This is a genomic window from Ruegeria sp. BHSC223, from assembly GCF_059613025.1.
In genome coordinates, this window is the sequence record NZ_JBXWRR010000019.1 from 1 (window position 1) to 55,818 (window position 55,818).

Genomic DNA, 55,818 nt, shown 5'->3' on the forward strand with positions numbered 1-55,818 from the left:
GCCGCGGACGATCCCCCAGCAAAGCCCGTACAGCCGCCAAACCCTCATCGCTATAAACACGACCCTTCGGCAATCGACGCCCTCGACCACGACCACTCTTCCATACGCCCGGTTCGCCGCCTGATGATTTGCTGTCCAATGGTGCCATGTCGCCCTCCGATCAGAGCCCGTCTCTCATCAGAATAAGATATCGTCAAATCGCATCTTTCGAACGCACGATAACGACGCCTTATCACCGCAATGAGGCAACCACCTGCCGCAGGGCCGTCACCGTCGGCAGTTCCGGATCGCGGTCCAGCGTGGCCAGCGCAATGGGTTTGGACACAACCGGGTCGATCAGCGGCAACACTTTTGTGCCGCGCAGATCGCCCAGCGCCCGGACCAGAACACGCGGCACCACGGCGGCCGCCAGCCCCTCACGCGCCATTACCATCGCGGCGGTAAAGCCGCTGGTCTCGGCCACGATGCGCGGATGCAGACCCTGTTCGGCGAATATCCGGTCCAGGATGCGCCGGTTCTGCATCTGTGGCTCCAGCAGGCAGAGCGGAAACTCGGCCACCCGCGCCCAGGGGATCGGCCCGGTCACCTCGGTCAGATGTGCGGGCACCAGCAGCACATAGGTTTCCTCGTAGAGTGGCTGCACATGGCGCAGATCGGTGCCGATACTGTCGCCATAGGTGATGCCCGCGTCAATCGTGCCTTCGTCCAGCCCCTGCTGGATCGCGGTCGAGGACATCGAATCGATCCGCGCCACGATCCGCGGATGCGCCTGATGCAGCCGCCGCACCAGCCGCCCGGTAAAGGCCAGCGCGGTCGGGATCACTCCCAGGATCAGCGCACCCGAAATCTCGCCCCGGACCGCCGCCACCTCTTGTTCCAGCGCCTTGGCATCGCCCAGGATGCGGCGGGCGCGGCGCACGATCATCTCGCCTTCTTCGGTCAGGCCCTGAAACCGGTTGGCACGGCGCACGATGGTGACACCCAGCCGCTCTTCGAGATTGCGGATCCGCATCGAAAAGGCCGGTTGCGAGATTCCGCAATCCTCGGCCGCCTTGGCAAAGTGTCGATGCCGCGCCAGGGCGCTGAGCAATTGCAGGTCGCGCAGTTCGATCAAGTCTCTGTTCCCGGTCCGCTCCGTGCGCCACAATAGACCAGACGGCCCGCAACAACAGCCCGGTTTCCAACAAGCGGTTGACACGAATCGAAACCGGGAAATACCGTTAGCGTACAAATGAAATCCACCGGACGGACGAGACGACGCTCATGGCCTATCACGCCCCTGCCTCACTGAAGGAGGCGCTCGACCGCCTTGCCGAGAGGGACATGCGCGTTGTCGCCGGCGGCACCGATGTCTATCCGGCGCAAGGGGCGGCACCGTTCGGCGGGGATATCCTTGACCTGACGCGGATCGCGGCTCTTCAGGGTATCAGCCGGGCGGCTGAGGGTTGGCGCATCGGCGCCACCACCACATGGACCCAGATCGCCCGGGCCGACCTGCCGCCCGCCTTTGACGGCTTGCGCGCCGCTGCGCGCGAGGTGGGCAGCATCCAGATCCAGAATGCGGGCACGGTTGCGGGCAACCTGTGCAATGCCTCTCCCGCCGCCGATGGGGTGCCGCCGCTGCTGACGCTTGGGGCGCGGGTCGAGCTGACCTCGACCACAGGCCAGCGGGTGCTGCCGCTGGCGGAGTTTCTGACCGGTGTCCGCCGCACCGCCCTGCAACCGGGCGAGTTGGTCAGTGCCCTTCTGCTGCCCGATCCGCCCGCCCATGCGCGTGGCGCCTTTGTCAAGCTGGGGGCACGGCGCTATCTGGTGATTTCCATCGCCATGGTGGCGGTGGTGATCGGATGCGACGCGCAGGGGCGGATCGACCATGCCTGCGTCGCGGTGGGCGCCTGTTCGCCGGTGGCGCAGCGGCTGAGCGCGCTGGAACGCGACCTGACCGGCCAGCGCCCCGAAGATATCCGCGTCACCCCCGCGCATCTCACCCCGCTCTCGCCCATCGACGACGTGCGCGGCAGCGCCGGGTACCGGCTGGATGCAGTGGCCGAACAGATCACCCGCGCGATCCGCGCGGCAGGAGGACAGTGATGGACCGTCCCTTGTCCACAACAACAGATTTCACCCTGAACGGTGCGCCCGCGCGCGCCACCCCGCAACCGGGCGAACGCCTCTCGCGGATGCTGCGCGAGCGTTGCGGCGCGCGCGAGGTCAAGGTGGGCTGCGACGCGGGCGATTGCGGCGCCTGTACCGTGCTGGTCGACGGCGCCCCCGTCTGCGCCTGCCTGACCCCTGCCCATCAGGTGGCGGGCCGCCGGGTGGACACGTTCAAGGGGCTTGCCACCGACCCTGTGGCGCAGAAGCTCAGCGACAGTTTCCTCGCCCATGGCGCGGCGCAATGCGGCATCTGCACGCCCGGCATGATGGTGGCCGCCACCGCGCTGCTGCGCGAAACCCCGGAGCCGAGCGAGACGCAGGTTCAGGATGCGCTTGGCGGCGTGCTTTGCCGCTGCACCGGCTATCGCAAGATCATCCAGGCGGTGATGCAGGCGGGCGCACCGCTGCCCACCCCCGTCGAAGGCGACGGACATTCCGGCGCGGCCATCCCCCGGCTCGACGGTCTGGGCAAGGTGGCGGGAACCGAAGCTTATGGCGACGATGTTGCCCCCATGGGCACGGTGGAGATCCTGCTGGTGGGCGCGCCCTACCCCCGCGCGGGCTTCACGCTGGGCGATATCGAGAGCTGGCACAGCGCCCACGTGGGTGTGGTGGCGGTGCTGACCGCCGCCGACGTTCCGGGCCGCAACCGGTTCGGCGTGATGCCGGGGTTCGAGGATCAGCCGGTGTTTGCCGAAACCGAAACCCGGTTTCGCGGCGAACCGGTCGCCGCCATCGTCGCCTCGCCCGAGGTGGCCGCAACGCTCGACCTCGCCCTGTTTCCGGTTACATGGACCCGGCTCGACGCGGTGGAAAACGTCGCGGACGCCACCGCCCCCGGCGCGCCGCTGCTGCACAAGGACCGCGCGGGCAATGTCATGGTCACTGGGTTTGTCGCCTGCGGCGATGCCGAGGCGGCGCTTGCTGCCTCGGACGTGGTGGTCGAGGGGCGCTATGCCACCCCCTTTGTCGAACATGCCTATATCGAGCCCGAGGCGGGCTATGCCTATCTGGACGGCGACAAGGTGGTGGTGCATGCCTGCACTCAGGCCCCGGTGCTGGACCGCGACGGGCTCCAGATGGTGCTGGGCCTCGGCTCTGATCGCATCCGCATCATCCCCACCGGCGTCGGCGGCGGTTTCGGCTCGAAGCTCGACATGTCGGTGCAACCCTATCTGGCGATTGCCGCGCTGAAGACCGGACAGCCGGTGCGGCTGGCCTATAGCCGGGTGCAGTCGATGCAGATGAGCACCAAGCGCCACCCCTCCGAGCTGCACCTGCGCATCGGCGCCAGCGCAGACGGGCGGCTCAAGGGGTTCGCGCTGCAAGGCCGGTTCAATACCGGCGCCTATGCCAGCTGGGGGCCGACCGTGGCGAACCGGGTGCCGGTGCATGGCTCGGGCCCCTATTTCATCCGCGACTACCGGGCCCAGGCGCAGGGTATCCACACCCATTGCCCGCCCTCGGGTGCGTTTCGCGGCTTTGGCGTGCCGCAGGCCGCCATCGCGCAGGAAACCCTGTTCGACGAGCTTGCCGAAAAACTGGGGATGGACCCGCTGGAGTTCCGCCTGAAAAACGCGCTGAACACCGGCCAGCCCACCGTCTGCGGCCAGGTCTTTACGCAAGGCGTCGGCATCCGCGCCTGTTTGCAGGCGCTGAAACCCGACTGGAGCCGCGAGCGCGCGGCGACCGAGGCCTTCAATGCCGAAAACTCGGTCCTGAAACGCGGCGTCGGCATCGCGGCGGGCTGGTATGGCTGCGGCAACACCTCGCTGCCCAACCCCTCGACCATCAAATGCGGTATCCGCGCCGATGGCACGGTCGTGCTGCATCAGGGCGCGATGGATATCGGCCAGGGCGCCAATACCGTCATCACACAGCTTTTTGCCACCGCGCTTGGCATCCCGACCCACCGGATCGAACTGATCGGCGCCGATACCGACCTGACGCCCGACGCGGGCAAGACCTCGGCCTCGCGCCAGACCTTTGTCACCGGCAATGCGGCAAGGCTGGCAGGCGCGGCGCTGCGCGCCGCGATCCTGACCCGCGTCAATGCCGGGCCCGAGGCCACGTTGACGCTGGGCCAGGGCCGGATCCACATCACCGACAATGGCCGAGCCCATGTGATCGACCTTTCCGACCTGCCCACGGACGCCGACGGCTATGTCCTCGGCGCCTCCGAGACCTATGACCCGCCCACCAAACCGCTCGACAAGAACGGCCAGGGGGTGCCTTACGCCCAGTTCGGCTATGCCGCCCATCTGGCGGTGGTCGAGATCGACACACGGCTGGGCACAATCCGCCCGCTCCGCTTTACCGCCGCCCATGACGTGGGCCACGCGGTCAACCCCGCCCTGGTCGAAGGCCAGGTCGAGGGCGGCATCGCCCAAGGTCTCGGCATGGCGCTGATGGAGGAATATATCCCCGGCCGCACCGACAACCTGCACGACTACCTGATCCCCACCATCGGCGACGTGCCCCCGATCGAAACCCTGATCATCGAGGACCCGGACGAACACGGCCCCTATGGTGCCAAGGGGCTGGGCGAACACGCCCTGATCCCCACCGCGCCTGCACTGCTGAACGCGATCCGCCACGCCACCGGCGTTGCCATCCGCCAGACCCCCGTCACCCCCGCCCGCCTGCGCGCCGCGCTGAAGGAAGCCGGACATGACTGACCGTATCCGCCCCGAAAAGATCCGCTGCGACGCCTGCCCGGTGCTCTGTTACATCGCCGATGGCAAATCCGGCGCCTGCGACCGCTATGCCAACCATGGCGGCGAACTGGTCCGCCTCGATGCGCTCACCGTGATCGAAAGCGGCAGCACCCGCGTCGTGCCCTTCCTCAAGGATGCGCAGACAGGCGATGACTGGGACGGTAACATCGTCCAGCAGAACCGCGCCTTTGTCACCGCCGTCGGTGCCGGCACCACCTATCCCGATTACAAGCCCGCCCCCTTCATCGTCAGTCAGGAGGTCGAGGGCGTCGACATGGTCACCGTCGTGACCGAGGGCATCTTCTCCTATTGCGGCGTCAAGGTGAAGATCGACACCGACCGCCATATCGGCCATGAACGCGACGTGGTGCGGGTCGATGGCGAGCCCATCGGCCATGTGATGACCAGCGAATATGGCTCCAAGATGCTGTCTCTGGGCGGTGTCGAGCACCTGACCGGCGGGTCCAAGAAAGAAGGCCGCGTGACCTGTGACGCGCTCCTGCGCCTGTGCAATTGCGAAGCGGTCGAGATGGTGATCGGCGAACCGGGCCATGAAACCACGCTGATCGTGCAGGCGGGCCGCGCCCCCATCATCAACGGGGCCGAGGAAAAGCTGATGCGCGTCGGCTGCGGTTCTGCCGCCATCGGCATGTTCGCGAAACAATGGCTGGGCCATGCCGATGACGTGGTGGTGGTCGACGACCACATCACCGGCGTGCTCAGCGAGCATCAGGCGGGCAAGATGCTCGACGTGCCGCCCACCGGCATCCGCATCAAGGGCCGCCGCTCCACGCCGGGCCGCTATTTCCAGGTGGCCGATCCCGGCACCGGCTGGGGCGGAACCGATGTCGAGGATCCGCTGGTCATCCTTGATAAATTCAAGCCCGACACAGCCTGGCCCGGCCTGCGCTTGATGATGGTCTCCACCACAGGCGAGCAATTCGCCTATTACGAGCTGGACGCCGATCTGGTGCCGCAGCCGGTACCGATCCCCGAGAAACTGCGCGCCTCAGCGGAACTGATCGCGGAAAACTGCGAACCCTCGGTCTGTTCGGTCCTCTTCATGGGGGGCGCGGGCGGTAGCTTGCGCGCGGGCGTGACAGAGAACCCGGTGCGGCTGACCAAATCGGTGAAATCCTCGCTCACCCATGTCTCCTGCGGCGGGGCGGCGGCCTATGTCTGGCCCGGCGGCGGCATCACCGTGATGGTGGACGTGACCGAGATGCCCTCGAATTCCTTCGGTTATGTGCCCACGCCCGCTCTGGTGGCCCCCATCGAGTTTACCATGCGGGTCAGCGATTACGGCACGTTGGGCGGCCATGTCAGCGAAATCAAACCGGTGGCCCAGGTGGTGTCGGAACGCGACCGCAAGCTGGGCAAGCGCGACACCCAGCCCGACCCCAACGCGCGCGAGAATTACCGCTGGTCGCGGGGGGAGGACGCATGACCGGAGCTGTCGCCGCCCTGCTGCCCGATGGCAAACGGCTGCATTTGCAGCACGGGCCCATCGACCTGATCATCGGGGCCGAGGGCGGACCGGGCGCGCGAAAGGCCGCGTTTGCCGCCGCAACCGCGCGGTTCCAGACGGTGCTGGAGGAACTGGTCGGTGAACTGCCGCTCCTGAAAACCGAACTCACCCCCGATGCGCCCCTGCCCCGTGGCCCGGTGGCCCGGCGCATGGACGCCACCTGCCGCCCGCTGATGGCGTTGCGCCTCACCCGCATGGCCGCCGTTGCCGGTGGTGTGGCCGACGAGGTGCTGGCCGCGATGCTGGCCGCCGCGCCGCTGACCCGCGCCTATGTGAACAACGGCGGCGATATCGCCCTGCACCTGAGGGGCGAGGCTCGTTTCACCCTCGCCATGGCCACGCCCTACGGGCACGACCTTGGCCGCATCTCGGTCAGCGCCAGCGACGGGATCGGCGGCATCGCCACCTCGGGTCTGGGTGGCCGCAGCCTCAGCCTCGGCATTGCCGAGAGCGTCACGGTTCTGGCCCGCAGCGCCGCCGCCGCCGACGCGGCGGCCACGCTGATCGCCAACGCGACCGACCTGCCCGGCCACCCCGCGATCCGCCGCGCTCCTGCCTGCGCAGTCAGAGATGACAGCGATCTGGGCCACCGCCCCGTTGTCACCCATTGCGGTGCCCTTGCCCGCAACGAGGTCTTGCATGCCCTTGAAAACGGGCAGAAACTGGCAAGTGAATTGATCGCCGCCGGACACATTCGTGCCGCCCATCTGTCCTTGCGCGGACAGGCCCGCCATGCCGGCGCCATCCCCGTGACCGCCCCTGAAAGGAGCCTTGCCCTTGCCTGACCTGATCCTCAGAAAAACCGTCTCGGCACTGGAAGAGATCTGGCACGAGGGAGGCCCGGTGGCCGCAACCCCGCTGCGCCGGGCCTCGGTCATGAGCATCCTCAAGAACCCCTTTGCCGGGCGGTACGAACCCGAGATCCAGGGGTTCATGGAGGATCTCAAACCCCTAGGCCTGAGCATGGCGCGGCAGCTTCTGGACATGCTCGGCGGGCCGGAACAAATCGAGGGCTATGGCAAGGGCGCCCTGATCGGCGAGGCGGGAGAGCTGGAACATGGCGCGCTCTGGCATGCGCCGGGGGGCTATGCGATGCGGCAGCTCTTGGGCACCGCCAATGCCATCGTGCCCTCGTCGAAAAAGGTGGGTGGTGTCGGCGCCCGGCTGGACGTGCCGATCACCCATATCAACGCCTCTTACGTGCGCAGCCATTTTGACAGTATGGAGGTTGGCAGCAACGATGCGCCCCGCGCCGACGAGATGGCGCTGGTGCTGGTGATGAGCACCGGTCCGCGGGTGCATTCCCGCGCGGGCGGGCTGGAGGCCTGGCAGATCAAGGGAGAGGACGGGCTGAGATGACCAAGATCCGCAAGATCGCTGTATTCATTGAGGAAACCCGCATCGAAGCGGGCCGCGAGATATCCCCGCCCACCCGCAAGGCGGTGGCCGTGGCGGTGATCGAGAACCCGTTTGCGGGCCGCTATGTCGAGGATCTGACCGAGCTGATGGACACCGGCGCCGAGCTTGGCGCGCTGTTGGGCGAGCGCTGTGTGCAGGCGCTGGGGATCGCACCCGAGCAGGCCGAAAGCTATGGCAAATCCGCGATGGTGGGCGAGAATGGCGAGTTGGAACATGCCGCCGCCATCCTGCATCCGAAACTGGGCGCGCCCCTGCGCAAGGCGGTGGAAAAAGGCGCGGCGCTGGTGCCCTCGTCCAAGAAGATGGGCAGCCCGGGACAGGTGCTGGACGTACCGCTGGGCCACAAGGACGCGGCCTATGTCCGCAGCCATTTCGACGGGATCGAGGTGCGGCTGAACGATGCGCCGCGCGCAAACGAGATCATGGTGGCGGTTGCCGTTACCGACAGCGGCCGCCCGCTGCCGCGTGTCGGCGGGCTGACCCATGACGCGGCCGAAGGCAAGGACGGCCTGAGATGAGCCTCGCGGCCTGCCCCACGGGCGGGCCGCCCAGACAGAGGCCGGGGCAACCGGCCCGTTTGAGACCAACAGATCAACCGGAGGGAAATGACATGACACTGATCAGACGTACCGTACTGGGCGCTCTGGCCGCATTGCCGCTGGCGGCACTGACGCCTCAGATCGCCCGCGCGGCCGATACCATCGTGCTGGGCGAGGTGAACAGCTATACCCGCCTGCCCGCCTTTACCGAGCCTTACAAGAAGGGCTGGGAACTGGCCATTGAGCAGATCAACGCCGCTGGCGGCGTGCTGGGCAAGGACCTTGTCGTGGTCAGCCGCGACGATACCGGCGACCCGGCCACCGCCATCCGCATCGCCGAAGAGCTGATCGCCAAGGAAGGCGCGGTGATGATCTTTGGCACCTTCCTGTCCAATATCGGGCTGGCGGTCGCGGATTTCGCGAACCAGAAGCAGGTGTTCTTCCTTGCCTCCGAGCCACTCTCGGACGCGCTCGTCTGGTCCAAGGGCAACAAATATACCTATCGCCTGCGCCCCTCGACCCATATGCAGGCCGCCATGCTGGCCGAACAGGCGGCCAAGCTGGATGCGGTGAAATGGGCCACGGTGGCGCCCAACTATGCCTATGGTCAGGACGCGGTCGCGGCCTTCAAGGCGGAACTGACACGCCTGCGTCCCGATGTGGAATTTGTCGAGGAGCAGTGGCCGCCGGTCTTCAAGATCGACGCAGGCCCCACCGTGCGCGCGCTTGAGGCATCGAAGCCTGACGCGATCTATAACGTCACCTTTGGCGGTGATCTTGCCAAGTTCGTGCGCGAAGGCTCTCTGCGTTACCTGTTCGACGACCGCCCGGTGGTGTCGCTGCTGACGGGCGAGCCCGAATATCTCGAGCCGCTTCAGGGCGAGACGCCGAATGGCTGGATCGTCACCGGCTATCCCTCGACCGATATCGACACGCCCGAGCACAAGGCATTCGCCGAGGCCTATATGGCCAAGTTCGGCGAAGCGCCCAAGACCGGCTCGATCGTGGGTTACAACTCGGTTCTGTCGATTGCCGCCGCGATCACCAAGGCCGGATCGACCGACACCGAGGCGATGCTGGCCGCGATGGAAGGTCTGGAAGTGAGCAGCAGCCCGACCGGCCCGTTCATGTTCCGCGCCGCCGACCACCAGTCGACCATGGGCGCCTATGTGGGCAAGACCGCGCTGGTCGATGGCCAGCCCAAGATGGTGGATTGGACCTATGCCGATGGCGCGGCCTATCTGCCCTCCGAGGAAGAGGCCGCCAAGCTGCGCCCGGCGGAGTAACGCCCTGAAACCCGAGGGGCCATGCGCCCCTCGGGACCCTGACCTGACCAGAGGAAGACCGGCCTGATGGGCTTTTATCTCGCACAATTGCTGACGGGACTGGCGAACGCGTCCTCGCTGTTCCTGATCGCGTCGGGCCTGTCGATCATCTTCGGCGTGACCCGGATCGTGAACTTCGCCCATGGCTCGTTCTACATGCTGGGGGCCTATCTGGCCTATACGCTGGTGACCACGTTACAGGGCGGCATCCCGGGCTACTGGTTCAGCGTGCTGGCGGCGGCGGTGCTGGTGGGCGGCATCGGGCTGGTGGTGGAACTGACCATCCTGCGCCGCATCTACCGGGCGCCGGAACTGTTCCAGCTGGTCGCCACCTTTGGTGTCGTTTTGATCGTGCAGGACCTGACGCTGGCGATCTGGGGAGCCGAGGATCTGCTGGGGCCACGCGCGCCCGGCCTTGACCGCGCGGTGCGCCTGATGGGCGAACCGATCCCCGAATACGACCTTGCCCTGATCGCCATCGGGCCCGCCGTGCTGGCGGCGATCTGGCTGGTATTCCACCGCACCCGCTGGGGCGTGCTGGTGCGCGCGGCCACGCAAGACCGCGAGATGGTGGGCGCCCTGGGCGTCAATCAGGCCTGGCTGTTCTCGGCCGCCTTCGTGCTGGGCTCGGCCCTGGCCGGGCTGGGTGGCGCATTGCAAATCCCGCGCGAGGCGGTGTCGTTGCAAATGGACCTGTCGATCATCGGCGAGGCCTTTGTGGTGGTGGTGATCGGCGGTATGGGCAGCGTCACGGGGGCCTTTGTCGCTGCGGTGCTGATTTCGGTCCTCAATGCCTTCGCCATCCTGATCTTTCCGCAGGTCTCCATCGTGCTGCCCTTTGTCGTGATGGCGGCGGTGCTGATCGTGCGGCCCTATGGTCTGTTCGGCCGCCCCGGCAGCGAGCATGGCGGCGCGGAGGAGCCGGAACAGCCGTTGCGCCTGCTCGATCAGAGATCGACCATGGTGCTGCTGGCGCTGGTCGCGATGCTCGCCTTCAGCCCGGCGGTGGTGTCGGATTTCACCACCATCCTGCTGGTCGATGTGATGGTGGCGACACTCTTTGCGGTGTCGCTGCATTTCATGATGGGGATCGGCGGCATGGTCAGTTTCGGGCATGCGGCCTATTTCGGCGTCGGCGCCTATGCCGCCGCGATGGCGGTCAAGATGCTGGGCTGGGGCATGTTGCCCGCCATGGCGCTGGGGCCGGTGGCGGCGGCGCTGGCGGCGCTCTTCTTTGGCTGGTTCTGCGTGCGCCTGTCCGGCGTCTACCTCGCCATGCTGACCATGGCCGCGGCGCAGATCCTGTGGGGCGTCACCTTTCAGTGGCAGGATGTCACCGGCGGTGACGACGGCATTCTGGGAGTCTGGCCCGCCGAATGGGCCTCGTCCGACCGGGTCTATTTCTATCTGGCGCTGGTCCTGTGCCTGGGCGGTATCTGGCTGCTGAGACGCGTGGCGCATTCGCCCTTTGGCTATACCCTGCGCGGGGTCCGTGACAGCCGCATCCGGGCCGAGGCGATCGGCATCGACACCAGGTTCCATCAATGGATGGGCTTTACGCTGGCCGGAACGCTGGCGGGGCTGGCGGGCGCGGTCTTCGTGTTCTCCAAGGGCTCGGTCTTTCCCGACGCGCTCAGCATCGGGCACAGTATCGACGGGCTGATCATGGTCCTGTTGGGCGGCATTCATGCACTGGCAGGGCCGGTTTATGGCGCCATGGCGATGGTGCTGATCGAGGATTGGGTCAGCCGGCTCGACTACTGGCGGTTCATCTTCGGCGGCATCATCCTGACGGTGGTCCTGCTGGCGCCTGACGGGATCGCGGGCGGTGTCCGGCGGCTGATCCAGCTGGTGCGGAGGGATGCGGCATGACCCCGGTTCTTGAGGTACGCGGCCTGTCCAAGGCCTTTGGCGGGGTGCAGGCGGTCGACGATGTCAGCTTTGAGTTGCGACAGGGTGAGTTCCTCGCCCTGATCGGCCCCAATGGTGCGGGCAAGACCACCTGTTTCAACATGCTCAACGGCTATCTGCCGCCCAGCGCGGGTTCGGTCAAACTGAACGGGCGCGAGCTGATCGGCACGCCGCCGCGCCGGATCTGGCGCTTGGGGGTCGGACGCACCTTTCAGATCACCGCGACCTTCCTGTCGATGACGGTGCGGGAGAATGTGCAGATGGCGCTGATCTCGCATCACCGCCGGGCCTATGACCTGTTCTCGCGGGCGACGCGGATGTATCTGGACGAGGCGATGGCGCTGCTCGATCTGGTGTCGATGCGTGAACAGGCGGACCGGCCCTGTTCGGAACTGGCCTATGGCGACCTGAAACGGCTGGAACTGGCGATTGCGCTGGCGCATGAACCGGCTCTCTTGTTGATGGACGAACCCACTGCCGGAATGGCCCCGTCCGAGCGCGTGGCGCTGATGGCGCTGACGGCGGATATCGTGGCGCGCGGGCATGTCTCGGTCGTGTTCACCGAACATGACATGGACGTGGTCTTTGCCCATGCCCACCGGATCCTTGTGCTCAATCGCGGCCGGTTGATCGCCGAGGGCACCGGCGCCGAGATCCGCGCCAACCCGCTGGTGCAAGAGGTCTATCTGGGCGGTGGCCGCCTGTTCGAGAAGGAGCGCGGCAATGCTTGAGATCGACAGCCTCACCGCCCGATACGGGCGCGCGCAAATCCTGAACGGCGTGTCGCTGACACTGGGCCGTAACGAGGTGGTGGCGCTGTTGGGCCGCAATGGCGCGGGCAAATCCACCACCATGAAATCGGTGATGGGGCTTGTGCGCCAGACCGGCGGCAGCATCCGCCTTGACGGTGCGAACATCCTGGGCCGGGCGTCGCATCTGATCTGCCGCGCCGGGATCGGTTATGTCCCCGAAGACCGGCGCATCTTTGGCGAGTTGACGGTCGAGGAAAACCTCGAAGTGGGCCGCCGCCCCGCCCGCGAGGGCGCGCCGCAATGGACCACTGACCACCTGTTCCAACTGTTTCCCAACCTCGCCGAGCGCCGCCAGAACCTGGGCAAGCAACTGTCGGGGGGCGAGCAGCAGATGCTGAGCATCGCCCGCACCCTGATGGGCAACCCTTCGCTGGTGCTGCTGGACGAACCCAGCGAAGGGATCGCCCCGGTGATCGTCGAGCAGATGGCCAATGTCATATCGGAGCTGAAACGCGAGGGGCTGTCGGTGCTGCTGTCCGAACAGAACCTGCATTTCGCGCGCGAAGTGTCGGACCGGGCCTATATCATCGAAAAGGGCACCATGCGCTACGAGGGCGATTTTGCCGATCTCGACGCCCGCCCCGAGGTCTCGGCACAGTATCTGGCGGTCTGACGGTTGTGACCTGCCTGCCCTTGCGGTAAGGCGGGTCATTGCAAATTCCGGTGCACAGGGTGATGGACGACACGGCGCAACACGGGGCAGAGCCCTATCGGCTGGACGATCAGGTGGGCTATCTGCTGCGGCTGGCCAGCCAGCGTCATGCCGCGATCTTTCAGTCGCAGACCATCGAGGGGCTGACCGCGACCCAGTTCGCCGCGCTGGTGCGGCTGTCCGAACATGGCAAATGCTCGCAAAACCAGCTGGGCCGACTGGCCGCGATGGACGTGGCCACGATCAAGGGCGTGGTCGATCGGCTGCGGCAGAAGGGGCTGACGCTGGCCGAGCCCGATCCGGGCGACAAGCGGCGGATGCTGATCTCGCTCTCGCCGCAGGGCGCGGCGCTGGTGGCCCGAATGAAGGACGCGGGCGCGCGCATCACCGCCGACACGCTCGCCCCCCTGTCCCCCACCGAACAGCGCAGCTTTCTCAGGCTGCTGGCCAAGCTGTCATGATCTGACCGGCCTTTTCGGCGAGGCCTTGTCCAGCACCAGGTCCGAGCGCGAAAAGCGGATCGGCGTGCGCAGGCCCGGCACGCCCTCGGGCTCGATCCGCATGCCGCGATGGGCGATCTGCGGGTCGGCCAGCGCCTCGGCCACCGAGTTGATCGGCCCACCCGGCACGCCGCCCTGTTCCAGCGCGGCCAGCAGATCCGCCTTGGTCCATTTCAGGCACTCCGCCGTTAGCAGTTCGGTCATCTCGGCCCGGTGCGCGACCCGGTCGGGATTGGTGGCAAAGCGTGGGTCATTGATCAGCTCGGCCACACCAAGAATGGTGCAGAGCGTGCCATATTGCCGGTCATTGCCGCAGGCGATGATGATATGGCCATCGGCCACCGGGAACACCTGATAGGGCACGATATTGGGATGGGCATTGCCCAGCCGTGTCGGGCATTGCCCCGAGGCAAGGAAGTTCATCGCCTGATTGGCCAGCACCCCGGTCATGCAGTCGAGCAGGCTGAGATCCACATGCTGGCCCATCCCGGACCGTTCCCGTTCCGCCAGTGCCGCCTGAATGCCGATGACGCCGTAAAGCCCGGTAAAGATATCGGCAAAGGCCACGCCGATCTTTTGCGGCTCGCCCGCCGGGTCGCCGGTCAGGTCCATGATGCCGCTCATGCCCTGGATCAGGAAATCATAGCCCGCCCGATGAGCATAGGGGCCGTCCTGTCCAAACCCGGTGACCGAGCAATAGACAAGGCGCGGATTGACCTCTTTGACGCTGTCATAATCGAGGCCGAATTTCTTCAGCCCGCCGACCTTGAAATTCTCGATCAGCACATCCGCCTCGCGGATCAGGTCCAGCAGCTTGTCGCGATCTCCCGCATCCCCGAAATCCAGCGCGATCGAGGTCTTGCCCCGGTTGGCACCATGGAAATAGGCGGCCGAGCGATCGCCCTCGCGCTCGATGAAGGGGGGGCCCCATTTGCGGGTGTCGTCGCCCTCGGGGCTTTCGACCTTGAGCACTTCGGCGCCCAGATCGGCTAGGGTCTGGCCGATCCATGGCCCCGCCAGAATGCGGGCCAGTTCGACCACTTTCAGCCCTTGCAACGGTGCGCTCATCTGCCTGCCCTTTCCCTGCCGGTGACGTCAGGGCAGGTTCTGCCCTAGCTGACGATCCGGGGCAAGCGGGTTGCGGGCGGGGTGTTGCGGCTGCGCTCGCTGCGCACCACCCCGTCGATCACGGTCATGCCGACACCGGGCAGATTGCCCAGCTGCACCGATTCCAGAAGGGTTTTGCCCGGCGCATGCTGCGCCTGATCCATCAGCACGAAATCGGCGGCATAGCCCCGCTCCAGCAACCCGGTATCCAGCTCGCGCTGACGGGCGGTGTTGCCGTTGGCAAAGCAGAAGGCGATCTCGGCCGGGACATTGCCCAGCGCCGACAGCATCGCCACCATGCGCAGGATGCCCAGCGGCTGCACGCCCGAGCCCGCCGGCCCATCGGTGCCCAGAATGATCCGGTCCATCTGCTTCAACTCGCGCGCGGTGTTCAGCGTCAAAAGCGCGGCGCGCTCGTTGCCGTTATGCACGATCTCCAGCCCGGCGGTGCAGCTTTCGCACAGGCACATGATCTGGTCGTCGGGCAGCGCCGAATGGCCGCCGTTGATATGTCCGATCACATCCGTCCCGGTTTCCAGCACCATGTCCGCGTCAATCAGGCCCGAGCCGGGGATCGAGGGGCCGCCGGTATGAATGGTGGACTGGATGCCGTATTTGCGCGCCCAATCGACCATCTGACGGGCGGTCTTGCCGTCCTTGACCGTACCCAGACCGACCTCGCCCAGCAGCTTGACCCCGGCATCAGCCAGTTCCTTGAAATCCTGCTCGACCATGCCGTGTTCGATCACCGGAGCACCGGCCATCACCTTGACACCCGAGGGGCGGAAATTCTCGTACCAGCGCTGTGCCGCGATCGCCATCGCCTTGAGGCCGACGATATCCTTGGGGCGGCCCGGCATATGCACCTCGCCCGCCGAAATCAGCGTGGTCACGCCCCCGTGCAGGGTGCTGTCGATCCAGTGCAGCTGTTGCTGGCGCGGGGTATAATCCCCCACCACCGGGTGGACATGGCTGTCGATCAGGCCCGGCGCCAGGGTGACGCCATTGGCGTCGATCAGCGTGTCGGCGCCTTCGGTATCCAGATCACCCTCGTATCCCCAGTCCGAGATCCGTCCGTCGATGGCAATGACGCAATCGCCGTCATAGATCGGCTCTTCCATCTTGCCCGACAGCAACAGGCCGATATTGGTGATGACAAGCTTGCCCGACATGGCGCCCTCCGCGAAACGAGAAACTCGTTAGCACGCTAACATAGGCGGGGATTCGGTCAAGCGCCGGCTGTCCGGCCCATCGGGTCAGGTGTTGAAGAGGAAGTGCAGCACGTCGCCGTCCTTGACGACATAGCTTTTGCCCTCGGCCCGCATTTTGCCAGCCTCTTTGGCGCCCTGCTCGCCATTGCAGGCGATATAGTCGTCATAGGCGATGGTTTCGGCGCGGATGAAGCCCTTTTCGAAATCGCCGTGGATCACGCCCGCCGCCTGCGGCGCAGCGGTGCCCTGACGGATGGTCCAGGCGCGCGCCTCTTTCGGGCCGACGGTGAAATAGGTTTCCAGATGCAAGAGCGCATATCCGGCCTTGATCAGCCGGTCGAGCCCGGCCTCTTCCAGCCCCATCTCTTCGAGGAACATGGCGGCCTCGTCATCTTCGAGTTGGCTGATCTCTTCTTCGATCTGGGCCGAGATGATCACGTGGCTGTTGCCCTGCGCGGCGGCCATTTCAGCGACGCGGGCGGAATGGGCATTGCCCTTGGCCGCCTCGGCCTCGCCCACGTTGCAGACGTATAGCACCGGCTTGGTGGTCAACAGTTGCAGCATCTTCCACGCCTTGGCGTCCTCGTCGCTGACCTCGACCACGCGGGCGGGCTTGCCGTCTTCGAGCGCGGCCTGCGCCGCGGCCAGCAAACGGTCCTGCTGTTGCGCGTCCTTGTCATTGCCCTTGAGCTTGCGCACCAGATTGGCCCGGCGCTTCTCGATGCTTTCCAGATCGGCCAGCATCAGTTCGGTCTCGATGGTCTCGGCATCGGCCACCGGGTCGACGCGGCCCTCGACATGGGTCACGTCGCCGTCCTCGAAACAGCGCAGAACATGGGCGATGGCGTCGACCTCGCGGATATTGGCCAGGAACTGGTTGCCCAGCCCTTCGCCCTTGGAGGCGCCTTTGACCAGCCCGGCGATGTCCACAAATGTCATGCGGGTCGGGATGATCTGTTTCGACTTGGCAATCGCGGCCAGCTTGTCCAGCCGAGCATCGGGCACGCCCACCTCGCCCACATTGGGCTCGATGGTGCAGAAGGGGAAGTTTGCCGCCTGCGCCGCCGCGGTGCGGGTCAATGCGTTGAACAGGGTCGACTTGCCCACATTCGGCAGACCCACGATACCCATTTTGAAACCCATGACCGTCTCCTGATGCCATCTGACGGGGCCTTCTAGGCGGGTCGGCGCAAATGCGCAAGCCGCGCGCGCATCGGCATGTTTCACCCCTTCACGACTGCGCAAGCCCCGCGTGAGGCGACTTGATGGGTTACCGATCGGTACACATTTCTCCTGCCGAACACCGTCACAAGAAATGGCAGCGATATGAAACAGTTCCTTCTCTCCGCGATCCTGGCCTTTGGGCTTGCCGGCACAACGCAGGCGCAATCCCTTATCCTTGGCGCGGGATACGCGGATTTCCAGCACGAGCAGTCCCAAGATCAGGGGGTTCTGTCACTGGAATACCAGCACACGCCGTTCTGGGAGCGGGGTCGCCTCAGCGCCCGGTTGGCCGCGGCGGCGACGCTGCATGCGAATGGTGATTTCCACCTGGGCGCGGGCGTTGCCGGAGAATATGCCCTGGACAGAAACTGGTTCATCGAGGCCAGCGTGCTGCCCGGCGTCTATTTCGAGGGTGAGGACAGCAACACGCTGGGCAGCCGGTTCGAGGTGCGCAGCCTGTTTGGCGTCGGTTACCGCTTTGACAATGGCGATGCGCTGTCGCTGGCGATCACGCATAAATCGAATGCCTCGATTTCCGAGTTCAACCCGGGAGTCAACTCGGTTCTGCTGCGGTTCCACCGCTCTTTCTGAGCTGCGCGTCGGGTGTGGGATTGATTTTCGGCACGGTTTTCTGCACATCAGGCCGATAGCAGAACGCAAGGACGCCCGATGACCCGTATCGACGCCAAATTCGCCGAGTTGAAAGCCCAAGGCAAAAAGGCCTTTGTCTCATATGTGATGGCGGGGGATCCGGATTTCGACACCTCGCTGGAGCTGGTCAAGGGCCTGCCCGGCGCTGGGGTGGATGTTATAGAACTGGGTCTTCCCTTTACCGACCCCATGGCGGACGGCCCCACGATCCAGCTGGCTGGCCAGCGTGCGCTTGATGGCGGCATGACGCTTCAGCGGACACTGGATCTGGCGACCGAGTTCCGAAAGACCGACAACAGCACGCCCATCGTCCTGATGGGCTATTACAACCCGATCTACAATCGCGGCGTCGACCGGTTTCTGGCCGATGCCAAGGCCGCCGGTATCGACGGGCTGATCGTGGTCGACCTGCCGCCCGAGGAAGACGCCGAATTGTGCCTGCCCGCACAAGCGGCCGGTTTGAACTTCATCCGGCTCGCCACGCCGACGACCGACGACAAGCGTCTGCCGCGCGTGCTGCAAAACACATCGGGCTTTGTCTACTACGTCTCGATCACCGGGATCACCGGCGCGGCCGAGGCGCAGGCGACCGATGTCGGCCCCGAAGTGGCCCGGATCAAGGCGGCGACCGACCTGCCGATTATCGTGGGCTTCGGGATCAACACGCCCGAGAAATCGCGCGCCATCGCCAGCGTCGCCGATGGCGCCGTTGTCGGTTCGGCCATCGTGAGCCAGATCGGCGCGGGCAAACCGGTGGCCGAGGTTCTGGCCTTTGTCAAATCGCTGGCGGACGGCGCGCACAGCGCCTGAGCGTCAGGGCCGGCGCCGCAGGATGTTGATGCCTGAATATTCGGCAACCTTTTGGCCGTCCTGATTGTAGATCTCGCTCAGCACCGTGATCCGGCCACGGTCGGGTCGCGAACGCGACGCGGTACTCTCGGTGACCGTTGCCACCACCCGCAGCAAGTCGCCGGGGCGCACGGGCACCATCCACTTTACATCGGTCATACCTGGAGACCCCATCGAGGCCTCGGCCCAGAGGCCCGATGCATACCAACGCTCGAACGCGGTGACGAGCGTGTGCCAGCCGCTGGCGATGATCCCCCCGAACGGGCCGTCCTTGGCGGCCTCGGGGTCGATGTGGAACGGTTGCGGGTCCCATTTGCGCGCGAAATCCATGATCTCGTCACCCGTCATTTCCCACGGGTCGGACTCGTAGCGGAACCCGACCGGAAAATCCTCCCAGTATTTCATCATGCCCTCTGCCCTTGCTAAAGCGCCCGGTGCACAGTGTCGCGGCCAGACCGAGTTGCCAAGCGGCAAAAATATTGGTAAACAAATTTAACCAATTTTGAGGGACAGGATATGGCCGTCATCACCAATATCGAAGATCTCAAGCGGATCTATGAACGCCGCGTGCCGCGCATGTTCTACGATTATGCCGAAAGCGGCAGCTGGACAGAACAGACCTTTCGCGAGAACAGCTCGGATTTCGACCTGATCCGCTTGCGCCAGCGGGTTGCCGTCGACATGTCCGGCCGTTCGACCGCCAGCCAGATGGTCGGGCAGGACGTGGCGATGCCGGTGGCGCTGGCACCCGTGGGGCTGACCGGCATGCAGAACGCCGATGGCGAGATCAAGGCCGCCCGCGCCGCCAACGAATTCGGCGTTCCCTTTACGTTGTCGACGATGTCGATCAACTCGATCGAGGAGGTGGCCGAGGCCACGGGCCGTCCCTTCTGGTTCCAGCTCTACACCATGCGCGACACCGACTATACCAGCCGCCTGATCCAGCGGGCCAAGGCCGCCAAGTGTTCGGCGCTGGTGATCACGCTCGACCTGCAAATCCTGGGCCAGCGGCACAAGGATCTGAAGAACGGCCTGTCCGCCCCGCCGAAACTGACGCCCAGGACCATCGCCAACCTGATGACCAAATGGGCCTGGGGGATCGAGATGCTGGGCGCCAAGCGGCGCAATTTCGGCAATATCGTGGGCCATGTGCAGGGCGTGTCGGACACCGCCAATCTGGGCGCCTGGACCGCCGAGCAGTTCGACCCGACGCTTGACTGGGGCAAGGTCGCCAAACTGATGGAGCAATGGGACGGCAAGGTGATCCTCAAGGGTATCCTGGATGCCGAGGATGCAAAAATGGCGGCCAAACTGGGCGCCGATGCCATCGTGGTCTCGAACCACGGTGGCCGCCAACTCGATGGCGCGCTCAGCTCAATCCGCGTTCTGCCCGAAATCATGGATGCGGTGGGCGGCGACATCGAGGTGCATCTGGACAGCGGCATCCGTTCGGGTCAGGACGTGCTCAAGGCGCTGGCGCTGGGGGCCAAGGGCACCATGATCGGGCGCGCCTTTGTCTATGGTCTGGGTGCCATGGGGCAAGCTGGGGTGACCAAGGCGCTGGAAGTGATCCACCGCGAGCTTGACGTCACCATGGCCCTGTGCGGGGAAAAGAACGTGGCGAACCTGGGCCGCCACAACCTGCTGGTGCCCGAGGATTTCGGCGGCCGCTGGGTCTGAACCGGCAAACGGGGCAAAATCGGGCGAATCCCCCTTTCCTTTGGCCCCGATCCACTGTAAGAGCGCGGCTTCACGCGGGGCTACAGCCTTGGAGGAGCCCCGCCCTAACATTGGAGATATTATCATGGCTGGTGAGATTCCTGATCTCGTAGCTCTGGAACGGACGGGGACAGGCAAGGGCGCCGCTCGTCAGGCACGCCGCGACGGCATGGTTCCGGGCATTGTGTTTGGTGGCGACAACGATCCTCTGCCGATCCAGATCCCCTTCAACCGTCTGCTCAAGATGCTGAAGGCGGGCCGGTTCAAATCGACGCTCTTCAACCTCAAGGTCGAAGGCCACGAAGATGTCCGCGTGATCTGCCGCGACGTGCAGCGTGACGTGGTCAAGGACCTGCCGACCCACCTGGACCTGATGCGCCTGCGCCGCACCAGCCGGATCAAGCTGTTCATCCACGTGGACTTCGTGAACCATGCGGCGGCTCCGGGCCTGAAGAAGGGCGGCGTGCTGACCGTGGTGCGCCCCGAGGTGGAACTGGAAGTCACCGCAGGCGACATTCCCGAAAGCATCACCGTCGACCTGTCCGGTCTGAACATCGGTGACGTCGTGACCATTTCCAGCGTCAATCTGCCCGCCGGCGCCAAGCCGACCATCGACCGCGACTTCGTGATCGCCAACATCTCGGCCCCGTCGGGCCTGGCATCCTCGTCTGACGATGAAGAAGCCGAAGGCGAAGAGGCCGAAGGCGACGCCGAAGAATAATCTTCGCGACCGTCAACCCATCAGAAGGCGGGGCCGCGTTTGGCCCCGCCTTTTTTTGTAGTCAGGCCCAGAGGGCCGTCTGGCCTTTTGCAGCCGCAAGCGGCAAGAAGGACCGGCAACTGGCAAAGCAAGAGGCCCGACATGCGATTGTTCGTCGGACTGGGAAACCCCGGCGCGAAATACGCCCGCAACCGGCATAACATCGGCTTTATGGCGCTGGACCGGATCGCCGAGGATCACGGCTTTGGCCCGTGGCGGGCCAAGTTTCAGGGCCAGATCGCCGAGGGGCGGCTGGGCAGCGAAAAGGTACTGCTGCTGAAGCCCGAAACCTTCATGAACCGCTCGGGCCAGTCGGTGGGCGAGGCGATGCGGTTCTACAAGCTCGACAGCACTGACATCACTGTCCTGCATGACGAGCTTGACCTTGCCCCCGGCAAGGTCAAGGTGAAAGCAGGCGGCGGACATGCCGGCCATAACGGCCTGCGCTCGATCCACGACCATATCGGCGCCGCCTATGACCGGGTGCGGCTGGGCATCGGGCATCCCGGCCGCAAAGAGGCAGTGGCAGGCTATGTTCTGCATGATTTCGCCCGCGCGGACGAGGACTGGCTGGACAATGTGCTGCGTGGTGTCTCGGACGGCGCGCCGCATCTGGCCGCCGGAGACGGGGCGCGGTTCATGAACGCGGTCGCCCAGCGCACCGCGCCTCCGCGCTCGTCAACCGGAACAGCCCGTCCGCCATCGGCAACGCCCGAAAAAGCAGCGCCAGCCCCGGACCCCACGCCCCGGCCCGACGACCGCAGCGCGCTGCAAAAGCTGGTCGACCGGTTCAAATAACCCGCTGCCGCCACGTAGCGGTTGCACGGCGCCCCCGGCCTTGTCACGCTGCCCGCATGGTCCCATCGGAGGAGTGACATGCGCGTATTCGGAAAATGGCTGGGCCGGGTCCTGCTGGCCCTGATCCTGGCCGCAGGCGTCATCGGCGTCTGGAAATGGGAAGAGATCAACCGGCTGCTCGCCGTGAACTCTCTCTTCAACGCCGAAAAGATCGTCTCCAACTTCTCGCATATGGACGCGGCCTTTCTGACCGCCCCGGTCGCCCGGGGCAATGGCCCCACCTCGGACCTGCCCCATGGCGCCGCCTTTGAGCTGCCCACCGGCGGCGCAGACTGGGTCGAGGAAAGGGCGGTCACTTCTCTTCTTGTCATAAAGGACGGCCAGATCCGGTTCGAGGAGTATTATCTCGGCACCGGACCCGACGATCGCCGCATCTCGTGGTCGGTAGCCAAGAGTTACCTTTCGGCGCTGTTCGGTGTTCTGCTGAACGAGGGCGCCATCGCCTCCATCGACGATCCGGTTGTCAAATACGCCCCCCAGCTCAAAGGCAGCGCCTATGAGACCGCCAGCATCCGCAACGTGCTGAACATGGCCAGCGGCGTCACATTCGACGAGGACTATTTCGACAAGAATTCCGATATCAACCGGATGGGCCGGGTGGTGGCGCTTGGCGGCACGCTGGACGATTTCTCGGCCAGTTTCACCGACAGTTTCGCCGCCCCCGGCGAGACCTGGCAATATGTCTCGATCGACACCCATGTGATCGGCATGGTGATCCGGGGTGCAACGGGGCGCAGCGTCACCGACCTGTTGACCGAAAAGATAATCGCGCCGCTGGGGTTGGAGCGTGACGGCTACTACATCACCGATGGCGCGGGCGTGGCCTTTGTGCTGGGTGGGCTCAATTTCACCACCCGTGACTATGCCCGGTTCGGCCAGATGATCCTTGAGAATGGTAGCTATGGCGGCAAACAGGTTGTGCCGGCGGACTGGATCGCCGCCTCGACCGCCGCCAGCGCCCCGACCGCGCCCGGCAAGATCGGCTATGGCTATCAATGGTGGATCCCGGTTGGTGCCGGTCCGGGCGAATTCCTGGCGCGCGGCGTCTATGGCCAATACATCTATTTCGACCAGCCGCGCGGCGTGGTGATCGTCACCACCGGCGCCGATCGCGGCTTTCGCGGCGATGGCGTGAACGAGGCCAATATCGAAATGTTCCGCAAGATCGCGCAAAGCCTTTAGGATCGGATCATGACACCCGACCCGAGTCTCAATGTTCTGGGTGGAGCGCTGGCGCCCTGCTCGACCGATCCCGTCACCGGCTTCTTTCGCGACGGGCATTGCAACACCTGCGCGCAGGATCAGGGCAGCCACACGGTATGTGCCGTGATGACGGCCGAATTCCTCGCCTATTCCAAATATGTCGGCAATGACCTCAGCACCCCTCGGCCCGAGTTCGGCTTTGCCGGGCTGAAGCCCGGCGACCGCTGGTGCCTGTGTGCGGCGCGTTTCATGCAGGCCGCCGACGAGGGGTGTGGCCCGCAGGTGCACCTGGAGGCAACCCACAGGCGCGCGCTGGAAATCGTCCCGCTGGAGGTGCTGGAGCGTCACGCCATCCGGCGCGACTGATCCTTGCCCGCCTGTTCCGGCATCAGGTCACCGGTCATCAGGTCTTCGATGAAGAGGCCCAGCAATTGGGGGCGCCCAGATACGCCCGCCTTACGATAGATCGCATTGGTTTGCGCCTTGACCGTGCCTTCGGAGGTGTTGCGCAGCGCCGCGATTTCCTGAAGGCTGCACCCCTTGATCGCAAAAAGCGCCACGTCCCGTTCAGCCGCCGTCAGGCCCCAGTCGTCAAACCTTTCGTCCAGCAACTCCATGAATGCGCCAGAGGCCGCTCGCAGTTTCTCTTCCGCCTGTCGCGCCCTCCGCCATGTCCGGCTGAGAGCAAGCCACCCCAGCACTACACCGAGAAGCAATCCGACAGCCGCACCGATTTCGAGAAACTCTCGGGTCTGCCAGCTGATCGGCGTGGTGCGCAGGCCGATCACGGTCAGCAGGATTTCGGACACGAAGAAGACCGCGCACACCGTCTGAACGACAGCAATCGCCAACAGGATCGGAACGCCCCTCATGCGCCTGTTGACCGGCGGACGGTAGGCCAGAGAAAATCAGTCGTCACCATCGCCTCCCGACCCACTGTCGCCATCGTCACCTCCACCGTGGCCGCTGTTGCCACCATCGTCACCGCCGTCATCGCCATCCGATCCGCTACCCGAACTCGAATCGTCTCCCCCTCGACCACGGCCGCGTCCACGGCCCTGGCCGCTGCCGTCGTCGGCCTCGGCCTCGTTCTCGGTTTCGGTCTCGTTTTCGGTGGACCGGTTGAGCAACCCGCCTCCGTTGTTTCTGTTACCCTGCCAGTAGTCCCTCAAGATCTCGCCGGTCCGTGGGTTTACGATGATCTCACGCTGTTCGCCTGGGCGCTTAGCCACGATCCGCGCACGCCCGAGCAGCGTCCGACTGACCTCGACAGAGGTATAGCCCTGCGCCTTGAGTTGCCGCGTGATGGCGTCCGTCCCGGACTGTGCCCAGGCGGTTCCGGTCCAGAGTGTCAGGACAAGCCCGGAGGTGATGAAGCTTCTGCGATCCATTTGCCTACCTGATCAACAAGACTCCTGCCCTGATCAGGGCAGGAGTCACGGCAGGTTTGCCGCTTCGCGGGATCAAGGCAACCCCCGGTCGTTCAATCGTCGTCACCCGGGCCATCATCGCCATGGCCGCCATGATCGTCACCCGCATCGTGGCCGGGGCCATCATCCCCGCCGCGCCCGCGACCGCCGTGGTCATCACCTGCATCATGGTCTGGGCCGTCATCCGCACCGCGGCCCCGACCGCCATGGTCGTCGCCCACGTCATGGTCCGGGCCGTCATCCGCACCACGGCCCCGACCGCCATGGTCGTCGCCCACGTCATGGTCCGGGCCGTCATCCGCACCACGGCCCCGACCGCCATGGTCGTCACCCGCGTCATGGTCCGGGCCGTCATCCGCACCGCGGCCACGACCCCGGCCACGCCCGTCATCCTCGCGACTTGCAATCGCAAAGCTCCCTACAGCAGTTTCCGCGATCGCACCGGTCAGGCCCGATTGATCGGGTGCAATCATATCAGTCTGCACCACACTCGCCTCGGCCAGACCGACCAGCCCGCCGACAAGGATTGCTCCGGCTGTAAGTGCAACCCTGGATGTCATTGTCTTTCGCATTTCATACCTCCGTCACCAATGCATGCCGTTGGAAACCAACCGACAGAGATCAGGATGCACAGCTGATCCAAGAGAGAAATGGGTCTGCGGTTTAGAGCGACACCAACAAGACGGGTGGAGGCAGATAAACAAATGTTTATCATAATTATCTGATACTTACACGAAATCTCTGCTTAGATCGTCATCGCTAGAAAAGAAGACAGCGGCCTCCGGGGCCGCTGTCGTCTGCCTTTGGTTTATTCGACAGGGTCCAAACCGTTCGGCCATAGCCGCCCGGAAAAGGGCGACTCAATCCTCGGCGTCGCGGCCTTCGGTATCGGACATGTCAAAGCGCAGGAACTTGGCGACGGTAAAGATGTCCTTGTCGCCCCGGCCGCACATATTCATGCAGATGATGTGATCCTCGGGCAGGACCGGTGCGATTTTCATCACGTGGGCCAGCGCGTGGCTGGGTTCGAGCGCCGGAATGATCCCCTCGGTCGCGCAGCAGAGCTGAAACGCCTCCAACGCTTCCTTGTCGGTGATCGAGACATATTTGGCGCGCCCGACCTCGTGCAACCAGGAGTGTTCCGGGCCGATGCCGGGATAATCGAGCCCCGCCGAGATCGAATACCCTTCGAGGATCTGGCCGTCGTCGTCCTGAAGCAGATAGGTGCGGTTGCCATGCAGCACGCCGGGGCGGCCACCGGTCAGCGAGGCGCAATGTTCCATCTTCTCGTTGACGCCCTTGCCACCGGCCTCGACCCCGATGATGTTGACCGATTTGTCGTCGAGGAAGGGGTAGAACAGACCCATGGCGTTGGAGCCGCCACCGATCGCGGCGATGATGGTATCGGGCAGACGGCCCTCGGCTTTCATCATCTGTTCCTTGGCTTCCTTGCCGATGATCGACTGGAAATCGCGTACCATGGCCGGATAGGGGTGCGGGCCCGCAACCGTGCCGATGCAGTAGAAGGTGTCGCGCACATTTGTCACCCAGTCGCGCAGCGCGTCGTTCATCGCGTCCTTGAGCGTACCACGGCCTGAGGTGACCGGAATAACCTCAGCCCCCAGCAAGCGCATGCGGAACACGTTGGGCGCCTGGCGGCGCACATCATGGGCGCCCATGTAGACCACGCATTTCAGGCCGAACTTGGCGCAGACCGTCGCGGTCGCAACACCATGCTGCCCAGCGCCGGTTTCGGCGATGATCCGGGTCTTGCCCATTCGGCGCGCCAGGATGATCTGACCCAGCACATTGTTGATCTTGTGCGCGCCGGTATGGTTAAGCTCATCCCGCTTCATGTAGACCTTGGCGCCGCCCAGATGCTCGGTCAGCCGTTCAGCGAAATAGAGCGGCGAGGGGCGCCCCACGTAGTTGGCCCAGAGATCATCCATCTCCGCCCAGAAGCTTGGGTCGGTCTTGGCCTTCTCGTATTCCTCTTCCAGCGACAGGATCAGCGGCATCAGCGTTTCACTGACGAAGCGTCCCCCGAAAATGCCAAACCGGCCTTGTTCATCAGGCCCGGACATGAAGGAATTGAAAAGGTCGTTGGCCATGGCGTGCTCCCTAGTATCGCGGTCCAGCACTAGCGGTACAACGCTGAAAGGTAAAGCGGTCAGACTTTCGCGAAAGTCTGACATCAAATCCTGTTCAGGATTTGATCACAAACTTTCAGAGAAAGTTTGTGCCCGTGCCGTGATCAGGCGGACAGGCTCGGCGTTGCAGAACACGATCACCTGCCCGGCATTTTCGACCGCCGTAAAGCCACGGCGCCGGATCTCTGCCAGAAAGACCTCCCGCCCCACCATGCGCTCCATGTCCCGTACCTTGCGGCGCACCACACCGCCGGAACGGGCGGATTTGGCGGTAAACAAATGATCGAACCATTGCTCAGGGCTCTGGGGTGGGAGGGCGAGATTCATAGCGCCATATTGCGCAAGACCCGGTAAAGAATGGGTTACTGCGCCCGCGCAGCCGCAAGAAAACCTCGGATCAGCCCGGCATCCTTGACCCCCGGCGCGGATTCGACGCCCGACGAGACATCGACCTGCCCCGCCCCGGTCAGACGGATCGCCTCGCCCACATTGTCAGGCGTCAACCCGCCTGCCAGCATCCAGGGCTTGCGCCAATACTTCCGCCCTGCCAGCAGCCGCCAGTCAAAGGCCAGCCCGTTGCCACCGGGCAGGTCCGCACCTGACGGCGGCTTGGCGTCTATCAGCAACTGGTCCGCGACATCGGAATAGAGGTCGATCTGCGCCAGATCGGCTGCCTCGGCCACCCCGATCGCCTTCATGACTGGCAGACCATAGCGTGCCTTCACCTCGGTCACGCGCGCGGGACTTTCCTTGCCGTGAAGCTGAAGCATGTCGAGCGGAACGGCGGCAGTGATGGCATCCAGGTCCGCATCGGTTGGATTCACCACCAATGCCACCTTGGCCACCCCAACCGGGACCGACACCGCCAGTTCAACCGCTCGGTCCACCGTCAGGTGCCGGGGTGATTTCGCAAAGAACACGAAGCCGACGTATCGCGCGCCCGCCTCAACGGCGACGCGCAGCTGTTGTGGATCGGTCAGCCCGCAAATCTTGACGCGAATGTCGTCGACCATTTCAGCGATCAGGCAGCGGCATCGTCGAGAATCGCCAGGACCTCGTCCTTGCCCTCGTTCTGCTTCTTCTTGAGCGACTTGACTTCGCGCTCGAGCTTACGCACCTCGCGGTGCTTTACATCCGCCGTGCGGCGATGCTTGTGCTCGCGCAGCCACTCCCAGACAAATCCGATCACCACGCCCGACGCGATCCCGCCCAGAACCACCAGGAACAAAGGCAGTGTCAGCGAAAAGTTGACGCCCAGCAGATGGGCCAGGTCTTCGGGCAGCAGGCTCAGCGTCACCATCTGGCGATTGGCCAGCGACACCGAGACAAGTATGATCCCGAGCGTTGCAAGAAAGGCGTAGCGAATATAGCGCATCATGGGTCAGGCTTTTCCGTTCAGGCGATCCCTCAGCAGCTTGCCGGTCTTGAAGAACGGCACGTGCTTTTCCTCTACATGGACCGTATCGCCGGTTCTGGGATTGCGACCAATGCGCGCGTCCCGCTTCTTGACCGAGAAAGCGCCGAAACCGCGCAGTTCCACCCGGTCGCCGCGTGCCATGGCGTCGGTGACTTCCTCAAAAACGGTGTTCACGATCCGCTCGACATCCCGCTGGTAGAGGTGCGGATTTTCATCGGCAATCTTCTGGATCAGTTCCGAACGGATCATGCGCCTGGCCCTCCCAACGCCAAAGGTCGTCATTCTTATGTCAGGGACTATAGGCAGAAAACCCTTCTGCGGAAACAGGTTACCGATTGCGGCCAAGCCATATTTCGCCATTTGCCCGCAAATAACCGTCAACAAACCCGTCATTCAGCAGGGCGATGGGCCCGGATTCCCGGACGAGACCCCTTGCCGGAGCCTTACCAAGATCAATTGCTGCGTATGCAAAGCCTCTTGATTCGGAACGCTCCGCGCCAGCGATAGGCCGGCCCGTTCAACCAGGTCACAGCAGGAAGTTCGGTTTTGCCAGCAGGTAAGGATAGAGGTATGAGCCTTTGCGACCACGCGCGAGGAGACATGGACGACATGAACTATACCACCCTTCTCGAGGGGATCGCGGCAGGGATGCTCGCCACCGCCGACAAGGGCCGTGTCGCCGATTACATCCCCGAACTTGCCTCGGTTGACCCTGAGCAGTTCGGTATCGCGCTGGCTCTGGCCGACGGTCGATGCTTTGCCGCGGGACATGCGGATACGCCGTTCTCCATCCAGTCGGTTTCCAAGGTCTTCACCCTTGCGCTGGCCCTCGGTCGACTGGGAGACAGGCTTTGGCAGCGGGTCGGTCGGGAACCGTCCGGGCTGCCCTTCAATTCCATTTTGCAACTCGAACACGAGGGCGGCATACCCCGCAACCCCTTCATCAACGCGGGGGCGCTGGTGGTTACCGACGCCATTCTTGCCGGCCATCAACCCCGAGAGGTTCTGGGCGAGATCCTGCGTTTCGTGCGGGCTGCCGCGGATGATGAGAACATCCATATCGACGAGTCCGTGGCGCGCTCTGAAACCGATCATGGCCACCGCAACATGGCCCTGGCGCATTTCCTCGCGGCGCATGGCAACTTCGTCAACAGCCCGGATCTGACCTGCGGCACCTACTTCCACCAATGCGCGATAGAAATGACTGCGCGCCAGCTTGCCCTGGCCGGCCGGTTCCTTGTCGGGGGGCCGGCCGCACCCTCACTGATCTCGCGCCACAGCGTGCGCCGGATCAACGCACTGATGCTGACCTGTGGCCACTATGACGGGTCTGGCGACTTCGCCTATCGCGTCGGACTGCCCGGCAAGAGCGGTGTTGGCGGCGGCATTCTGGTCATTGCGCCCGGTCGCGCCTCAATCGCGGTCTGGTCACCCGGGCTGAACCCACATGGCAATTCCGCTCTTGGCACGCTGGCGGTCGAACAACTGGCGCGGGCGACGGGCTGGTCGATCTTCGGTTAGGGCGACGCCAAACCACCGCCATGGAACGCAAAACCCCGCAGGATCGCTCCTGCGGGGCCTTTTCTTGCTCAGACGTCGGTCAGGACTTAGTTGTCGCCCTTCAGCGCCGCGCCCAGGATATCGCCCAGCGATGCACCCGAGTCGGACGAGCCGTACTGTTCCACGGCCTCTTTCTCTTCGGCGATCTCGCGCGCCTTGATCGACAGGCCCAGACGGCGGGTCTTGCTGTCCACGTTGGTGACGCGCACATCGACCTTGTCACCGACCGAGAAGCGCTCGGGACGCTGATCGGCACGGTCACGCGACAGGTCGGAGCGGCGGATGAAGGATTTCATGCCTTCGTATTCCACCTCGATGCCGCCATCCTCGATCGCGGTGACGTTCACGGTGATGATCGAACCGCGCTTAACGCCGCCAACGGCCTCGGCGAACTTGTCGCCGCCAACCGATTTGATCGACAGCGAGATGCGTTCCTTGTCGATATCGACTTCGGAGACGACGGCCTTGACCATGTCACCCTTGCGATAGTTCTGGATCGCGTCTTCGCCGCGCTCGTCCCAGGACAGGTCGGACAGGTGAACCATGCCGTCGATGTCGCCCGGAAGGCCGATGAACAGACCGAATTCGGTGATGTTCTTGACCTCGCCCTCGACCACGGTGCCCTCGGGATGGGTCTCGGCAAAGACTTCCCACGGGTTGCGCATGGTCTGTTTCAGGCCCAGCGACACGCGACGCTTGGCGCTGTCGATCTCCAGAACCATGACTTCCACTTCCTGGCTGGTCGAAACGATCTTGCCGGGGTGGACGTTCTTCTTGGTCCAGGACATTTCCGAGACGTGCACCAGGCCTTCGACGCCCGGCTCCAGCTCGACGAATGCGCCGTAGTCGGTGATGTTGGTCACGCGGCCGGTATGCACCGATTCCAGCGGATACTTGGCACCGACCAGATCCCACGGATCTTCCTGGAGCTGTTTCATGCCCAGGCTGATACGGTGGGTGTCCTTGTTGATCTTGATCACCTGGACCTTGACGGTCTCGCCGATGTTCAGGATCTCGTTGGGGTGGTTGACGCGACGCCATGCCATGTCGGTGACGTGCAGCAGGCCGTCCACACCGCCCAGGTCAACGAACGCACCGTATTCAGTGATGTTCTTGACCACGCCGTCGACGGTCTGACCTTCGGTCAGGTTGCCGATGACTTCGGCGCGCTGTTCGGCGCGGCTTTCTTCCAGGATGGCGCGGCGCGACACGACGATGTTGCCACGGCGACGGTCCATTTTCAGGATCTGGAAGGGCTGCTTGAGACCCATCAGCGGGCCGGCATCGCGCACCGGGCGCACATCGACCTGAGAGCCGGGCAGGAAGGCCACGGCACCGCCCAGATCGACGGTAAAGCCACCCTTGACACGACCAAAGATCGCGCCTTCGACGCGCTGGTCGTCGGCATAGGCTTTTTCCAGACGGTCCCAGGCCTCTTCGCGGCGGGCCATCTCGCGCGAGATGACAGCTTCGCCACGGGCGTTCTCGGCGGCGCGCAGGTAGACTTCGACCTCGTCGCCAACGGCAATCTCAGGGGCCTCGCCGGGATTTGCGAATTCTTTCAGTTCGACGCGGCCTTCCATCTTGTAGCCGACATCGATGATGGCCTGGCCCGCTTCGATCGCGATGACCTTGCCTTTGACAACCGATCCCTCTTCGGGGGTGTCCATTTCGAAGCTTTCGTTAAGGAGGGCTTCGAATTCCTCCATGGATGCGTTAGCCATGCGGCGTTGTTTTCCTTTTCAGTTCGGTTTTTGCTGGCCGAGCGGTTGTCTCCGCCGGTCTTGTTTGATGTCCGCCGGGGCGGCACGGATTGGTCAGACGATCCGGTCTTGTCACCACAAAACAAAGAGGGCCGGATACTCCCGACCCTGCCCGTCTCATTCTTTTATGGCTCAAATCGCCTTATCGACGTGCGCTCTATAGGGGGTTCGGCACCGAAGCGCAAGATCGTTTGCCGGTCACCCCGTGTTATTCCTTTGGAAATAACGGGCCTGCCTCTAGCATGGCCTGACCGGGCAGCGCCCGGCTTCAGGGGGAGAATTTCAGATGACCATTATCAAGAGCAGATTCGAGGACGTCGCCCTGAGCGACAAGACCGTCACCGAACGGGTGTTCGAGGGGATCGACCCAAAGATGACCATCCTGATCGATGGACCCAGCGGGCGCAGCTATAGCGGCGCTCAGTTCATCCACGCGGTCAAGGCCCTGGCCGGGGGGCTGACCGCGCGCGGGATGGGTGCGGGCACTTGCGTCGGACTGATGCTGCCGAACCTTCCCGAATACTGCATCGCATTTCACGGCGTCGCCTGGGCCGGCGGCACCATCACCACGATCAACCCCACCTATACAGCGCCCGAAGTGCATCATCAGCTGAACGATGCCGGGGCCACGGTTCTGGTGACGATACCCGCGTTTCTGGACACCGCGCGGGCCGCGATCGAGGGGACCGGTGTCGACCGGATCGTGGTGGTCGGAGAGGCGCCAGAGGGCATGCTGTCATTCGGCGAGCTGATGGGCACACCGCTTGAACAACAAGTGCCGGTCGACGTGTCCGAGCATGTGGTGGTCCTGCCCTATTCTTCGGGTACCACCGGGCTACCCAAGGGGGTGATGCTGACGCATCGCAATCTGGTGGTGAATATCGACCAGACGCTGTTGCCCGCCGATTTGCGTCCCGGCGAGATGACCACCGCCTTTTTGCCATTCTTCCACATCTACGGCTTGCAGGTGCTGATGAACATTTACCTGACCGGCGGTGGCGGCCTGGTGACGCTGCCGCGCTTCGATCTGGAGCAATATCTTGACTGCGTGTCGCGCTACCGCACACCTCGACTGTGGATCGTGCCACCGGTCGCCATTGCGCTGGCCAAGCATCCGGTAGTGGCCAATTACGATCTGTCCTGTGTCGAACAGGTGTTCTGCGCCGCCGCCCCGCTGGGCCGTGACGTGGGCGAGGCGCTGGGGGGACGCATCAGTGCAAAGGTGAACCAGGGTTATGGCATGACCGAGCTCAGCCCGGTCAGTCACGTCTCGCCACGTGGAGAGGGCAAGCCGGGCGCCTCGGGCGTGGCGATATCGAACACCGAATGCCGCATCGTCGACCCCGAGACCGGCGCCGACCTGCCGCTGGGTGAAGATGGCGAATTGTGGGTACGGGGGCCACAGGTGATGAAGGGATATCTCAACAACGAGGCCGCCACCCGCGCCACCATCGTCGAGGGCGGCTGGTTGCGCACCGGCGACATCGCCCATTTCGACGAGGACGGATTCCTTTATATCACCGACCGGCTCAAGGAACTGATCAAGTACAAGGGATTCCAGGTCGCTCCGGCCGAGGTCGAGGCGGCATTGCTGACCCATCCCGCCATCGCGGATGCGGCGGTGATCGGCGCCCCCGATGACGAGGCGGGCGAGGTGCCGCTGGCCTTCGTGGTTGCGGCGGCCGGTCAGGCGGGGCCGAGCCTGGCCGAGGTGCAGGCGTATCTCGACACCCGGCTGGCGCATTACAAGCAGGTGCGCCAGATGCAGGTGGTGGACGAGATCCCGAAATCTGCCTCGGGCAAGATCCTGCGTCGGCTGCTGCGGGACGCGCAGGGCAGGCAAACCTGAGGAAAGGGGCGACCAGACATGGCAGAGCCGCTCAATCTTCTGGTGATCGTCTCGGATGAGCATCGCAAGGACGCGATGGGATGCGCAGGGCATCCCATCGTCAAGACACCCAACCTGGATGCGCTGGCCGCGCGCGGCACGATGTTCGAGGCCGCTTATACCCCCTCGCCCATGTGCGTGCCGACCCGGGCTGCGCTGGCCACCGGCAACTGGATCCACAGGACCGGCCATTGGGACAGCGCCACCCCCTATGCCGGACAGCCACGCAGCTGGATGCATGACCTGCGCGATGCCGGGCGTGAGGTCGTTTCTATCGGTAAACTGCATTTCCGCTCATCCGAGGATGACAACGGGTTTTCGCAAGAGATCCTGCCAATGCACGTGGTGGGTGGTGTGGGTTGGGCCGTGGGTCTGCTGCGCAAGAACCCGCCCTCCTATGACGCCGCCGCCGAGTTGGCGGCCGATGTCGGTGTCGGCTCCAGCAGCTATACCGAGTATGACCGCGCCATCACCGCTGCGGCCGAGACCTGGCTGGCCAACCCGGCCCGGCAAGAGCGGCCCTGGGCCGCCTTCGTATCGCTGGTCAGCCCGCATTACCCGCTGACCTGTCCCGAGGAATGGTCCACGTTCTACGATCCAGACGACATGGACCTGCCCGTGGGCTATGGGTTGGGCCTGCCGGATCATGCCGAATTGCGCAACATCGGCGGGTTCTTCAATTATGACGCCTATTTCGACGAACAGAAGATGCGCGCTGCCAAAGCCGCCTATTATGGCCTCACCTCCTTCATGGATGATTGCGTGGGCCGGGTACTGGCCGCGCTTGAGGCCAGCGAACAGGCCGAAAACACCGTGATCCTCTATGTTTCCGACCATGGCGACATGATGGGGGACCAGGGTTTCTGGACCAAACAGGTTATGTACGAGGCCAGCGCCGGTGTGCCGATGATTGCCGCCGGCCCGGGCATCCCCGCCGGGCACCGGGTATCGACCTGCACCAGCCTCACCGATATCGCCGCAACCGCGCGCGAGGTGTGCGGGTTAGCGGCGCGCGCGGACCTGCCCGGAGTGTCACTGCGTGCTATCTCCACTGCGCCAGATGATCCCGAGCGGGCCGGGTTCAGCGAGTATCACGACGGCGGCTCCCGCACAGGCACGTTCATGCTGCGTTGGGGGCGCTGGAAATACGTGCACTACGTCGGCGAAGCCTCTCAGCTTTTCGATCTGGATAGCGACCCGCAGGAACTGGTGGACCTTGCCAAACACGCGTTGGATGACCCCGAAATCCGGGCCGCATTGCTCGAGGGAGAGCATCGCCTGCGCCTTATATGCGACCCGGAAGCTGTAAATACCCGCGCCTTTGCCGACCAGCGGCGGCGGATCGCGGAATTGGGCGGGGAAGAGGCCTGCCGCAATTCTTATGTTTTCAACCACACCCCCACACCGCAAGAAGGCAGCGCGCTCTGACATCGTATTGATGCGCGCTTGCGGCAGGCGGCCGTTTTCCGCGCCGGAAAACGGCCCGGAAAAATTTCATTTTTCCGGCACCCTCTCTGTCATGACCGCGTGAATACCGGCCGTGGCGAAGGCGATCAGCCGATCGGTGTCGGCCTCCCCCGCGCCGGGGCTGAGCGTATCCAGGCGCCAGGCTGAATACACATGGGCCAGCATCGCCGAGACCGCATAGATCTGCCCCATTGCCGCCCGCCCCGGCACGGCCCCGGGGTAGAGCGCCGCGATCTCGTCGATGAACTGCTGCGCGGTAGGGTCGAAACACTCTGCCGCCAGCGTGCTCCAGCGTGGGTCGGCAGAGACATGCGCTAGCAGCCTTCCATAGGCGACCCAATGCGGCCCGCCCTCCCGGGCCAGCGTCACATAGGGCCGGATAAAACAATCAAGGATGGTCGCCAGATCAAGGGGCCCTTGCGCGCGCGCGCCTTCGAGTGCCTCGACACGGATGCGCGACAACGCACCGGCACGGCGCGCGACCACAAGCCGAAACAGCTCTTCCTTGCTGCCGCCGTGATGCGCCACCAGCCCCCCCTGCACCCCTGCGGCCTTGGCGATGTCGCGAATCGACGCGCCCTCGAATCCGCGCGCGGCAAAGAGCTGCTCTGCCGCATCCAGAATACGGGCCCGCGTCTGCAAGGACCGCGCCGATGGCGCCCTTTGCCGTTGTTTTTCCAAAACAAACATCTCCCTTGCAAATTATCTTGCCTTATTTTGAACACTCGTTCAACTTAAGAACGACGGGAGGACGCAGATGACCGAAACGCGCGACAGATTTGCCCTGATCGGGGCAGGTCCGATGGGCTTGGCCATGGCCAAGGTGATGCTGGAACAGGGCATCGCCTTTGACGGGTTCGAGCTGCATTCGGATGTGGGCGGGCTGTGGGATATCGATGGCCCCCGCTCGACCATGTACGACAGCGCGCATCTGATCTCCTCCAAGCGTATGACCGAGTTCACCGATTTCCCGATGAAGGACGCGGTCGCCGAATACCCCTCGCACCGCGAGCTGAAGCGGTACTTCAACGCCTTCGCCGACCATTTCGGGCTTCGCGAGCATTACCGCTTCGGGGCCGAGGTGCTGCGGTGTGAGCCGCTGGGGGGACCGGGTGACGGATGGCGTGTCACATGGCGCGACGCAGAGGGAGAGCATGCGGAAACCTATGCCGGGGTGATGATCGCCAATGGCACGTTATCCGAACCCAACATGCCGGAGTTCAAGGGAACATTTGACGGCGAACTGATCCATTCCTCGGCCTACCGCCACCCCTCGCAATTCGATGGCAAGCGGGTGCTGATCGTGGGGGCGGGCAATTCCGGCTGCGATATCGCGGTGGACGCGATCCATCACGGGGTGATGTGCGACCTGTCGATGCGGCGCGGATACTATTTTGTACCGAAATACGTCTTTGGCAAACCGGCCGATACGCTGGGCGGCATGATCAAGCTGCCGATGTGGCTGAAACGGCGGGTCGACGGGATGATCCTGAAATGGTTCGTGGGCGATCCGCAGAAATACGGGTTTCCCAAGCCCGACTACCAGCTTTACGAAAGCCATCCGGTGGTCAATTCGCTGGTCCTCTATCACGCGGGCCATGGCGATTTGCGCATCCGTCCCGATATCGATCGTCTTGACGGAAGCCGGGTGATCTTTGCCGATGGTTCGAGCGAGGAGTATGACATGATCCTCGCCGCCACCGGGTACAAGCTGTTTTATCCGTTCATCGACCGCAGCCTCCTGAACTGGCAGGGCGATGCGCCGCATCTGTATCTGAACGCCCTGCATCCCGAGCGCGACGACCTCTTTGTGCTGGGGATGATCGAGGCCAGCGGTCTGGGCTGGCAGGGCCGGCATGAACAGGCCGAAATGGTGGCGCGTTACATCACCGGGCTGCGCGCGGGAAACAAGGCCGCCGAGGAACTAAAGGCCGCGAAATCGGCAGGCTTTGAACGGGCGACCGGCGGCATGAACTACCTCAAGCTGGCGCGCATGGCCTATTACGTGGACAAGGCCACCTATCGCGGCGCGGTGACCGGATGGATCAAGCGGCTGAAGGATGCGCGAGCATGACCGGCATCGACGATATCCTGCTGAATTTCTCGCCCGCTTCGCTGACGTTGCTGAACGCGATCCTGGCGGTGGTGATGTTCTCTATCGCGATCGACCTGACGATTGAGGATTTCCGCCGCTTGTCGCACGGCCCGAAACCGGTGCTGGTGGGGCTCTTCTCGCAATTCGTGCTGCTGCCGGTGCTGACCTTTGCGCTGGTCTGGCTGACCGCGCCGCACCCGTCGATTGCGCTGGGCCTCATTCTGGTGGCGGCCTGTCCGGGCGGCAATATCTCCAACTTCATCACCCATCGGGCGGGTGGCAACGCGGCGCTGTCGGTGTCGATGACCGCCTTTGCCACCGTGGGCGCCATCGTGATGACACCCGCGAATATCGCGCTGTGGGGAAGCCTGTATCCCCCCACCCGCGCCATCCTGCAAGAGACCCATATCGACCCTGTGCAGATCGCCCTCACGGTCGGGTTGATGCTGATCCTGCCACTGATCCTGGGCGTGACGCTGAACATGCGCCGCCCTGCCCTGACCGCGCGGCTGCGGCGGCCGCTGCAACTGCTGTCGATGGGCATCTTCATCGCGTTCATCATACTCGCTCTGGCTGCAAATTGGGGGTACTTCCTGAGTTTCGCCGGAGCTGTCGCCGGGCTTGTGATCCTTCACAACGGCCTGGCTCTGGGGGGCGGCTGGGTTGTGGCCACTCTGACCCGGCTGTCCCCTTACGACCGGCGCGCGGTTACGATCGAAACCGGCATCCAGAACTCGGGCCTTGGGCTGGTGTTGATCTTTGCGTTCTTCAACGGGCTGGGCGGCATGGCGGTCGCGGCGGCGTTCTGGGGGATCTGGCATGCAATCTCGGGCCTTGGGCTGGCGATGCTGATGGCGCGGACCGAGGCGGCCCGATGAACCGCATCCTGATTACCGGTGCGGCGGGTATGGTGGGGCAGGCGTTGTTGGCCGAACTGTCCGGCCAGCAGGTCTTTGCCACCGATCTTGCGCGGCCCGATCCGCTGCCCGAGGGCATGACCTATTTCAAGATGGATGTGACGGGCGATGACCCTGACCGGGTCATTGCCAAGGTGCGGCCGGATGTGGTCATTCACCTCGCCTCTATCGTGTCACCCGGTGTGGCGCGCGAGGTTGCCCATCGCGTCGACGTCGGCGGCACGCGGGCGGTGCTGGACGCCTGTCTGGCGCATGGAGTGCGGCGGCTGGTGGTCACCTCCTCGGGCGCTGCCTATGGCTATCACGCCGACAACCCGGTGCCGCTGCGCGAAAGCGACCCGCTGCGCGGCAATCCCGAGTTCGCCTATGCCGATCACAAACGCCAGGTCGAAGAGATGCTGGCCGAGGCGCGCCAGAGCGCGCCGCAGCTGGAACAGGTGGTGCTGCGGGTGGGAACGGTTCTGGGCGCAGGCACCGAGAACCAGATCACTGCCCTCTTTCACAAACCCCGCCTGCTGGCGGTGCGCGGATCGGAAAGCCCGTTTGTCTTTATCTGGACCCGCGATCTGGCCCGTATTCTGGCGCGGGCGGCGGGCGAAGGGCCTGCGGGTATCTACAACGTGGCGGGCGACGGGGTGATGGGGGTCAGCGACCTTGCACGCGCCCTGGACAAGCCGGTGCTGCGTCTGCCCGCGCAGGCGCTGAAAGCAGCGCTGGCGGTGGCGCGGCCATTGGGGCTGTCGCGCTATGGACCCGAACAGGTGCGGTTCCTGCAATACCGCCCGGTGCTGGCCAATGACGCGTTGAAGCGGGTGTTCGGCTATACGCCCGAGCTAACCAGTGCCGAGGTCTTCGACCTCTGGCGGCGCGAGGCGGGTCTTTGAAGCGGGCGGTGATCTCAGGGGGAGCAGGCGGGCTGGGCCGGGCGCTGTCGGATGCGCTGCAAGCGCGCGGCTGGCATGTAACGCTGCTCGACCGCGATATCTCGACCATCGAGCCCGGCGAGACCCAGCGCGTCATTCAATGCGACCTGACCGATCCCGGTCAACTGGCCGCCGCCTGTACTGCGGCGGTCGGGGGACGCGGGGTGGACCTGGTCATCTATAATGCCGGCATCACCCAGATCGGCCTGTTTGCCGACAGTGACGAGGCCAGTCACCGCCGGGTGTTCGAGATCAACTATTTCGCCGCCGTAAACATGGCCCGCGTTATGATCGCCCCGGTGCGGCAGGCACGCGGCACCCATCTGGCAATCTCCTCGGTGGCGGGGTTCGCGCCGCTCTACAGCCGCACCTCTTATGCCGCGTCCAAACACGCGCTGGAGGGGTTTTTCAAATCGTTGCGGTCCGAGGAGCGCGCGCATGGGGTGGCGGTGCAGATCGCGGCCCCGTCCTTTGTGGCCACCAATCTGGGCAACCCGCAGGCGCAGCCCGATGGCATCGCCCGGCCCGGCTCGGCCACGGACGGGATGGATTACATGACGCCCGAGGCGGCGGCGGCGACCATCCTGCACGGTCTCGACCGGGGTCGCGACATGATCCCGGTGGGCCGGGTGGCGCGACTGGCCGGGTGGATCAATCGGCTGTCGCCGGGCCTCTATCAACGGCTGATGGAAAATAAAATCGGACGCGGCTGAGAATTTTCCCGGCACCCCTCTTGACCTTCCCGTGACTGGAAGCCCCATCTGAGGGGTGATCAGAGGACAAGGACGAGTCGCATGTCAGCACAAACCACATCGCTGAAGATCACGGGCATGAGCTGCGCGGGATGCGTGGGCCGGGTGGAGCGCGCCTTGCAAGCGGTTCCGGGGGTTGCCGGGGCTTCGGTCAACTTCGCCACCAAGACAGCGCAGGTCCACCATGACGGCCCGGTCGCCGCGCTGACACAAGCGGCGGCTGACGCGGGCTATCCGGCCGCGGTGTCGGAAACCACGCTGGATGTCGAAGGGCTCAGCTGCGCCTCTTGTGTGGGCCGGGTGGAACGGGCGCTGAGCGCCGCACCGGGCGTCGTCGAGGCACAGGTAAATCTGGCCACCCGCACCGCGCGGGTCAGCTATGTCACCGGCAGCACCGATCCGGTTGCGCTGGCGGCGGTATCGACCGCCGCGGGCTATGCCGCCCGCCCCGCAGGGAGCGCCGAGGACGAGGGCGAGGAGCCCTCGGACGAGGCTGCGGTGCTCAAACGCCAGACCCTGCTGGCCATCCTGCTGGCGCTGCCCGTTTTCCTGATCGAAATGGGCGGGCACATGATCCCCGCCCTGCACCACTGGATCTTGGCGACCATCGGCCAACAGGCCAGCCACCTGATCCAGTTCGCGCTGACCACGCTGTTGCTGCTTGGCCCCGGTCGGGTGTTCTATGCCAAGGGTTTCCCGGCCCTTTTGCGCGGCGCCCCCGACATGAATGCTCTGGTTGCATTGGGGACAGGGGCCGCCTATGGCTTCTCCCTGGTCGCGACCTTCGCCCCCGGCCTGCTGCCCAACGGCACCGCCAATGTCTATTACGAGGCCGCCGCCGTCATCGTGGCGCTGATCCTGCTGGGCCGCTGGCTCGAGGCGCGGGCGCGCGGGCGCACCGGTGCCGCCATCGAGGCCCTGGTGGGGCTGCAACCCCGCCATGCGCATATCGAACGCAAGGGACAAGCGGTAGAGGTGGCCATCGCCGACATCCAACCGGGCGACACGCTGGTCATCCGCCCCGGAGAGCGTATTCCGGCAGACGCGCTGGTGCTGGACGGCCAGAGCCATGTTGACGAAAGCATGATCACCGGCGAGCCGGTTCCGGTGACCAAATCCGCCGGCGACACGCTGGTGGGCGGCACCGTAAACGGGGCCGGCGCCCTGCGCGCACGCGCTGAAAAGGTGGGCGCCGACACGGTGCTGGCCCAGATCATCCGCATGGTGGAACAGGCACAAGGCGCCAAGCTGCCGATCCAGTCGGTGGTGGACCGGATCACCCTGTGGTTCGTGCCCATCGTGATGGGGGTCGCGGCGCTGACGGTGCTGGTCTGGCTGATCTTCGGCCCCTCACCCGCTCTGGGTCATGCCCTGGTCGCCGGTGTCGCAGTGCTGATCATCGCCTGCCCCTGTGCCATGGGATTGGCCACACCGACCTCGATCATGGTCGGCACGGGACGGGCCGCTGAACTGGGCGTGCTGTTCCGCAAGGGCGACGCGCTGCAACGGCTGCAAGAGGCGAAGGTGATTGCCTTCGACAAGACCGGCACGCTGACGCTGGGCCGGCCTGAACTGACCGACCTGACCCCTGCCGAAGGGTTTGACCGTGATGGCGTATTGCGGCTGGCAGCAGCCGTCGAGGCGCAGTCGGAACACCCGATTGCCTCGGCCATTGCCCGCGCGGCCAAGGGCGACGTGCCTGCGGTGGACCGGTTCCAGAGCCTGACCGGGCTGGGCGCCCGCGCCACGGTCGAGGGCCAGGACTTGCTGGTCGGCGCCGACCGGCTGTTCGCCCGCGAAGGTATCGACCTGGGCCCGCTGGCCGAAATCGGGGCGGGCTGGGCCGCCGAGGGCAAGACGCCGCTTTATGCCTCGGTGGGTGGCCGTGCTGCGGCGGTGCTGGCAGTCTCGGACCCGGTGAAACCCGGCACGGTCGAGGCCATCGAGCGGTTCCACCAGATGGGGCTGCGCGTGGCCATGATCACCGGCGACAACACCCGCACGGCACAGGCGCTGGCGGCAAAACTGGGGATCGACGCGGTCACCGCCGAAGTCATGCCCGAGGGCAAGGTCGCGGCGTTGGATGCGTTGCGGGCGGATCATGGCGCGCTGGCCTTTGTCGGTGATGGCATCAACGACGCTCCCGCCCTGGCCCATGCCGATATCGGCATCGCGGTTGGCACCGGCACCGATGTGGCCATCGAGGCCGCCGATGTGGTGCTGATGTCGGGCGACCTGCGCGGCGTGGCCAACGCGCTGGAGGTGAGCCGCGCCACCATGCGCAACATCCGCCAGAACCTGGGCTGGGCCTTTGGCTATAACGTGCTGCTGATCCCGGTGGCGGCGGGTGTGCTCTCTCCGTTTGGCGGGCCGATGCTGTCGCCGGTGCTGGCGGCGGGCGCGATGGCCTTGTCAAGCGTCTTTGTCGTCACCAACGCCCTGCGCTTGCGGCGGGTGCGCGCCTCCCTGCCCGCTTCGCGGCAGGCGACCAACCCACCCCCGGCCGCCGCCCCCGCCCCGGCAGAGTAAGGAGACCGGCATGAATATCGGAGATGTCGCCAACCGCACCGGCCTGCCCGCCAAGACCATCCGCTATTACGAGGATATCGGCCTGATCACGCCCCAGCGCGATCTGAACGGCTATCGCAGGTTTCGCGAACAGGACCTGCACAAGCTGACCTTTCTGGGACGGGCCCGGGCGCTGGGGTTCACCATCGAGGACTGCCGCACCCTGCTGGCGCTCTACGAGGATCAGAGCCGCGCCAGCGCCGATGTCAAACAGGTGGCCCGCGATCATCTGGCCCGGATCGAGACCAAGATCGCCGACCTGATCGCCATGCGCGACACGCTCACCGAACTGGTCGATGCCTGCGCGGGCGACAACCGGCCCGATTGCCCGATCCTGCGCGATCTGGGCGGGGCTGTCTGACGCGCGGGCTTGCCCTTTGCCACAAGCTTTGCTTTGTCTCTGTCGGGAACAAGCCGGGGGAGACGCGCCGCCGGAGAACGAGAGAGGATCCGGACATGGCAAAACTAGCATTCCTTGGCCTGGGCGTGATGGGCTATCCGATGGCGGGGCACCTGAAATCTGCGGGCCACGATGTCACCGTCTATAACCGCAGCGCCGCAAAGGCCGAGAAATGGGTGGCCCAGCACGGCGGTGCGATGGCCGCGACACCGCGCGCGGCCGCCGAAGGTGCCGAATTCGTCATGGCCTGCGTCGGCAATGATGACGACCTGCGCAGTGTCTGCACCGGCCCGGATGGCGCGTTGGCGGGCATGGCGGCTGGCAGCGTCTTTGTCGATCACACGACGGTGTCGGCCAAGGTCACCCGCGAGCTCTATGCCGCGGCCAAGGATGGCGGCGTGGGCTTTGTCGACGCACCGGTCTCGGGCGGTCAGGCGGGGGCCGAGAACGGGGTGCTGTCGGTCATGTGCGGCGGCGATCAGGCCGAGTATGACCGCGCCGAACCGGTGATCGCGGCCTATGCCCGCATCTGCCGCCGCATCGGCGAGAGCGGTGCCGGGCAGGTTACCAAGATGTGCAACCAGATCGCCATCGCGGGCCTGGTACAGGGCCTCGCCGAGTCGCTGCATTTCGCCGAAAAGGCGGGGCTGGACGGGCGCGCGGTGGTCGAGGTGATCAGCCAGGGCGCCGCCGGCAGCTGGCAGATGGCCAACCGGTACGAGACCATGCTGGACGATCACTGGACGCACGGGTTCGCGGTGGACTGGATGCGCAAGGATCTGGGCATCTGCCTGGACACCGCCAACGAGACCGGCGCCAGCCTGCCGGTCACCGCGCTGGTCGACCAGTTCTACAAGGACGTGCAGAAGATGGGCGGCGGGCGCTGGGACACATCGAGCCTGCTGGCGCGCCTGCGCAAGCTGGACTGAGGGAAAGGGGGCGCTGCCCCCGTCCCCTGCGGGGACTCCCCCGGAGTATTTTTGGCGAAATGAAGAACCGGGGGGCAACGGCCGCCTCGGCAGGAATGTGATGGGAGAGCGGCGATGCTGACGGAGTTCTGGGCAGAGGCCCTGCGGGCGCATTGGGGGATCGAGGCGGCGCTGGAACGGCTCGATGGCGAATATGACCTGAACTTTCTGGCCCGGGGCCGGAACGGGCGGGACTATGTGCTGAAGGTGATGCGGCCCGAATGCGAGGCCGGGCTGGTCGAGATGCAGGTGGCGGCGCTGGATCACATCGCCGAGGTGGCGCCGGGCCTGCCCTTTCCCAAGGTGTTTGCCGCGCTCGATGGCGCGATGCTGCCCGAGATCGCGGATGAGGCGGGCGCGCCGCGCCGGGTCTGGCTGCTTGAGCGTCTGCCGGGGCGCTGCTATGCGCGGGCCTTGCCGCATACCGAAGAGCTGATCCTGAAACTGGGCCGGGTGCTGGGCGCCACCGACCGGGCGCTGGAGGGGTTCGTGCATGACGGGCTGGCGCGGGATTTCAAATGGAACCTGGTGCAGGCGGGTTGGATCGGTGACGAGTTGCAGGCGATCGCCGATCCGGGGCGGCGGGTGCTGCTGTCGGAGATTGCAGCCGAGTTTTCCGGGCTGCGCGAGAGGTTGGCCGCCCTGCCGGTGCAGGCGATCCACAATGACGTCAACGATTACAACATCCTGGTCGAGGGCGGGCTGAACGAGACCCGCAAGGTCTCGGGCCTGATCGACCTGGGCGACATGTGCGCCGCGCCACGCGTCTGCGACCTAGCGATTGCCGGGGCCTATGTGGTGCTGGACCATCCAAAGCCCGAGCGGGCGCTGGTGGCGCTGGTGCGCGGCTATCACGCCGCCAACCGGCTGAGCGCGGAAGAGGTCGACCTGATCTGGCCCCTGCTCCGGATGCGGCTGGCGGTGTCGGTGGTGAACTCGACCCTGATGGCGGCGGAAAACCCGGGCGACCCCTATGTGACGATCAGCCAGGCCCCGGCCTGGCGGTTCCTGGAAAACGCCTCGGTCAATGGCGGGCTGATGGCGGCGCGGCTGCGGGTGGCCTGCGGCCTGCCGGTGACCGATGGGGCCGAGCGGGTACAGGCCTATCTGGACGAACACCGGGGACGTTTCGCGCAGATGTTCGGAACCGATCTGAGCGAGGCGCCGCTGGGTTCGCTGTCGGTCGAGAATTCAACCTGGCCGCAGAACCCGTTCCACATGCCGCTGGAAGAGGCCGCGCGCGTGGGCGAGGAGTTTGGCACCGGCCTGTGGCTGGGCCATTACAACGAACCGCGCCTGATCTATGCCGAGCCGGGTTTCCGCAAGGGACCGTGGAAGGCCAGCGACCGGCGCACCGTGCACCTGGCGGTGGATGTGTTTGCCCCCGCCGGAACCGTGCTGCACGCACCGCTCAGCGGGCGGGTCGAGGTGGTCGAGAACCGGACCGGGCACCTGGATTATGGCGGCGTGGTGATCCTGCATCACGAAACGCCGCAGGGCGATGCCTTCTATACACTCTACGGCCATCTCGACCCCGAGGTCTGCGACCGGCTGAAACCGGGCGATCCGGTGGCGCAGGGGGCGGGATTTGCGCGGCTGGGCGATGCAAGTCAGAACGGCGGCTGGGCGCCGCATGTGCATTTCCAGCTGGCCCTGACGACGCAAGGCATGGAGGCTGACTGGCCCGGTGTCGGCGACCCGGACGAGATAGACCTGTGGCACGCGGTCTGCCCGAACCCGGCGGCGCTGCTGAACCTGCCCGATGACAAGGTGTTCTATCGCCCGACCGACAAGGCCGCCGTGCTGGCCGGACGGCGGGCGCATTTCGGCGGCAACCTGAGCCTTACCTATGACGATCCGGTGATGCTGGTGCGCGGCTGGAAACATCACCTGTTCGACGAATGGGGGCGCCCCTATCTGGACGCCTATAACAACGTGCCCCATGTGGGCCATGCCCATCCCCGCATTCAGGCGGTGGCGGCGGATCAGCTGAAGCGGATGAATTCGAACACCCGATACCTGCATCCGGCGCAACTGGCCTTCGCCAACAAGGTGCTGTCGAAGCTGCCCGAGCGGTTCGAGGTCTGTTTCTTCGTCAACTCCGGCACCGAGGCGAACGAACTGGCGCTGCGCCTGTCGCGGGCGCATACGGGCAACATCGGCATGGTGACGCCCGATCACGGTTATCACGGCAATACCACCGGCGCGATCGCCATCTCGGCCTACAAGTTCAACAAGCCGGGCGGCGTGGGGCAGGCCGATTGGGTCGAAATGGTCGAGGTGGCCGACGACTATCGCGGCCGTTTCAAGCGCGACGATGCGGAGCGCGCCCGGAAATTCGCCGATCTTGTCGATCCCGCGATCGCCCGGTTGCAGGAAAAGGGCCATGGCGTGGCCGGTTTCATCGCCGAGACCTTTCCCAGCGTCGGCGGCCAGATCATCCCGCCCAAAGGCTATCTGGCGGCGGTCTATGACAAGATCCGCGCGGCGGGCGGGGTGTGTATCGCCGACGAGGTGCAGACCGGGCTGGGGCGGCTGGGCGACTACTATTTCGGCTTTGAGCACCAGGGCGCCGAGCCCGATATCGTGGTGATGGGCAAGCCCATCGGCAATGGCCATCCGCTGGGGGTTCTGGTGACCACGCGCGAGATTGCCGACAGTTTCAACAACGGGATCGAGTTCTTTTCGACCTTCGGCGGCTCCACCCTCTCCTGCCGGATCGGCAAGGAGGTGCTGGATATCGTCGATGACGAGGGCTTGCAGGAAAACGCGCGCCTGATGGGCGCGCGGCTGATGAACGGGTTGCGCGCGCTGGAGGGCGAATTCGGCTGTGTCGGCGATGTGCGGGGCATGGGGCTGTTCCTTGGGGTCGAGCTGATCAACCCCGACGGGTCCGAGGGGACCGAGATCTGCCGATACGTCAAGAACCGGATGCGCGACCACCGCATCCTGATCGGCAGCGAAGGGCCCAAGGACAATATCCTGAAGATCCGCCCGCCCCTGACCATCGAGGAAGAGGATGTGGACATGATCCTGTGGGCGCTGCGCACGGTGCTGGCCGAGGTCGGCGACTGGGCGCCTGCCCCGGTCTGCGATCACGATCACCATCACGCGGGCTGCGGATGCTGCTGAAGCGGGCTTAGTGCAGGAACCCCGCCCGGTCCTCTGCCCTGCGGCCCGGTGCCGCCGGGATCACCGGGCGGCGGTTCAACGCCAGTCCCAGCTGTTCGCTCAGCGCCACCAGCGCAGGCGCCAGATCGGGTCGGACGATCAGCGCGGCCAGCATCAGCGCATCCTCGCGCGCGCCGGTGGCGGCGGCGGCCACCATATGCGCGAAACAGGCCTCGTCCGCCCCCAGACAGGCGCACCCCAGACCATGCCGCATCAACGGACGCCGCCCATAAGACGCGCACAGCCCGCAGATCTGCCGCAACAGCTCGGCAGAGCGCCCCTCGGGCAACGCCGCGCGGCCCTCCACCGCATCGCTCCACAAACGCAGGCAATGCACCGCCGAGGCCTCGAGTGCGGGAAGATCGGCCAGATGCCCGACAGCAGCACCGCCGCGATGTGCCGCCGCGCTCATTTGGTCAGGATCAGCTTGCCCGCGCGGGTGATGCGCAGGGTATAGAGCTGGTCGCCCAGCCGGATATGGGCAAGATTGCCTCCCTTGGTCAGGTCCTCGGCCTTGTGCGAGGGCAGGATCTGGAACGCAGGATCGGCGGTCGGGGTGGCGCTGTGGATCGTCATGTCATTGTCTCCGTATCGGCAAATCGGGTCGCTGTTGATCGCTGGCTGACGGAGACTCCGATGGCTGCGCACGCCCTAAACCTGACTATTTTTGTCGTCTTTGTCAAGCCGCCCTTCGCTCCCAAATCTCATCAATTGTAATTCACGTCCATGAATGTCAGAATGTATCCAGAGGAGAGTTTCATGACCCTGACCCGACGCACCCTGCTCGGCCGCCTCGGCGCCGGCCTTGCCCTGACCGCCACCACCCCGCTGAGGCTATGGTCGGCGACCGAGACAAACATCGGCGCCGCGCGCATCACCAGCCTGTCGGATGGCCATCTGGTGCTTCCGGCCGGTTTTATGTTCGACCCGATGCCGCAGGCGGAGCTGCCGACGCTTCTGGCGCGCTATGGGCTGGAAGGCGATACGCTGCGGCCCGACTGCAACGTCACATTGATGCAGAGTGAGGGACGCAATATCCTGTTCGACGCAGGGTCCGGTGCGAGCTTTCAGGACAGTGCGGGCGAGCTTGTCGATGCGCTGGATGCCATTGGCCTTACCCCCGACGACATCACCGAGGTGGTATTCACCCATGGTCACCCGGACCATCTCTGGGGTGTGCTCGACGATTTCGACGACCCGCTTTTCGCAAATGCCCGCCACCTGATCGGCAGGATCGAGCGCGATTACTGGCTGGATCCGGCGACCGTCGATCAGATCGGCGTCGACCGCGCCTCGTTCGCCGTGGGCGCCGCGCGGCGGCTGGAAGCGCTGGAAACCCTCGAGACCTTCGAGGATGGGGACGAGATCCTGCCTGGTGTTGCGGCGGTCGCGACCTTCGGACACACGCCCGGGCACATGTCCTTCGAGATCCGCGAAGGCGGTGATGCATTGATGGTGGTGGGTGATGCGATCGGCAACCATCACCTTGCCTTTGCCCGCCCGCACTGGCCTTCGGGCGCGGATCAGGATCGCGCGATGGGGGCCGAAACCCGGGTCCGCCTGATGCAGCGCCTTGCCAGCGAACGCATGACCATGATCGGCTATCACCTGCCCGAGGGCGGCATGGGCCATGTGGAAGCCGCCGAAGACGGATACAGGTTCGTCCCGTTGGAGGGCTGAGCGCGACAAAGCCCGCTGCGCGGGCTGCCTCCGGCGGAGGTATTTTGAAACAGAAGAAGACTGGGGGACCAAAAGGTCAGCCCCCTGCGCATGTGGCAGGGGGCCTTCTCCTGTTACGGCCATCGGCGCCTCCGCCTGTACCGCCCGGTCAGAATGGCGCATTAACGTTAACAGTTCCTTTCTTCTGTTCAAAAATACCTCCGCCGGAGGCATGGGCGGTTCGTCAGAACCGCTCATACGGGCTTGCCGTTGCCGCCACGCTCTGACAGGGATCGAGGCACAGTCGGAGTTTGCCCATGACCTTGGCCCTTGTGTTCGATCTTGATGGCACGCTGGTGGACAGCGCGCCCGACATCACCGCCGCCGTGAACCGGATGCTGGCGGCCGAAGGGCTGGCCGCGCTCGATCTGGCCACGGTCACTTCCTTTGTCGGCAAGGGGCTGCCGCATCTGGTGGCTCAGGTGATCGACCATCTCGGCCTCGACAAGGCGCGTCATGGTGTGCTGACCGCCGCCACGCTGGCTGAATACAATCGGGCCGGATCAGAGCTGACACGCCCCTATCCGGGCGTGATTGTCGCGCTCGAAGCTCTGAAAGCACGCGGCGCCGCAATGGGGATCTGCACCAACAAACCGATCGAACCCGCACGCCATGTCCTTGCCGATCTCGGGCTTGACCGGTTCTTTGACGTGGTGATCGGCGGCGACAGCCTGCCCACGCGCAAGCCCAACCCCGAGATGCTGCACGCGGCCTTTGCCGCCCTTCCGGATCTGCCCCGCATCTATGTGGGCGACAGCGAGATCGATGCGGAAACCGCACAGAACGCCGAGGTCCCCTTTCTGCTGTTCACCCAAGGCTATCGCAAGCGGCCGGTCGCAGAGGTGCCGCATCGGGCGGCCTTCGCCGATTTCAGAGACTTGCCGGGGCTGGCCAGTCAGGCACTGGCGATCTGAGCCGCCACCCGGTCGCGGATGGCCTGGGGCCAAGGCAGCGACCGGCCCAACCGGGCCACATGCACCAATGTCGTCGAGGCCCGCAGGCGCAACTCGTCGCCGCAATGCGCCGTCAATTCGTAGTCAAGGCTCGAATTGCCGATCCGGGTGGGCGTTAGCCGAAAGGTGAGCACATCGCCATGCAGCGAGGGCGCGGTGAAGGTGGCCTGGATCTGCGCCGTAGGGGCGCCGTTTTCCTTGACCAACTCGTGAAACGGCAGGCCCAGATCGGTGGCGAACCAGTCTTCGACCACGTCGTTGATCATTTCGAAATAGCGCGGGAAAAACACGATGCCCGCCGGATCGCAATGTTTGAACCGGACTTCGATTTCGGTGGTAAAGCTCATCTGGCGCCCCTTGTATCGGTCGGTCGACTTTTGCCCGTGGTCGGCGCGCAGCTCAAGCGGTGATCGCCTCCCATGCGGCGATCAGCCCCTGCCGGGTCATCCGCGCCGCATCGGCCTGGGTCGCGGGTGCCCCCTGTGCGGCCAGAGCATCGACGTAGAGGCGAGGCATCTGGCCCTCTCCCATTACCGCAAGTTGCTGTCCCAACCAGAACGGCCGGGTCGCTGCCAGTTCCGCCCCGATCAGCCCGCCGAGAATCTGCGCACGCGCGGCCTCTTCCGGCAGCCCCTGCAGCGTGGCAGCGGCATGGGCGCTCCAGAGGCGGGCCAGCATCTGCTCGGGTCGCGACAGGCCATCGGCAACCGCATCGGAAAACGCACCGGCATCCACCCCCGCCGCGCCCAGCCAGCGCCTCAGGACCGTCCCTGCGGTCAAAGACGAGAGTATCGCCCCCGAGAGGAAGCTGCGGAAACTTACAACTTCACCGGCGCTGACATGCACCCAGCGGCTGGTTTCGCCGGTCAGGCAGATCACACCGTCCCAACCGGGGTTGAGGGCGAGAAACCCGGCAACGCGGGTTTCATCGCCCTGCATCATGTCGGCGGGTTCGGCCTGCGCAAGACCCGGCACCGCGTTCAGCACCACACGGGGATCGCCAAGGTCGATCTGCCAGAGCCCGCCCGAGAGCGGCGCACAGGGGACCACATCGCGCACCGGGCCAAGCGGACCGCAGGCAATGACCGGAACCCTCTGCCCCGCGTGCCGTCCAGCCACCAGTGCGAGGATCGAGGCGGCATCGGCGGGGCGCGGGCCGTCATCGACGGCCTCGTCCAGCACGTCGCGACCGCGCATCACCCAGAGGCGGCGGCGCGTCGTGGTCCAGTCAAGGGCGATCCAGTCGCGGGTCATGCGGGTCTCCGGCTGCGTGTGCCGTTCTTACGGCAGCCGGGCGGTTCGGCCAAGCGCTGTCAGAACCGGTAGGTGGCGCCAAAGACCGGGCCGGACTGGGTGAACGAGTAGTCGTTGCCGTTCGACAGCGTGTGATCGACCGACAGGTGGCGATAACCGAACCGTAGCCGCCAGTTGTCGTTCAACTGGTAGTCGGCAGTAAGCAGCGCCTGCCAGCTTTCGCTGTCGCTCTGAAATCCGCCATAGTCGAAGAAGGCGGTGCCGTTCCACCTGTCGGACAGGCGCACCCGAGCGCGCAGCGCGATCACCGGGTCGATCCAGTTGTCATTGGCCACCACGGTACGCCCCGGCAGGATTCCCGGCAGCGCGGTCAGCGTGGTGCGGGTATCGAACCAGCGCAGACCGGCGCCAAGATCAACGGCGAGATCGGGGGTTTCATGCACGCGGTAGGCGGCATAGGCGTTAAACACCTGCGTCTTGGCCGCCGTGTTGATGCCTGAAAAGGCACCGCCCGGCGTCGGATTGCCAAACGAGATGTCGGTCATCATGTAATCGGCCAGGAAACTCCACCGGCCGTTGCTGGCACCAAAGGATCCCATGAAGGCGACGTCGAGATTGTCGAGCGCGTCCTTGAAGCTGAGCGTGCCCTCGATGGTACCGGCGGGGGTGGTGACGCCGGTCTCGGTCTGGGCGGTAAAAAGATAGACGGTCGCCTCGTAATTCCAGTCGGATTGTTGCGACGCCACCGGAGAGGCCGCCGCAAGCGCAAGTACAAGGGATGCGGTGATCTGGGCTTTCATGGTTATCTCCCCGATGCCGAAATGATTGGATTCCGATCGTCCCATATGAAATGCCCCGGAGCAAGAGCGGGCGGGTGTGACCTCTTGGCGAGGAGGGAAGCGCGACATGAATGTTACGCGTATTTCTCCAGAAATGCCTCTGCCCGCAGGCTGCGGAAATCGGGCAGCGCGGCGCGCAGGCGGGCATGGTCCCAGTCCCACCAGGCCAGCGCCATCATCCGCTCGGCCACGTCCTCGGGGAAACGGCGACGAATGAGGCGCGCGGTATTGCCGCCGACGATGGTGTAAGGCGCCACATCCCTGGTCACGATACTGCCCGAGGCGATCACCGCGCCATGGCCGATGGTGACCTCGGGCTTGATGATGGCGGCGTGACCGATCCAGGTGTCATGGCCGATGGTGGCGGTGCGACCGGCGCGATGGGCGAACCAGCCGGCATCGTGTTCGGCATCGTCCCAGTAATCGGCCGAGCGATAGTGGAAATGATGCAGCGAAGCCTTTTCCATCGGGTGATCGGTGGCGCCGATACGGGTGAAGCTGGCGATATTGGCGAACTTGCCGATACGCGCATTGGCAATGTCGCAAGTGCGGTCGCAATAGCTGTAGTCGCCCCATGTCGTGTTGGTCAGGCGGCTATTGGCGCCGATCTCGACATAGGCGCCAAAGCGGCTGTCGGTGATCTGGCAACCGGGGTGCAGGAAGGGGGCTTCGGCGCTGAGACGGGCCATGGTGCGGGTTCCGGTGTAGTTCAGGGCAGGAAGAATGGTTCGGGTTCAGGATCGCCGCGCCGTTTGCGCGGCCGCGCCGTCTCGCCCCGGATCAGGCGGGCGCGCAGCCAGCCCGAGAACCAGTCCATCAGCATCACCATCAGCACGATGAGCAGGATGTAATAGGCGACCTCTTCCCAGTCCTTCTGGGTGATGATGGCCTGGGTCAGCAACAGGCCGATGCCGCCGCCGGTGATGGCGCCGATGATGGTGGCGCTGCGGGTGTTCGATTCGAGGAAATAGAGCACCTGGCTGAGCAGCACCGGGGTGATCTGCGGGATCACGCCAAAGCGATAGCGCTGCGCCGCATTGGCGCCGGTGGATTGCACGCCCTCGATCTGCTTGGCATCGACGTTTTCCAGCGCCTCGGAGAAGATCTTGCCAAAGGTGCCGCTGTCGGTGACCAGGATCGCCAGCGCGCCGGTCAGCGGGCCGGGGCCGAATGCGCGGGCCAGCACCACGGTCCAGATCAGCGCATCGACCCCGCGCACGAAGTCGAAGATGCGGCGCACCGCAAAACGGACCGGCGCCAGCGGGTTGAAGTTGCGCGCGGCAAGAAAGGCCAGCGGCAAGGCGATGATGGCGGCGCCAAAGGTGCCGAGAAAGGCCATCAGGATGGTCTCGCCAATGGCCCAGGCCACGTCGCCATGCCGCCACATGGTATTGTTCCAGAAACCGTGCCAGATCGCCCACGCCTCGCCATTGGCCGCACGGCGGGCCAGTTCTGCGGGGGAGAGACCGTGATAGGGGCTGTCGAGGGTGAACCAGAACAGTTCCCACCCCGCGAAGTAGCGGAAGACTTCCGACCGGTTGCGGGTCACGGTCAGGCGTCCGGCCTCGGTGGTGACGGTGATGCGGTTTTTCGACTGGTTGATCCAGTCGGGCACCTCGCCCGGCGGCAGTTCGGTGACCACGCCCTGACCCCGGGTTGGGGTGGCGCGCAGGGTGCCGTAACCGGGGATGTCGTATTCCACCGTTTCGGGGCCAAAGCGGACGATATGGCCGCCCGTGAGGTCGATCACCGTGGTTTCACCCAAGTCGACCCAGTCAGGTGCCTGACTTTCGGGATAGCTCCCCTTGCGCTCGCCTTCGATCGCGACGGACACCGCGCCCGAGCGGTTGTCGCGGGTGACATGGGTCTTGTAGCTGTAGCTGTCGGCCACCAGCGTGCGGCCATTGTCCCAGTTGGCCCGCGCGGCCAGCCCCGGCATGTCGAAGGCAAAGACGATGTAGGCCAGATAGGCCAGCACCAGTGCAGGCATGCCAAAACCCAGCAGCCGCTTGCGGGTGAAAAGGCGGTCGGCCCGATGTTTCAGGTGGATCAGGTCCAGATCGGTGGTGGCGGTGCTCATGTCGTGACCCCTGCCCGGGCGCCATGGGTCAGCCGGGCGCGCAGGCGGTCCGAGATCTGATCCACCGCGACGATGGTGACAAAGAGAAGAAGGAAGATCGCCGCCGCCTCGTCGTAGCGCCCCTGCCCCCAGGACATGGCATTGCGCAGCTCATAGCCGATGCCGCCCGCGCCGACAAAGCCGAGGATGGCCGAGGCGCGGATGTTGATCTCGAACCGCAACAGCGCGTAGCTGACAAAGTTGGGGCCGACCTGCGGGATGACGCCCAGATACATCCGCTGCGCCCAGTTGGCGCCGGTCGATGCCAGCCCCTCGACCGGTTTCAGCGAGACATTCTCGGCAACCTCGGAGAAGAGCTTGCCCAGCGCCCCGGCGGTGTGGATGGCGATGGCGATCATCGCGGGCACCGGGCCGCCGCCCAGCACGAAGATCAGCACCAGCGCGATCACGATCTCGGGCACCGCGCGGCAGATATCGGCGATGCGGCGAAACAGCGGGATGAGGCGCGGCCAATAGGCCAGACCGCGTGTCGAGAGGAGCGCCAGAACGGAACCGCCCAGGGTGCCCAACAGGGTAGCGGCGGCGGCGATGTTCAGCGTCTCGACCAGCGCGGGCAGGAAATTCACCAGATGGGCGGGCAGTTGCGCCGATTTCTCCAGCGCCTCGGTCAGAACTTCGGCCGGGTAGTCGAGGATGCGCCGCCAGCCGTCGACGAACCCGCCCGCATTGCGGTCGTCGGCGGTGTGAAAGCCCGCCGCCATCAAGGACACGAAGAGGATCAGGAGGATACCGCCATAGACCCGTTTGCGCTGCGTGAGCGCGGTATAGTCGTCGCGGATGCGGGCCAGGTCGCCTTGCCCGGCGGTCAGGTCTGTCATGGAATGCTCCCGATGCAGGAACGGGGCCCGCTGCGTGCGGGCCCCGCTCTCCGGTGAACCCGGTTCAGTTCGACTTCAGCTTGCGCGCCTCGATGATTACCTCATAGGCGTCATGGGTGATCGGCATGAAGCCCTTGGCATCGCCCTGCAGCACGCCATAGGCGCAGTCCTCGTCCATCGACTTGAGCGAGGCCAAGAGGCCGGTCATCTTGACCTTGACGTCGGCGGGCAGCGCCTTGCGAACGACAAACGGGCCTTCGGGGATGGGTTTCGACTGCCAGATCTGCACCAGGTCGTTCATGTCGACCAGACCGGCATCGACCGCCTTGCGCAGGGCGCCCGAGTTGAACCCGTCTTCCCATGCGCCCAGACCGTCGGCCCAGGTGACGCCGCCGTCAACCTCGCCATTGCTGACCGCAACGATGGTCTGCTCGTGGCCGCCGGTGAACTTGACCTCGCCGAAGTAATCGCCCGAGGTCATGGTGGCGCCGGTTTCCTGCGGGATCTCGATGGAGGGGATCAGGAAGCCGCTGGTCGAATTCGGATCGCCGAAGCCGAACACCTTGCCCTTCATGTCGGCCAGCGAGGTGATGCCGCTGTCCTTGCGGGCGAACCCGATGGAGTAATAGCCGTAACCGCCGTCATTGTTGACCTTGACCAGGATCGGTTCGACCGCTTCGGGGTCGCTCAGATAGGTCTTGGCATAGCCCGAGGCGCCCAGCCAGGCCATGTCGATGGTGCCGCCCAACAGGCCCTGAATGACACCGTTGTAGTCGGCGGGGGCAAAGAGCTTGGTCTCGACGCCCAGCAGATCCTCGGCCTTTTCGCGCAGGCATTCGTTGGAATTCAGACGGTCCTGGGCGTTCTCGCCGCCCAGGATGCCGATGCGGAATTCGGTGATTTCCTGCGCCAGCGCCGGGGTGGCAAGGGCGGTGGTGGCCGCCAGAACGGCAACAAGCTTTTTCATCTTTGGTCTCTCCGGTTGGTTGGTCCGGCCCATCCCAAGGCCGGGATTGCGGTGGATAGGGTCAGATTGCGGCCTCGGCCCGATAGAGGGCGTCCTGCGCCGCATCGAGCGTGTCGATCTCGGTCGAGGTCGCGGCCTCGGAAAAGCTGGCATCGGCGCCATAGATCTCGCGCGCGACACCGGTGGTGAGCTGTTCGGGCAAGCCGTCGAACACGATGCGCCCGTCGCGCATGCCGACGACGCGGTCGCAATAGCGGCGCGCGGTATCCAGCGTGTGCAGGTTGGCGATGACGGTGCGGCCGTCCTCTTCGTGGATGCGGCGCAGGGACTGCATGACCACCTGCGCGTTCATCGGGTCGAGCGAGGCGATGGGTTCGTCGGCGAGAATGATCGCCGGGTCCTGCATCAGGGCGCGGGCGATGGCGACGCGCTGTTGCTGGCCGCCCGACAGCGCCTCGGCCCGTTTGGCCGCATGAGCCGCGATGCCGAGCCGGTCGAGAATGTCGATGGCGCGGTG

General features: G+C 64.9%; 56 protein-coding genes (1 of these 56 only partly in view). 31 read left to right on the forward strand and 25 right to left on the reverse strand.

The window, feature by feature from the left end; all coding sequences use genetic code 11:
- Window positions 1-232: 232 nt before the first annotated feature.
- Window positions 233-1,114 carry a LysR family transcriptional regulator gene (locus AC2FNY_RS18550; protein ID WP_234167231.1) on the reverse strand — a complete coding sequence of 294 codons (882 nt, stop codon included), beginning with the start codon at window positions 1,112-1,114 and terminating at the stop codon, window positions 233-235.
- Between the two features lie 149 nt (window positions 1,115-1,263).
- On the opposite strand from AC2FNY_RS18550, the gene AC2FNY_RS18555 reads away from it, so the two are divergent.
- From AC2FNY_RS18555 to AC2FNY_RS18605, 11 genes are all read left to right on the forward strand, one after another.
- Complete coding sequence (locus AC2FNY_RS18555; RefSeq protein WP_496803364.1) at window positions 1,264-2,091, forward strand: FAD binding domain-containing protein; 828 nt, start codon at window positions 1,264-1,266, stop codon at window positions 2,089-2,091.
- On the forward strand, window positions 2,091-4,835 hold the full coding sequence (locus AC2FNY_RS18560) for a molybdopterin-dependent oxidoreductase (RefSeq protein WP_496803365.1): 2,745 nt from the start codon (window positions 2,091-2,093) through the stop codon (window positions 4,833-4,835). The genes AC2FNY_RS18555 and AC2FNY_RS18560 overlap by 1 nt, the downstream gene beginning before the upstream one ends.
- The gene (locus AC2FNY_RS18565; RefSeq protein ID WP_496803366.1) at window positions 4,828-6,321 is read left to right on the forward strand and encodes a 6-hydroxynicotinate reductase; all 1,494 of its coding nucleotides are present in this window, start codon (window positions 4,828-4,830) and stop codon (window positions 6,319-6,321) included. Before AC2FNY_RS18560 ends, AC2FNY_RS18565 begins: the two co-directional genes overlap by 8 nt.
- The gene (locus AC2FNY_RS18570) at window positions 6,318-7,187 is read left to right on the forward strand and encodes a UPF0280 family protein (protein ID WP_496803367.1); all 870 of its coding nucleotides are present in this window, start codon (window positions 6,318-6,320) and stop codon (window positions 7,185-7,187) included. The genes AC2FNY_RS18565 and AC2FNY_RS18570 overlap by 4 nt, the downstream gene beginning before the upstream one ends.
- Window positions 7,180-7,761, forward strand: coding sequence for an amino acid synthesis family protein (locus tag AC2FNY_RS18575; protein ID WP_234217163.1), 582 nt, complete (start codon window positions 7,180-7,182; stop codon window positions 7,759-7,761). The genes AC2FNY_RS18570 and AC2FNY_RS18575 overlap by 8 nt, the downstream gene beginning before the upstream one ends.
- Window positions 7,758-8,339 (forward strand): amino acid synthesis family protein, encoded by a 582-nt coding sequence (locus tag AC2FNY_RS18580; protein ID WP_234140021.1) that lies wholly within the window; start codon window positions 7,758-7,760, stop codon window positions 8,337-8,339. Before AC2FNY_RS18575 ends, AC2FNY_RS18580 begins: the two co-directional genes overlap by 4 nt.
- Before the next feature lie 92 nt (window positions 8,340-8,431).
- Window positions 8,432-9,646, forward strand: a complete 1,215-nt coding sequence (locus AC2FNY_RS18585) for an ABC transporter substrate-binding protein (protein WP_238905577.1) — start codon at window positions 8,432-8,434, stop codon at window positions 9,644-9,646.
- A gap of 66 nt (window positions 9,647-9,712) precedes the next feature.
- Entirely contained in the window at window positions 9,713-11,557 is a 1,845-nt protein-coding gene (locus tag AC2FNY_RS18590; RefSeq protein WP_496803368.1) for an ABC transporter permease, read from the forward strand.
- Window positions 11,554-12,327 (forward strand): ABC transporter ATP-binding protein, encoded by a 774-nt coding sequence (locus AC2FNY_RS18595; RefSeq protein WP_496803369.1) that lies wholly within the window; start codon window positions 11,554-11,556, stop codon window positions 12,325-12,327. Before AC2FNY_RS18590 ends, AC2FNY_RS18595 begins: the two co-directional genes overlap by 4 nt.
- On the forward strand, window positions 12,320-13,021 hold the full coding sequence (locus AC2FNY_RS18600; protein WP_234143099.1) for an ABC transporter ATP-binding protein: 702 nt from the start codon (window positions 12,320-12,322) through the stop codon (window positions 13,019-13,021). Before AC2FNY_RS18595 ends, AC2FNY_RS18600 begins: the two co-directional genes overlap by 8 nt.
- A 62-nt stretch (window positions 13,022-13,083) precedes the next feature.
- Entirely contained in the window at window positions 13,084-13,521 is a 438-nt protein-coding gene (locus tag AC2FNY_RS18605) for a MarR family winged helix-turn-helix transcriptional regulator (protein WP_011046570.1), read from the forward strand.
- Here AC2FNY_RS18605 and AC2FNY_RS18610 read toward each other — a convergent pair.
- The 3 genes from AC2FNY_RS18610 to ychF all read right to left on the reverse strand — a co-directional run bounded on the left by AC2FNY_RS18610 (window position 13,516) and on the right by ychF (window position 17,021).
- Window positions 13,516-14,628 (reverse strand): CaiB/BaiF CoA transferase family protein, encoded by a 1,113-nt coding sequence (locus tag AC2FNY_RS18610; protein WP_496803370.1) that lies wholly within the window; start codon window positions 14,626-14,628, stop codon window positions 13,516-13,518. The genes AC2FNY_RS18605 and AC2FNY_RS18610 overlap by 6 nt on opposite strands.
- A 44-nt stretch (window positions 14,629-14,672) precedes the next feature.
- Window positions 14,673-15,839, reverse strand: coding sequence for an amidohydrolase family protein (locus AC2FNY_RS18615; protein ID WP_234167244.1), 1,167 nt, complete (start codon window positions 15,837-15,839; stop codon window positions 14,673-14,675).
- 84 nt (window positions 15,840-15,923) lie between these two features.
- Entirely contained in the window at window positions 15,924-17,021 is a 1,098-nt protein-coding gene (gene ychF, locus AC2FNY_RS18620) for a redox-regulated ATPase YchF (RefSeq protein ID WP_496803371.1), read from the reverse strand.
- A 183-nt stretch (window positions 17,022-17,204) separates the two neighbouring features.
- Here ychF and AC2FNY_RS18625 point away from each other — a divergent pair, with 183 nt between their 5' ends.
- A complete protein-coding gene (locus AC2FNY_RS18625) occupies window positions 17,205-17,693 on the forward strand; it encodes an acyloxyacyl hydrolase (protein ID WP_234140028.1) in 489 nt (162 codons plus the stop codon).
- A 78-nt stretch (window positions 17,694-17,771) separates the two neighbouring features.
- On the forward strand, window positions 17,772-18,563 hold the full coding sequence (gene trpA, locus AC2FNY_RS18630) for a tryptophan synthase subunit alpha (protein ID WP_234140029.1): 792 nt from the start codon (window positions 17,772-17,774) through the stop codon (window positions 18,561-18,563).
- Window positions 18,564-18,566: 3 nt separating this feature from the next.
- Here the strand turns inward: trpA and AC2FNY_RS18635 are convergent, their stop codons facing one another.
- Window positions 18,567-19,010 (reverse strand): MaoC family dehydratase, encoded by a 444-nt coding sequence (locus tag AC2FNY_RS18635; protein ID WP_496803372.1) that lies wholly within the window; start codon window positions 19,008-19,010, stop codon window positions 18,567-18,569.
- Between the two features lie 108 nt (window positions 19,011-19,118).
- Between AC2FNY_RS18635 and AC2FNY_RS18640 the strand changes: the two genes are divergently transcribed.
- The 5 genes from AC2FNY_RS18640 to AC2FNY_RS18660 all read left to right on the forward strand — a co-directional run bounded on the left by AC2FNY_RS18640 (window position 19,119) and on the right by AC2FNY_RS18660 (window position 23,508).
- Window positions 19,119-20,282 carry an alpha-hydroxy acid oxidase gene (locus AC2FNY_RS18640; RefSeq protein ID WP_496803373.1) on the forward strand — a complete coding sequence of 388 codons (1,164 nt, stop codon included), beginning with the start codon at window positions 19,119-19,121 and terminating at the stop codon, window positions 20,280-20,282.
- 124 nt (window positions 20,283-20,406) lie between these two features.
- On the forward strand, window positions 20,407-21,042 hold the full coding sequence (locus AC2FNY_RS18645; protein ID WP_234177955.1) for a 50S ribosomal protein L25/general stress protein Ctc: 636 nt from the start codon (window positions 20,407-20,409) through the stop codon (window positions 21,040-21,042).
- A gap of 141 nt (window positions 21,043-21,183) precedes the next feature.
- On the forward strand, window positions 21,184-21,879 hold the full coding sequence (gene pth / locus AC2FNY_RS18650; protein ID WP_496803374.1) for an aminoacyl-tRNA hydrolase: 696 nt from the start codon (window positions 21,184-21,186) through the stop codon (window positions 21,877-21,879).
- Window positions 21,880-21,957: 78 nt separating this feature from the next.
- Window positions 21,958-23,121 carry a serine hydrolase domain-containing protein gene (locus AC2FNY_RS18655; protein WP_496803375.1) on the forward strand — a complete coding sequence of 388 codons (1,164 nt, stop codon included), beginning with the start codon at window positions 21,958-21,960 and terminating at the stop codon, window positions 23,119-23,121.
- A 9-nt stretch (window positions 23,122-23,130) separates the two neighbouring features.
- On the forward strand, window positions 23,131-23,508 hold the full coding sequence (locus AC2FNY_RS18660) for a DUF2237 family protein (protein WP_234140035.1): 378 nt from the start codon (window positions 23,131-23,133) through the stop codon (window positions 23,506-23,508).
- On the opposite strand, the gene AC2FNY_RS18665 is transcribed toward AC2FNY_RS18660, so the two are convergent.
- The 8 genes from AC2FNY_RS18665 to ihfB form a co-directional block, all read right to left on the reverse strand.
- The gene (locus AC2FNY_RS18665) at window positions 23,487-24,014 is read right to left on the reverse strand and encodes a helix-turn-helix transcriptional regulator (RefSeq protein ID WP_234167261.1); all 528 of its coding nucleotides are present in this window, start codon (window positions 24,012-24,014) and stop codon (window positions 23,487-23,489) included. The two genes, AC2FNY_RS18660 and AC2FNY_RS18665, sit on opposite strands and share 22 nt — an antisense overlap.
- 36 nt (window positions 24,015-24,050) lie before the next feature.
- Window positions 24,051-24,533: a hypothetical protein gene (locus AC2FNY_RS18670; RefSeq protein ID WP_234140037.1), complete on the reverse strand. Its 483-nt coding sequence runs from the start codon at window positions 24,531-24,533 to the stop codon at window positions 24,051-24,053.
- A 92-nt stretch (window positions 24,534-24,625) separates the two neighbouring features.
- Window positions 24,626-25,132 carry a hypothetical protein gene (locus AC2FNY_RS18675; protein WP_234140038.1) on the reverse strand — a complete coding sequence of 169 codons (507 nt, stop codon included), beginning with the start codon at window positions 25,130-25,132 and terminating at the stop codon, window positions 24,626-24,628.
- Window positions 25,133-25,432: 300 nt separating this feature from the next.
- Complete coding sequence (gene trpB, locus AC2FNY_RS18680) at window positions 25,433-26,683, reverse strand: tryptophan synthase subunit beta (RefSeq protein ID WP_234140039.1); 1,251 nt, start codon at window positions 26,681-26,683, stop codon at window positions 25,433-25,435.
- Between the two features lie 105 nt (window positions 26,684-26,788).
- Complete coding sequence (locus AC2FNY_RS18685) at window positions 26,789-27,049, reverse strand: N-(5'-phosphoribosyl)anthranilate isomerase (protein WP_234140040.1); 261 nt, start codon at window positions 27,047-27,049, stop codon at window positions 26,789-26,791.
- A gap of 35 nt (window positions 27,050-27,084) precedes the next feature.
- Window positions 27,085-27,735 carry a phosphoribosylanthranilate isomerase gene (locus tag AC2FNY_RS18690; protein ID WP_496803376.1) on the reverse strand — a complete coding sequence of 217 codons (651 nt, stop codon included), beginning with the start codon at window positions 27,733-27,735 and terminating at the stop codon, window positions 27,085-27,087.
- Between the two features lie 8 nt (window positions 27,736-27,743).
- Window positions 27,744-28,097 carry a lipopolysaccharide assembly protein LapA domain-containing protein gene (locus tag AC2FNY_RS18695; protein WP_234143598.1) on the reverse strand — a complete coding sequence of 118 codons (354 nt, stop codon included), beginning with the start codon at window positions 28,095-28,097 and terminating at the stop codon, window positions 27,744-27,746.
- Window positions 28,098-28,103: 6 nt separating this feature from the next.
- The gene (gene ihfB / locus AC2FNY_RS18700; protein ID WP_011046553.1) at window positions 28,104-28,388 is read right to left on the reverse strand and encodes an integration host factor subunit beta; all 285 of its coding nucleotides are present in this window, start codon (window positions 28,386-28,388) and stop codon (window positions 28,104-28,106) included.
- A 360-nt stretch (window positions 28,389-28,748) separates the two neighbouring features.
- Here ihfB and AC2FNY_RS18705 point away from each other — a divergent pair, with 360 nt between their 5' ends.
- Window positions 28,749-29,660: a glutaminase gene (locus AC2FNY_RS18705; protein WP_496803377.1), complete on the forward strand. Its 912-nt coding sequence runs from the start codon at window positions 28,749-28,751 to the stop codon at window positions 29,658-29,660.
- Window positions 29,661-29,746: 86 nt separating this feature from the next.
- Here AC2FNY_RS18705 and rpsA read toward each other — a convergent pair whose 3' ends face one another.
- Entirely contained in the window at window positions 29,747-31,423 is a 1,677-nt protein-coding gene (gene rpsA / locus AC2FNY_RS18710) for a 30S ribosomal protein S1 (protein ID WP_234140043.1), read from the reverse strand.
- A gap of 325 nt (window positions 31,424-31,748) precedes the next feature.
- On the opposite strand from rpsA, the gene AC2FNY_RS18715 reads away from it, so the two are divergent.
- Together AC2FNY_RS18715 and AC2FNY_RS18720 are read left to right on the forward strand one after the other, a co-directional pair.
- Window positions 31,749-33,311 carry an AMP-binding protein gene (locus tag AC2FNY_RS18715; protein WP_496803378.1) on the forward strand — a complete coding sequence of 521 codons (1,563 nt, stop codon included), beginning with the start codon at window positions 31,749-31,751 and terminating at the stop codon, window positions 33,309-33,311.
- Window positions 33,312-33,329: 18 nt separating this feature from the next.
- Window positions 33,330-34,778 (forward strand): sulfatase family protein, encoded by a 1,449-nt coding sequence (locus tag AC2FNY_RS18720; RefSeq protein ID WP_496803379.1) that lies wholly within the window; start codon window positions 33,330-33,332, stop codon window positions 34,776-34,778.
- A 66-nt stretch (window positions 34,779-34,844) separates the two neighbouring features.
- Here the strand turns inward: AC2FNY_RS18720 and AC2FNY_RS18725 are convergent, their stop codons facing one another.
- Window positions 34,845-35,459 carry a TetR/AcrR family transcriptional regulator gene (locus AC2FNY_RS18725; protein WP_496803380.1) on the reverse strand — a complete coding sequence of 205 codons (615 nt, stop codon included), beginning with the start codon at window positions 35,457-35,459 and terminating at the stop codon, window positions 34,845-34,847.
- Between the two features lie 115 nt (window positions 35,460-35,574).
- On the opposite strand from AC2FNY_RS18725, the gene AC2FNY_RS18730 reads away from it, so the two are divergent.
- The 8 genes from AC2FNY_RS18730 to AC2FNY_RS18765 all read left to right on the forward strand — a co-directional run bounded on the left by AC2FNY_RS18730 (window position 35,575) and on the right by AC2FNY_RS18765 (window position 46,572).
- Entirely contained in the window at window positions 35,575-36,891 is a 1,317-nt protein-coding gene (locus AC2FNY_RS18730; protein WP_496803381.1) for a flavin-containing monooxygenase, read from the forward strand.
- Entirely contained in the window at window positions 36,888-37,790 is a 903-nt protein-coding gene (locus AC2FNY_RS18735; protein ID WP_496803382.1) for a bile acid:sodium symporter family protein, read from the forward strand. The genes AC2FNY_RS18730 and AC2FNY_RS18735 overlap by 4 nt, the downstream gene beginning before the upstream one ends.
- Window positions 37,787-38,713, forward strand: a complete 927-nt coding sequence (locus tag AC2FNY_RS18740) for an SDR family oxidoreductase (protein WP_496803383.1) — start codon at window positions 37,787-37,789, stop codon at window positions 38,711-38,713. Before AC2FNY_RS18735 ends, AC2FNY_RS18740 begins: the two co-directional genes overlap by 4 nt.
- A gap of 8 nt (window positions 38,714-38,721) precedes the next feature.
- Window positions 38,722-39,465, forward strand: a complete 744-nt coding sequence (locus AC2FNY_RS18745; protein ID WP_496803384.1) for an SDR family NAD(P)-dependent oxidoreductase — start codon at window positions 38,722-38,724, stop codon at window positions 39,463-39,465.
- A gap of 81 nt (window positions 39,466-39,546) precedes the next feature.
- Entirely contained in the window at window positions 39,547-42,033 is a 2,487-nt protein-coding gene (locus AC2FNY_RS18750) for a heavy metal translocating P-type ATPase (RefSeq protein ID WP_496803385.1), read from the forward strand.
- 10 nt (window positions 42,034-42,043) lie between these two features.
- Window positions 42,044-42,433, forward strand: a complete 390-nt coding sequence (cueR, locus tag AC2FNY_RS18755; protein WP_234177966.1) for a Cu(I)-responsive transcriptional regulator — start codon at window positions 42,044-42,046, stop codon at window positions 42,431-42,433.
- A gap of 95 nt (window positions 42,434-42,528) precedes the next feature.
- Entirely contained in the window at window positions 42,529-43,401 is an 873-nt protein-coding gene (locus AC2FNY_RS18760; protein WP_234217148.1) for an NAD(P)-dependent oxidoreductase, read from the forward strand.
- Between the two features lie 114 nt (window positions 43,402-43,515).
- Complete coding sequence (locus AC2FNY_RS18765; RefSeq protein ID WP_496803386.1) at window positions 43,516-46,572, forward strand: aminotransferase class III-fold pyridoxal phosphate-dependent enzyme; 3,057 nt, start codon at window positions 43,516-43,518, stop codon at window positions 46,570-46,572.
- Window positions 46,573-46,579: 7 nt separating this feature from the next.
- On the opposite strand, the gene AC2FNY_RS18770 is transcribed toward AC2FNY_RS18765, so the two are convergent.
- A complete protein-coding gene (locus AC2FNY_RS18770) occupies window positions 46,580-47,023 on the reverse strand; it encodes a hypothetical protein (RefSeq protein ID WP_496803387.1) in 444 nt (147 codons plus the stop codon).
- Window positions 47,020-47,187, reverse strand: coding sequence for a hemin uptake protein HemP (gene hemP / locus AC2FNY_RS18775; protein WP_234140056.1), 168 nt, complete (start codon window positions 47,185-47,187; stop codon window positions 47,020-47,022). Before hemP ends, AC2FNY_RS18770 begins: the two co-directional genes overlap by 4 nt.
- A 183-nt stretch (window positions 47,188-47,370) precedes the next feature.
- Between hemP and AC2FNY_RS18780 the strand changes: the two genes are divergently transcribed.
- Window positions 47,371-48,291, forward strand: coding sequence for an MBL fold metallo-hydrolase (locus AC2FNY_RS18780; protein WP_496803388.1), 921 nt, complete (start codon window positions 47,371-47,373; stop codon window positions 48,289-48,291).
- Between the two features lie 296 nt (window positions 48,292-48,587).
- Window positions 48,588-49,244: a phosphoglycolate phosphatase gene (gph, locus tag AC2FNY_RS18785; protein ID WP_234163666.1), complete on the forward strand. Its 657-nt coding sequence runs from the start codon at window positions 48,588-48,590 to the stop codon at window positions 49,242-49,244.
- Here the strand turns inward: gph and AC2FNY_RS18790 are convergent.
- The 8 genes from AC2FNY_RS18790 to AC2FNY_RS18825 all read right to left on the reverse strand — a co-directional run.
- Window positions 49,226-49,630 (reverse strand): acyl-CoA thioesterase, encoded by a 405-nt coding sequence (locus AC2FNY_RS18790; protein WP_234140059.1) that lies wholly within the window; start codon window positions 49,628-49,630, stop codon window positions 49,226-49,228. The two genes, gph and AC2FNY_RS18790, sit on opposite strands and share 19 nt — an antisense overlap.
- Window positions 49,631-49,682: 52 nt before the next feature.
- Window positions 49,683-50,537: a 2-dehydro-3-deoxygalactonokinase gene (locus AC2FNY_RS18795; RefSeq protein ID WP_496803389.1), complete on the reverse strand. Its 855-nt coding sequence runs from the start codon at window positions 50,535-50,537 to the stop codon at window positions 49,683-49,685.
- A 59-nt stretch (window positions 50,538-50,596) separates the two neighbouring features.
- On the reverse strand, window positions 50,597-51,337 hold the full coding sequence (locus tag AC2FNY_RS18800) for a porin family protein (RefSeq protein ID WP_496803390.1): 741 nt from the start codon (window positions 51,335-51,337) through the stop codon (window positions 50,597-50,599).
- A gap of 113 nt (window positions 51,338-51,450) precedes the next feature.
- A complete protein-coding gene (locus AC2FNY_RS18805; RefSeq protein ID WP_234182880.1) occupies window positions 51,451-52,065 on the reverse strand; it encodes an LbetaH domain-containing protein in 615 nt (204 codons plus the stop codon).
- Window positions 52,066-52,085: 20 nt separating this feature from the next.
- The gene (phnE, locus tag AC2FNY_RS18810; protein ID WP_496803391.1) at window positions 52,086-53,456 is read right to left on the reverse strand and encodes a phosphonate ABC transporter, permease protein PhnE; all 1,371 of its coding nucleotides are present in this window, start codon (window positions 53,454-53,456) and stop codon (window positions 52,086-52,088) included.
- On the reverse strand, window positions 53,453-54,334 hold the full coding sequence (gene phnE / locus AC2FNY_RS18815; RefSeq protein ID WP_496803392.1) for a phosphonate ABC transporter, permease protein PhnE: 882 nt from the start codon (window positions 54,332-54,334) through the stop codon (window positions 53,453-53,455). Before phnE (AC2FNY_RS18815) ends, phnE (AC2FNY_RS18810) begins: the two co-directional genes overlap by 4 nt.
- 64 nt (window positions 54,335-54,398) lie before the next feature.
- On the reverse strand, window positions 54,399-55,301 hold the full coding sequence (phnD, locus tag AC2FNY_RS18820; RefSeq protein WP_234171261.1) for a phosphonate ABC transporter substrate-binding protein: 903 nt from the start codon (window positions 55,299-55,301) through the stop codon (window positions 54,399-54,401).
- A gap of 61 nt (window positions 55,302-55,362) precedes the next feature.
- Window positions 55,363-55,818 carry part of the coding region annotated (locus AC2FNY_RS18825; protein WP_496803393.1) for a phosphonate ABC transporter ATP-binding protein on the reverse strand (this coding region is incomplete at its 5' end). Its footprint extends 145 nt past the window's final position, so 456 of the 601 annotated nt are shown.

Coding starts and splice junctions, on each gene's coding strand:
- ihfB (WP_011046553.1), bottom strand. CDS start 28,388: ATGATCCGTTCGGAACTGATCCAGAAGATTGCCGATGAAAATCCGCAC.
- AC2FNY_RS18615 (WP_234167244.1), bottom strand. CDS start 15,839: ATGTCGGGCAAGCTTGTCATCACCAATATCGGCCTGTTGCTGTCGGGC.
- AC2FNY_RS18690 (WP_496803376.1), bottom strand. CDS start 27,735: ATGGTCGACGACATTCGCGTCAAGATTTGCGGGCTGACCGATCCACAA.
- AC2FNY_RS18590 (WP_496803368.1), top strand. CDS start 9,713: ATGGGCTTTTATCTCGCACAATTGCTGACGGGACTGGCGAACGCGTCC.
- AC2FNY_RS18750 (WP_496803385.1), top strand. CDS start 39,547: ATGTCAGCACAAACCACATCGCTGAAGATCACGGGCATGAGCTGCGCG.
- AC2FNY_RS18660 (WP_234140035.1), top strand. CDS start 23,131: ATGACACCCGACCCGAGTCTCAATGTTCTGGGTGGAGCGCTGGCGCCC.
- AC2FNY_RS18770 (WP_496803387.1), bottom strand. CDS start 47,023: ATGAGCGCGGCGGCACATCGCGGCGGTGCTGCTGTCGGGCATCTGGCC.
- AC2FNY_RS18580 (WP_234140021.1), top strand. CDS start 7,758: ATGACCAAGATCCGCAAGATCGCTGTATTCATTGAGGAAACCCGCATC.
- pth (WP_496803374.1), top strand. CDS start 21,184: ATGCGATTGTTCGTCGGACTGGGAAACCCCGGCGCGAAATACGCCCGC.
- AC2FNY_RS18780 (WP_496803388.1), top strand. CDS start 47,371: ATGACCCTGACCCGACGCACCCTGCTCGGCCGCCTCGGCGCCGGCCTT.
- AC2FNY_RS18675 (WP_234140038.1), bottom strand. CDS start 25,132: ATGACATCCAGGGTTGCACTTACAGCCGGAGCAATCCTTGTCGGCGGG.
- AC2FNY_RS18705 (WP_496803377.1), top strand. CDS start 28,749: ATGAACTATACCACCCTTCTCGAGGGGATCGCGGCAGGGATGCTCGCC.
- AC2FNY_RS18605 (WP_011046570.1), top strand. CDS start 13,084: ATGGACGACACGGCGCAACACGGGGCAGAGCCCTATCGGCTGGACGAT.
- AC2FNY_RS18760 (WP_234217148.1), top strand. CDS start 42,529: ATGGCAAAACTAGCATTCCTTGGCCTGGGCGTGATGGGCTATCCGATG.
- phnE (WP_496803391.1), bottom strand. CDS start 53,456: ATGAGCACCGCCACCACCGATCTGGACCTGATCCACCTGAAACATCGG.
- trpB (WP_234140039.1), bottom strand. CDS start 26,683: ATGGCCAACGACCTTTTCAATTCCTTCATGTCCGGGCCTGATGAACAA.
- AC2FNY_RS18695 (WP_234143598.1), bottom strand. CDS start 28,097: ATGCGCTATATTCGCTACGCCTTTCTTGCAACGCTCGGGATCATACTT.
- AC2FNY_RS18645 (WP_234177955.1), top strand. CDS start 20,407: ATGGCTGGTGAGATTCCTGATCTCGTAGCTCTGGAACGGACGGGGACA.
- AC2FNY_RS18765 (WP_496803386.1), top strand. CDS start 43,516: ATGCTGACGGAGTTCTGGGCAGAGGCCCTGCGGGCGCATTGGGGGATC.
- AC2FNY_RS18585 (WP_238905577.1), top strand. CDS start 8,432: ATGACACTGATCAGACGTACCGTACTGGGCGCTCTGGCCGCATTGCCG.
- AC2FNY_RS18565 (WP_496803366.1), top strand. CDS start 4,828: ATGACTGACCGTATCCGCCCCGAAAAGATCCGCTGCGACGCCTGCCCG.
- AC2FNY_RS18560 (WP_496803365.1), top strand. CDS start 2,091: ATGGACCGTCCCTTGTCCACAACAACAGATTTCACCCTGAACGGTGCG.
- AC2FNY_RS18625 (WP_234140028.1), top strand. CDS start 17,205: ATGAAACAGTTCCTTCTCTCCGCGATCCTGGCCTTTGGGCTTGCCGGC.
- AC2FNY_RS18570 (WP_496803367.1), top strand. CDS start 6,318: ATGACCGGAGCTGTCGCCGCCCTGCTGCCCGATGGCAAACGGCTGCAT.
- AC2FNY_RS18685 (WP_234140040.1), bottom strand. CDS start 27,049: ATGAATCTCGCCCTCCCACCCCAGAGCCCTGAGCAATGGTTCGATCAT.
- hemP (WP_234140056.1), bottom strand. CDS start 47,187: ATGACGATCCACAGCGCCACCCCGACCGCCGATCCTGCGTTCCAGATC.
- AC2FNY_RS18735 (WP_496803382.1), top strand. CDS start 36,888: ATGACCGGCATCGACGATATCCTGCTGAATTTCTCGCCCGCTTCGCTG.
- AC2FNY_RS18670 (WP_234140037.1), bottom strand. CDS start 24,533: ATGGATCGCAGAAGCTTCATCACCTCCGGGCTTGTCCTGACACTCTGG.
- gph (WP_234163666.1), top strand. CDS start 48,588: ATGACCTTGGCCCTTGTGTTCGATCTTGATGGCACGCTGGTGGACAGC.
- AC2FNY_RS18595 (WP_496803369.1), top strand. CDS start 11,554: ATGACCCCGGTTCTTGAGGTACGCGGCCTGTCCAAGGCCTTTGGCGGG.
- cueR (WP_234177966.1), top strand. CDS start 42,044: ATGAATATCGGAGATGTCGCCAACCGCACCGGCCTGCCCGCCAAGACC.
- AC2FNY_RS18720 (WP_496803379.1), top strand. CDS start 33,330: ATGGCAGAGCCGCTCAATCTTCTGGTGATCGTCTCGGATGAGCATCGC.
- AC2FNY_RS18790 (WP_234140059.1), bottom strand. CDS start 49,630: ATGAGCTTTACCACCGAAATCGAAGTCCGGTTCAAACATTGCGATCCG.
- AC2FNY_RS18600 (WP_234143099.1), top strand. CDS start 12,320: ATGCTTGAGATCGACAGCCTCACCGCCCGATACGGGCGCGCGCAAATC.
- AC2FNY_RS18730 (WP_496803381.1), top strand. CDS start 35,575: ATGACCGAAACGCGCGACAGATTTGCCCTGATCGGGGCAGGTCCGATG.
- rpsA (WP_234140043.1), bottom strand. CDS start 31,423: ATGGCTAACGCATCCATGGAGGAATTCGAAGCCCTCCTTAACGAAAGC.
- ychF (WP_496803371.1), bottom strand. CDS start 17,021: ATGGGTTTCAAAATGGGTATCGTGGGTCTGCCGAATGTGGGCAAGTCG.
- AC2FNY_RS18805 (WP_234182880.1), bottom strand. CDS start 52,065: ATGGCCCGTCTCAGCGCCGAAGCCCCCTTCCTGCACCCCGGTTGCCAG.
- AC2FNY_RS18610 (WP_496803370.1), bottom strand. CDS start 14,628: ATGAGCGCACCGTTGCAAGGGCTGAAAGTGGTCGAACTGGCCCGCATT.
- AC2FNY_RS18665 (WP_234167261.1), bottom strand. CDS start 24,014: ATGAGGGGCGTTCCGATCCTGTTGGCGATTGCTGTCGTTCAGACGGTG.
- AC2FNY_RS18635 (WP_496803372.1), bottom strand. CDS start 19,010: ATGATGAAATACTGGGAGGATTTTCCGGTCGGGTTCCGCTACGAGTCC.
- phnD (WP_234171261.1), bottom strand. CDS start 55,301: ATGAAAAAGCTTGTTGCCGTTCTGGCGGCCACCACCGCCCTTGCCACC.
- AC2FNY_RS18740 (WP_496803383.1), top strand. CDS start 37,787: ATGAACCGCATCCTGATTACCGGTGCGGCGGGTATGGTGGGGCAGGCG.
- AC2FNY_RS18555 (WP_496803364.1), top strand. CDS start 1,264: ATGGCCTATCACGCCCCTGCCTCACTGAAGGAGGCGCTCGACCGCCTT.
- AC2FNY_RS18640 (WP_496803373.1), top strand. CDS start 19,119: ATGGCCGTCATCACCAATATCGAAGATCTCAAGCGGATCTATGAACGC.
- AC2FNY_RS18795 (WP_496803389.1), bottom strand. CDS start 50,537: ATGACCCGCGACTGGATCGCCCTTGACTGGACCACGACGCGCCGCCGC.
- AC2FNY_RS18800 (WP_496803390.1), bottom strand. CDS start 51,337: ATGAAAGCCCAGATCACCGCATCCCTTGTACTTGCGCTTGCGGCGGCC.
- trpA (WP_234140029.1), top strand. CDS start 17,772: ATGACCCGTATCGACGCCAAATTCGCCGAGTTGAAAGCCCAAGGCAAA.
- AC2FNY_RS18715 (WP_496803378.1), top strand. CDS start 31,749: ATGACCATTATCAAGAGCAGATTCGAGGACGTCGCCCTGAGCGACAAG.
- AC2FNY_RS18655 (WP_496803375.1), top strand. CDS start 21,958: ATGCGCGTATTCGGAAAATGGCTGGGCCGGGTCCTGCTGGCCCTGATC.
- phnE (WP_496803392.1), bottom strand. CDS start 54,334: ATGACAGACCTGACCGCCGGGCAAGGCGACCTGGCCCGCATCCGCGAC.